This window comes from Legionella massiliensis (assembly GCF_000756815.1).
Lineage (GTDB): Bacteria > Pseudomonadota > Gammaproteobacteria > Legionellales > Legionellaceae > Tatlockia > Tatlockia massiliensis.
In genome coordinates this window covers 519044-576714 of sequence record NZ_CCVW01000004.1, presented here as the reverse complement: position 1 = coordinate 576714, position 57671 = coordinate 519044, and the positions used below count along the sequence as shown (strand labels likewise).

The following is a 57671-nucleotide window of genomic DNA, read 5'->3' as shown; positions in this document are numbered from 1 at the left end:
GCGGAAATGGCTATAGGTCCAATCAATCATTGGGGCTATAGCAAGCGGGGAAATTAAGTTGGACTGAAATAAACTCTTACTTGGTTTCACGGTAAATACAAAACTCAGAAAGGCGCGATTATAGCTGAAATTTATAATTGCACAAAAAAAATATCGAATTGTTGCTGTTTAACCCTGGGAACACTGCCATTAAGTTAAGCTCTACACCATTGCCTACGTCCCGCGGCTTGTCCGCGGGATCCAGCGGTTTAGCTAGATTCCTGGATCCCGCGGACAAGCCGCGGGGGACGTAGGGATTTTCTTAACTTAACGGCAGTGGCCCCTGGGAGATGGTCACAAAATAGGGGTACCATTTGGTTTATAAAATAGACCTATGTATCGTGCTTTAAGTGCAGTACATAGGCAGGCTCAAACCTATGTTAGAACAAAGTACAACCAGGGTTATCCTTAACTTTGCTCTTTAATTCCTCTTTTGGCTCTTGTACTGACTTTTGTAGTTCCGAACTCCCCTTAACAAGCGGTAGTGAGCTAGCAAAAAAAGCATATTGATTAAACAATTTCTCTGCAATGACCGTCGAGATTTCTTTGGGGAATATGGCTAAGGGGGAGTTTTTGTCCAAGACTCCTTCTTGAATTGTAATTGCCTGTTTTACGGCCAAGTCCATTGCCTCACGGTTATAGTTTATAAAAGACTCTTCTAGTTGAGCTAGAAACTCAATCGGCCCTAGACCAGATGAGTTAAACTCAAAGGTATTTATTTTATATTTTTCTACTCTCTCTGCATGGTTAGAATAACTATTAGCATTATCAAAGAGAATGAAAACGTCAGCAATTCTATAATAAGTCTCAGACAGTGCCTTAAAACGCTCTAGACCAGAAGTATCCCAAATTTGAAAATTTACTTTTCCCGATTTTCCTGGAACAGTAGTGAAGTCTATACCAACTGTCGACTGGAGATCATAGGGGGTCTGCTTCATGCATTCACGTCTGAATTCTTGTTTTTGTTTTGCATCACCAATTAATACAACCTTAATCGTAGGAATTTTTTCATCTTTTAATTGCATCGTTTCTCCTGAGCGTTGCTTTAAAATCGTACAATTATTGCATTTACTGAACAATTTATCAACAGCTCTTTTATACCTCTGAAAGTTTTCTTTATAGATTCAAATAGATAGCCCATCATTTCTTTACAGATAAGGCTTTTAGGCAAGAGCAGTGTGAACCAACCTCTAAAGTTTAATTGATGATTATCTTTATCTAAGGAAAACTTTGATTTCGCTTCCATGCATCCAGGCTAAGGGCTATATGGATCCGGTGGTCAAACCACCTGCATCGCCTCAACAATAAGCTGCAACCGTGTTCGACCCTGGTACACATTGATATCCAACTTATAAGCAATATGAGCTTGTCGAGCACGATGATTAGGCCATTGATTCAGATCAACATTAAAGGCAATTGCGTCAATAACCTTACCACCATCAGGATGAGCAAGACTCAATTTTAAGTGGTGCTGACCTACAAGCCGCTGCTCCATTATTTCAAAGATGTTATCAAAACAGGGCTCAGGAAATTGTTGCCCCCAGGGACCTGCCTGATGTAACAAGTTTGCGGTTTCCAAGGTGATTTCTTCCGGATCCAAAGCCCCATCGGTATATAAAATCCCTTCACATTGAGAAACATCAATATGTTTTGCAACCTCATTAATAAAGGCTTCATGAAAGTCCTTAAAAGCTTGGGTCGGCAAACTTAAGCCAGCTGCCATTGCGTGGCCGCCAAATTTGGTGATCAGTCCTGGAAAGTCCTTATCAACAGCAGCAAGCGCATCACGTATATTCAACCCAGGTACAGAGCGCGCCGAGCCCTTTAATTCATCATTAATAACTGCAAAAGCAATAACTGGTCGATGGTAGCGCTCTTTTAAGCGACCAGCGAGAATTCCGATTACTCCTTGATGCCAGGCTTGGTCGTACAAACACAGGGCTACAGGTAGGCGATTATCATTTTCAATTTTTTTCGTGAGCTTTTCGACAGCAAGCATCGCTTGCTCTTTCATCTCCGCTTCGATAACCCGGCGCTCTTGGTTAAGTTCATCGAGTTGTAGCGCTAACATCTTGGCCTTTTCATAATTATCACTAAGCAGGCATTCAATACCGAGAGACATATCATCAAGACGTCCAGCGGCATTAAGCCTTGGAGCAACAGCAAAGCCCAAATCAGATTCACGTAAACGAGAATGATCCCTGCCGGCAATTTCAATTAGCGCCTTGATTCCTGGTCTGCAGTGGCCTTGGCGAATTCTGGCTAAGCCTTGGCTGACTAAAATCCGATTGTTTTGATCAAGGGCAACCACATCAGCAACCGTACCTAAGGCAACCAAATCCAGCAGTTGCGCCATATTAGGTTCGGCTAAACCCTGGGAACTAAACCAGCCCACATTAATCAGATGGCGTCTTAGTGCGAGCATGACATAGAAAATGACTCCGACACCGGCAATCGATTTACTTTGAAAGTGATCATCATGCTGATTCGGATTAACAATTGCACAAGCCTTAGGCAAGATTTCTGCAGGTAAATGATGATCCGTAATCAGTACATCAATTCCCGCTGCATTCGCTGCTTCGACGCCGTCAATACTAGCAATACCATTATCAACTGTGATAATCAGATCTGGCTGCCATTTTTTAGCAACCTCAATAATGGCTGGTGTTAAGCCATAACCAAACTCAAAACGATTGGGCACTAAAAACTCTACATGAGCTGCCCCCAGCAGGCGTAGAGCAGAAATAGCGAGCGCCGTTGATGTCGCGCCATCGGCATCAAAATCGCCCACAATCAGGATGCGTTGCTGTTCATTCAAGGCTTGTTCGAGACGTAAACAAGCTTTATCGATATCCGTTAGCGTATTAAAGGGTAATAAGGCTTGCAGTGATTTATCCAACTGCGTTTCATCCGTCAAACCACGCAGGGCGTAAATTCGCTGCAAGACCGAAGCATGATTGACAAAGGATGGTATTGACTGAGGAAGTTCCCGTTGTTTGATGCGCATAATTATCTCCAGAGTCTTGACCACCAATGGGTTGCCTTCCTGGAATAACTGCAATTATTCCAGTACCAATTGACTTTATGTTTATTAATTCTTTCTTCCAGCTGGTTTGCAACAAGCTGCTTTGGATCGCTAATAATTAGCAAATCATCCTTTGCAAAGGCAGTGGTTGGGCTTAAAGCACTAAGGGATTGTCCTAGGGAGTCAATCAGCACCTCATCATCCGTTGTAACCACCCTCTTTGTCTTAATTTGCAACTCGCCCTCACCCCAAAACCAAAGTCCATTAATTGCTAAGCCTTCACGTAGCGAACTCAGTGGATGAGCTCCCAGATACATTTGCAATTCAGTGATAAGGCGCTGCCAATACAACGATTTATCTAAGCCAGATAAAGCAGGCATTAAGGATTTATGCATGAGAGACTGGGCTGATTGGCTTTTGATTTCAGGCTTATCGTCAATGTTAAATAACCAGGTTTGTGTATCATGAAATACAGGATTAAAACCATCTGCTTTTAAGAAATCAGCAACTTGTGTAAACCATAACCTTGATTCATCTTCTGAGAGCTCTAGTTCTGTACCTGCTGCGACAAGCATTGCATCATTATGGGTTGCTTCCCAATGCACGGGCGATGCGACAAGCCATTTTCCGCTTAGCTGATGATAGTGTTTTAGCAAATCGGCGAGAGGCAAAGACTCTGGCTCATAAGAGAAACAAAGCAAAATATTTTGATAGTAATCCCCTAGTCCGGCTAAGGGTTTACTATCAGATGGCAGCTCATCCTTTATACCATTGACCACTACATCCATTGATTACACTGCCTTTAAATAACCATCTCTCTTAAATAAGGCCTTTAAATTACGTAAAGCCTGACGCATGCGTTGACTATTTTCGATTAAACCAAAACGAACATAACCATCGCTCTGTGGACCAAAACCTATTCCTGGCGAAACGGCAACGAAGGCCTCCTTCAGCAGGTATTTGGAAAACTCTAGCGAACCCATATGCTGATAGGGTTCGGGAATTGGTGCCCAAACGAACATAGTTGCCTTAGGTCTTTCAACCTGCCAGCCAATTTCTTGCAAGCCATCACATAAAACATTGCGGCGTCGCTCATACATAGCCCGGATTTCTTCTACGCAATCATCAGGCCCTTCAAGCGCGGTAATGGCCGCGACTTGGATTGGAGTGAAAGTACCGTAATCTAAATAGGACTTGATGCGAGTCAAGGCATAAACTAATTCCTCATTACCGCAGGCAAAACCTACACGCCAACCAGGCATATTGTAAGATTTCGACATGGAATAGGTCTCAATAGCTACATCGATAGCACCAGGTACTTGTAAAATTGAGGGAGCTTTATAACCATCAAAGACGATATCGGCATAAGCCAAATCATGAATTATCCAGAGCTCATTTCGTTTTGCTAATTCAACAACGCGCTCAAAAAATTCATATTCAACGCAATGGGTACTTGGATTCGCTGGGAAGCTGATAACTAAGGCTTTAGGACGTGGCCAGGTTTGCTCAATTGCAACTTCGACTGCTTCTAAAAACTGGTTCTCATCAATTAAGGGAATTTGTTTAACATTAGCGCCAGCAATAATAAAACCATAGGTATGAATAGGGTAAGCTGGATCAGGCACCAACACTGTATCGCCAGGCCCACTGATTGCTAAAGCAAGATGGGCTAGGCCTTCTTTTGAACCAATCGTCGTTAGAACCTGAGTTTCTGGATTGAGAGTGACCCCATAATGGCGCTGATACCAAGTTGCCATAGCACGACGTAAACGGGGAATACCTTTAGACATTGAGTAACGATGAGTATCAGGTCGTTGTGCGGTTTCAACTAGCTTGTCAACGATATGTTTGGGAGTAGGCTGATCAGGGTTTCCCATACCAAAATCAATAATGTCTTCTCCACGCGCTCGTGCCTCTGATTTTAACTGTGTTAGGGTGTTAAAGACGTAAGGGGGTAAGCGTTTGATACGTGGAAAGGGACTCATGTTTAATTACCTCTGTGATATACTGCCAGCTAGTATAAATTAACGTCCGATTAAACACCATGCATATCAACTTAGAAGCAGCTGATCAGAATAGCATCCAGGCCTATAGCGATGAGGGGATTAAGGTTGGTTCCTCCACTTATCAAAGCAGCCTTATCATCAGTACTCATGAAATTATCAGTGAATGGCCAATTTCATCTATTCAAGAACTCGATGAAGAGTCCTTGGAGCCCCTGCTTCGTTATCAGCCTAAAATTATCATCATCGGTCATAAGCAACAGGGAAAGTTTGCGCCACAGCCAACAATATTGGCTCTAGCAAAGCGACGTATTGGTTTAGAGACTATGTCCATTGGCGCTGCATGCCGGACTTTTAATGTGTTGCTCAATGAGCAGCGAGAGGTAGTGATTGGATTGATTATTTGAATTACCGTCATCTAGAGCGTAGCGAAGGATCTCCGGGATTAGCAATGTGCTACATTCAGGAGATCCTTCGCTACGCTCTAGATGACGAAGATGGATTACGACGAATAGCTTAAGCTTCTCTCTTCCTCAGGATTAGTGTTCAACCTTTCTTGCTCAGCAACCCTGTTTCCAGATCCAAACAGACCAGTATTGCTTTGTATTAAAGAGCGCACACTTGAAATAACCGCAGCTGGTTGAATATTAGCCGGGTTAAGTTTTTTAAGCTCTTGACGAATAAGAATAGATGCTTCAATAAGCTCTTGGGCATCATTCATATTTTTATAAACACGCATACGATAGCGCGCTGGCTTGTCATTATAGGGATTAGCTCCATCCAAGGGTTCCCTGGTTGTCGGATGAGTCTTATTCAGGCGTAGCCATTGTTCTTGAGTAGCTTTATCAACGATCTTAGTCAAACCAGGAATAGCTCGCCATCTTCCATTGTCATCTTGGTATTGTTTTACTAGCAGAGCCGGCTCTTTAATTGCTGTATAAACAACTAGTTCATCTTCGAGCGTTGCTAAATCAGCATCATGATTTGTCCCTCTATTTCGGATCTCTTCATCAAGTAGAGTAAGTCGTTGATGCAAATCATTATAGCTAGCTAAGAGAGCACTTACGCTATCCTGACTCCTAGCTAACTCAAGCTCTTCACTAGTGAGCGGCTTAAACACTTTCTTTACTACTTGCGAGGGTTGTTCAACAATGTCAGAAAAGTCATTTGGTTGGTTGACAACTGGAACATCTTCTAAAGCGTAGAAGTCAACATCATTCTCATCCCCTAATTGTGCTAAGGCTTGTTCATCGATTCCCTCTACTCTACTTGAACCCATAGCATTAAGGACTGCGACGGCTATTCGTAGGTTAGAGTTAAAAACAATGAAATCACTCAATGAACGCCACAATACATGGAAAAATAATCCATTTTGATAACCATCAGACAAGCCAAAGACTGCAGCTCTAAAGAAATCTTTTATACCACCAGCAGCTAAACTAAACAGCACTAGACCTGAAACTAATGGGGTTACAATCAGCGTAATCCCTAAAGCAACAAAACCAGCTATCAAGGCGGTGGAAAGCTTATTTTCCTCTGCAAGACTTCCAAAAATGATAGCGGCTAAAATAGGCATACCGACTAATGCCGCTGCTGTAAGTATAAGCGCCAATGCGATTAATAAGAGGCTAATAATTAATGACTTGAGAGGGTATAGAACAAAGCCTGCTAGACTACCAAAGAATTTATTTAATGCACGAAACATAAGCATCCCTTATTAAAATTAATATTTGAAAAACCGATGGGATGATATCAAATTGAGCAATTAATTCATAGATGAGACAGATATATTTTTTAGTTTCCATTATTTTTGACGAAAATCTAATAAGTAGGCATTATCTAGCCCCCTTAGCATGATGAGGCAGTTAGATATGGAAAACTACGCAGACAAGCTTCTCAAAGACGGTAGTCTGAGACAGGCACAGCTTAAAATGCTGGCTATGCTTAAATTTGTTGATGCAATCTGTGAAAAACATGGATTAGATTATTGGCTTGAAGGCGGTTCTTTGCTGGGTGCTATTCGCCATCAGGGCTTTATTCCCTGGGATGATGATCTAGATATCTCTATGCCCCGCGATAGCTTTAATAAATTTCTTCAGCTTGCTGCTGCAGAACTTCCTGAAAATATGTGGTTACAAACAGCGCAAACCGATAAAGGCTATTTTAATCTGGCGGTACAACTAAAAATCAGGGATCTGAACAGCCGTTATGTTGAGAAAAAAGAGCGTGGCGATGAACCCTACAAGCAAGGAATTTACATCGATATCTTTGTTTATGACAAAAGACCGGCAAAACCCTTGCAACAAAAAGTGTATAAAATCGCCAGCAAAAAACTTTGTCGAGTTCTCCACCATAAATACGCCGCAATGTACTTGCAAATGGGGCATTATCGTAGGTTCTATAAAACAATTTCTATGCTTCTACCAAAAACAATGCTGGAAAAGGCGCTGCAAGGGATTATTACTAAGGCGAATGCTAGTGAGAGTCCCTGGTTAGGTTATGGTTATGATTGTATCAATGGCACCTATTTTAACTATGATGATTTCTATCCCTTGAAGAAAACTCTCTTTGAGGGAGCATATTTTAATATTCCCAATCGCCCCGAGGTTATGCTAGCTCATCAATTTGGCGATTATTCTCTTTTGCCGCCTGAAGAAGAGCGGGTTTTAAAGCATTGCCGTGAATTAGTGGTTGATAGCCCGTCATCCTGAGCACAGCGAAGGATCTCCTGGATATGGCTCGGTGCTAATCCCGGAGATCCCTCACTACGTTCGGGATGACGTGGTTACGTTCGGGATGACGTGGTTACGTTCGGGATGACGTGGTTACGTTCGGGATGACGTGGTTACGTTCGGGATGACGTGGTTACGTTCGGGATGACGTGGTTACGTTCGGGATGACGTGGTTACGTTCGGGATGACGTGGTTAGGTTCGGGATGACGTGGTTACGTTCGGGATGACGTGGTTACGTTCGGGATGACGTGGTTACGTTCGGGATGGCTGGGTTATGGGTTGGAGCTCAGAAGAAAACGACACTAACCCTCAACCCGAACTCGAACATCCCGGGCATCAGAACGTCCGTGATCATCAACTACTCTCACTGTAAACTTACCTGCCCTAGCCTGCCATAAAAAAGGCTCATCCGGCGCTGTTTTAGCTAAATAAGTTTCATTGATAAACCAGTAAACCGCTGCCACATCAGCATCAGTAACCGCTGTTAGAGGAATTTCTGATTTTTGCTTTGAGTTTGCTCTTACAATATAGCTAAGCTCAGTTTGTGGCGAGGTTATTTGTGGACTCAGCCCTATCCGGTTAGTTGTTAGGTTACAATCTGATTCAAATACTGGTGGAGTACGTCGTTTAATACCAGCTCTTTTGAAAATCTTGAGCAAATCCGTCGGCCAAAACTCATAAATCTCAAAGCGTGTATTTTCATTAAAGTGGCAAGTTCGCAAACCGGTCAGCTGATCAATCGCCACCTCACGATAGATAGTATCTGTCTTGATTGGTGATTTGCCGGGAATAAACCAAGTCATTTCTCTATCAAGGCAATATCGGGTTGGCAACATGCCAGAGGCTTTACAGACTTCAACCCTAGCCAGATGCATTGTCTCTGGTCGCTTTACTAAGGTAGGTATCGGCCCAGCTTCATGGCGAATTGCATCTATTAGCTCAAAAAACAAAGGGGCAGCTAGATTTTTACCAACAAAGGCAGGGTTTGCCTTATTATTAAAATTACCTAGCCAGACAGTTAACACATAGGGTCCAAAGACCCCAACAGACCAAGCATCACGATAACCCGAAGAAGTACCAGTCTTCCAGGAAACAGGGAGTTGTCCTGCAAAATTTGCATCGGGGCGCGGGGTTTCCTTCAGCATATCCAAAACTAAAAAGCTCGCTTCTGTGGAGAGTAAGCGCTTCCCGGGATTAATTGGCTCATCCTGACGTGTTCGCAGGGGGTACCATAAACCATCATTGGCTAACATAGCATACAGACTAGTCAACTCTTTCATTGTCAATTCTGCCCCACCCAAGCTGAGAGCTAAGCCGTAGTAGGACTCTGGCTTTAAATGGCTGACTTGGGCATCCTCAAGCAATTTGTGTAAATTGGGTTTAGTGAGTTGGCTTGCCAGATAGATTGCGGGAATGTTACGGCTTAGCACTAAAGCATCTTTTGCCTTGATTGGCCCCATAAAATCATAATCAAAGTTTTCTGGGTTATAGCTACCGAAACTATGCGGCACATCTTTCAATACAGTATTAGGATGAATTAATCCCTGATCAAGCGCCAAACCATAAATAAAGGGTTTAAGAGTAGAACCTGGTGAGCGTTTTATTTCAGTGCCATCAATTTGCCCGGCAATCGACGTGTTAAAGAAATCTGCCGAGCCGATTAAACCTTTGACTGACATATCACGACTATCTACCAGCAAGACAGCAGCATTATAAGCACCAATAGATCGCTTACGTACTAGATAATTTGCGGTTATTCGCTTGAGAATAGCCTGTAATCGTGCATCAACCGTAGTTTTTATTTCTTGTTTTTGCCCCTTATTATAAGCCAGCACAGCATTAACAAAATGCGGCGCAACAAAGGGCAGCGAATGTAGGGTTTGCATTTCTAAGGGAAGATTAATACTCGCTTCCTTATTTTTATCCTCCGGATGCAAGGCTAACCAGCGGACGAACAGCTTGTTTCTTATATCCTTAAGATTCTTATTGGAGGGAGTGCGGCTCGTTGGATTTTGCGGGATAACACTTAGGGTCAAAGCCTGCGGCAGGCTAATTTTATTAACAGGCTTAGAGAAATACACCAAAGACGCAGCCCCTACCCCTTCAATGTTATTACCATAGGGTGCCAGGTTTAGATAAGCCTCTAAAATTTGTTTCTTAGAGTAGTGTCTTTCAAGTTGGAGAGCACGAATGACTTGCAATAATTTCCCAGATAATTTTTTGGAGTTAATAGCAAAACGTATTCTGGCAAGCTGCATGGTAATAGTCGATGCGCCAACTCGCCTTGATTTGACTACATAGGTTTGCCATCCGGCTTTGAGCATAGCTAAGGGGTTTAAACCATAGTGCCAATAGAAATATTGATCTTCTTGCAGCAGTGTTGCTTCTTGCAGCTGATGAGAAATTTCTGTTAACGGAGTGAATAAACGATATTTTTCATCCTTAGAGAGGGTTAGTCGCAATAAATGCTCATGTTGGTCATAGACAGCCGTTGAGAAGCTTATGCCTGTCAGCAGTGGGGGCTTTGGGCTGAATAGGATGTAGGCTGTTAAGGAAACTAACAGTAGTGATAGGACTAAGGTTGTTAATTTTAAAAATCGTTTCATTGTTTTATCGTTTCTAAGCCCTCTGGCGCATGATACAGATCCCGCGGTCAAGCCGCGGGAATTCGGAGCTATTTAAATCCTACTCAATTGATAATCTTCGAATCCCCGCGGCATCGACCGCACTGCCATTAATTTAAGGAAGGTTTTGCCATTCCCGCCTGTGCGGGAATGACAAATGCCCTTAACTTAATCTAGTGGGCATCGACCGCGTGGTTTGACCGTTGCACAAACCAAGTCAAACCACAGAAATTCATTGCGAAGATAAAAATTTTTACCCCCTAACGGTAAAATTCATCCAAATGCGTTAAGATATTCGTGCCCCAATTATCTCCACATCAAGTCGAGTAATATATGAACAAATCAATCTTTTCTCAAGCGATAGCTAAAATTGGCTCTATTTTCTCACTTGTATTTGGACGTATTCGCTGGAACAGCCCACCTTGGGCTGCTCACTTACATAGTAAAGCAAAAAGCAGTCCGCTGACGTTTTGGACAAGTACCGGCGTTCTCATTGCACTGCTGGCCGCCTTAGGCTATGGATATAATTGGTATAAAAACCTACCCAAACCCCAATTAATAGAAGCCTCCATTACCGCACCCAAAATTACCCCCTTAGCCGAAGAGATGGTTCCAGATACCTTATCGATTAGTTTTGGTAATAGTTCCGAGGAGGAATTTGTCAATCAATCCGTCGCTCCGCTCAATTTGATTGGGAAGGAAGTGACCAAGGGCATCGAGTTAACACCTGCAATACCTGGCAAATGGGTCTGGGACTCTGATAGCAGCCTGACCTTTACCCCCGACGAAGACTGGCCTGCAGGACAAACTTATAAAATACATTTTGCTAAAGATGCCTTTGCCGCAACTGCGCAGATGGCTAGTTATAACTATGAATTTTCCACGGTACCCTTTGAAGGCAAAATTTCTGAGTTCAAGTTTTATCAGGATCCGGTCAATCCCATGCTCAGGCAGGCAGTTGCTACTGTCAGCTTTAACTTTCCTGTAGATAGCGCAAGTTTAGAGGCTAATACTAACCTGATGCTGCAAGCCTTCAAATTTGGCAAGCTGGATTTAAAAGCCAAACATTATCAATTTACAATCGACTACGATGAATACAAGCGAACTGCCTATATCCATTCAGAAAATATTAGTCTCCCTGAGGTTTCACTTTATCTTATTTTAAATATTGGCAAAGGCGTCAAATCATCAACTGGTTCAGCGAAGCTTGCTGCTGATCTAAGCCAAAATCTGTTAATTCCTGATAGTTCTAACTATTTGAAAATCGGTTCAGCCGCTGCATCAATTATTCGCAATGACCAAGATCGACCAGAGCAGATTTTGACCGTTGAGTCCACGCTTGGCGTCACTGAACCAGAGATTAATAAATCACTCCATGTTTATCTCTTACCGCAAAATTATCCTGCAACAGCAACCGAAGCGGAGAAAACTAACTATGAATGGCAAAACCCTGGTGAAGTAACGTCAAACATTCTCGCCCTTGCAAAACCGCTTACCACTCAAGCACTTCCCAGTGATCGCAATTATGCGACCCTGCATAGTTATAAATTTAATGCCCAGTCACCGCAGTATATCTATCTAAAAATAGATAAGGGGATGCGTGGCTTCGGTGATTTTGTTTTAAGCAATGACTATACGGCGATCATTAAAGTCCCTGAATTTCCTAAAGAAATTGGCTTCCTACACAAAGGTGCCCTGCTTGCCTTAGGCGGTGAGAAAAAGCTCTCTGTTTTGGTTAGAGGTTTACCCGCAGTGAAATTCAACTTTGCCCGGGTCCTACCTGAAAATGTTAACCAATTAGTGACACAGACCCAGGGTGATTTTAACAACCCCTATTTTATTAATCAGAGTTTCAATCAGCAGAATATTGCTGAGATCTTTTCTGAAGTTCAGCAGTTTAATGCTTCTGATTTAACCCAACAGCAATATACTGCCCTCGATTTCGCTAAGTATCTTTCTGCCACAGCAAATTCTGGCGGCCCACAGGGGCTCTTTCTCTTGCAAGCAACAGGTTGGGATGCTGATAAAAATGAAGCGCTTGATGTCAATGCGAGTCGCCTGGTTTTAATTACCGATCTTGGCTTGGTAGTCAAAGATAATAATGACGGAAGCCACGATGTGTTTGTCCAGTCAATTACCCAAGGCACACCAGTTGCTAATGCAACCCTTACTATCTTAGGTAAAAATGGTTTAGGCGTATTAACCCGCACGACAGACGCACAGGGTCGGGCAAACTTTCCTAGCTTGAAGGATTTTGTCGATGAGCGTGAACCTACTGTTTATTTGGCGAGTTTAGGCTCTGATGTTTCCTTTATGCCTTATAACAAGGCAAACCGTCAGTTAAATTATTCTCGCTATGACACTGGCGGGCTTTATAGTTCTAATCAAGAACTCAATAGTTTAAGCGCCTATCTCTTTTCTGACCGAGGTATCTATCGTCCTGGTGATACAGCTCATATTGCTATGATTGTGAAACAAGCTTATGCAAAATCACAACCACCAGGTTTACCCCTCGAGCTTACAATTACTGATCCACGAGGTACTACTATCAAAGATCAGAAATTTACCCTGGATGAAAGTGGCTTCCTAAGCCTTGATTTTGCAACAACTGATCTGTCCCCGACCGGACAATATATAGTTAGTCTTTATATTGTTAAAGATTCACGACCATACAGTCTTCTAGGTTCAACAACGATTAAAGTTGCGGACTTTCAGCCTGATCGAATGCGAATTAGTTCAAGTTTTTCGCAAGAGCAAAAGCAAGGTTGGATATCACCGACTGATCTTAAAGCGAAGGTAGAACTATGGAATTTATACGGTGCCCCAGCAACCGATCGCACAGTCAGCGCGAAAATTCTGTTAGCCCCCAAGCGAGTGCAATTCTCTAAGTATCCAGATTATATTTTTGCTGATCCTCTGCAGGATCCAAATAAGCCCGCAAAAGTATTTACCGATACCCTGGCAGATAGCAAAACCGATGATAAAGGTCAGGCACAATTTGATTTGCATCTGGAACGTTTTGATAAGGCAACTTATCAGCTCACCTTTTTTGCAGAAGGCTTTGAAGCGGATGGCGGTCGCAGTGTTGCTGCACAGTCAACTGCCTTAGTTAGCCCGCTCCCCTACTTTATCGGTTATAAACCCGATGGTGATCTGGCTTATATAAAACAAAACGGTCAACGCTCAGTCAATTTTATTGCTGTTAATCCGCAACTGGCTCAGCTGAAAATTGATGGCTTGAAGATTCAGTTAGTTTCTCTGCATCCTGTCACTACCTTGGTAAAAGCTTCCGATGGAACTTATCAGTACCAGTCTATTATTCAATCCACTGTAGTTGATACCAAGCCGTTTACCATTAATGAGCAAGGTACTGTCTATAACCTTCCTGCACAGCAAATCGGTGACTTTGCGGTTAATATTTTGGACAGCAGCAACAATGAATTAAGCCAATTCAAATTCTCTGTCGTGGGAACAAGCCAGCAACCCCTGGCTAAAAATGCCGAGCTTGGTATCAAACTCGACAAAGAAGAATACAAGGCAGGTGAAGACATTGAACTACAGATTACAGCGCCATACACCGGAGCTGGCTTGATCACTATTGAAAGAGATAAGGTTTATGCTGTGCAGTGGTTTAAGGCTGACAGTACCAGTTCTGTACAGAAAATTCACATTCCTGACGATTTTCAAGGTAATGGCTATGTGAATGTGACCTTTGTACGTAATTGGGATTCCCCTGAAATTTTTATTAGCCCCTTGAGTTATAGCATAGCGCCCTTCGCTGTCGATCATGATAATCAGGCAGTACATATTGATTTGACAACGCCTAAGCTAGCCTTACCCGGCGAAACCTTCAAAATTGGCTATAAGAGCGATAAACCAGGAAAAATTGTCGTTTTTGCTGTCGATGAAGGCATTTTACAGGTGGCTAACTACCAGACCCCGGATCCACTGGCGTTCTTTTTCCAAAAACATGCTTTGGAAGTTATAACTGAACAAACAGTTGATCAGATCCTGCCTAAGTTTATTCAGGATAGAGAACTCTCAGCAGTTGGTGGCGATGGTGGTGAAGAATTATTAGCAAGCCATCTTAATCCCTTCAAACGTAAGACCGATCTCCCGGTTGTTTACTGGTCGGGGATTATCGATACTGATGCGACAGAGAGAGAGCTTAGCTATCAGATACCTGATTATTTTAATGGAACACTCCGAGTCATGGCTGTTGCCGTAGCTAGTGATGCAGTTGGTGCAACCGAGAAGAAATCTGAAATTCGCGGTAATTTTGTCATTAATCCCAATGCCCCTACTTTTGTTGCACCAGGCGACGAATTTGAGATTAGTGTCAGCATTGCCAATAACGTCAAGGGTTCCGGTGATAATGCTCCTGTGACAGTGCAGCTAACCAGCACAGCCGGTGTTGAAATTATTGGTGACTCCACTGAAAAGGTTGAAATCGCCGAAGGCAAGGAAAAAACGCTACACTTTAAACTAAGGGCAACAGAGGATTTAGGTTCCACTACCCTAAATTTTGTTGCCTCTACAGCTGACAAATCCGCAAAAATGGATGCAACACTTAGCGTACGTCCAGCAACTGCCTTTATTACTTCTATCATTAGTGGCAGCACGCAATCAGCTAAAGAAACACTGTCACCCGAACGTTCACTCTATCCTGAATATCGCAAGGTAGAAGCAGCGTTATCAAGCAGCCCGCTGATTTTAGTAGCCGGTCTACAGCGCTATCTAGAGGGCTTCCCCTATGGCTGTACTGAGCAGTTAACTAGTGAGGCACTCCCCTTACTAGCCATGTCAGGTCAAAGCTGGTTCGCCAGTGATACCAAGGCAATTAACGATAAAATCGCCGCCACAGTACAAATGCTTGGACAGCGCCAAATGTCTAATGGCGGTTTTAGTTATTGGCCAGGCCTGGGCGATAATTCTAGCAATACCTTCGCCTCTGTCTATGCAATGCAGTTTTTAACCGAAGCCAGGTTGCAGAATTACGATATTCCTGCTGATTTATTCAGTGCCGGACTCAGCTTTTTAAGAGACTTGGCAGGACAAACCCCAACTGATATGGACAAAGCAAGGATTCAAGCCTATGCCATTTATGTTTTAACTCGCAATGAGATTGTGACGACAAACTATCTGACTAACTTGCAGCTTTATCTGGATAAAGATCAACAGCAAAAATGGCAAGAAGAAATTACTGGTGCTTATATTGCAGCGACCTACCAACTTCTACAGAGTTCTGGAGAAGCGAATCGTTTAATCACTAAATACAAACCCCAGGTTAAACCCGTTAATGCAACAGACTTTTATGATGCCAATATAGCTGACGCGCAATACCTCTATTTGGTTGCACGTCATTTCCCTGGTCGCTTGCCAGCTATTGGTGACAAGCTGGTCATGAACCTGGTCAAGGCAATTAATAGTTCTGAATTAAACACTGTCTTGTCTGGTTATAGCAGTTTGGCCTTAAGCGCCTACGGACATGCTAACCCACCGTCCAGCGACTCCGTTTTCTCAATTGAAGAAATCTTTGCTGACAGCAAGGTAAAAACCTTAACGGCTCTTGATAATAGTTTTGAGAATGTGGCTATTGATGAACATGTTAAGCAAATTAACTTTATTAACCCAAATTCGCAGACTGTCTTCTATCAGTTATCACAAGCAGGTTTTGATAAAGAGCTACCCACTAAAGCACAAAGTGAAGGGGTTGAAATTTATCGTGAATACCGTGATAGCAAAGGCAATGTCATTAACAGTACAACCCTGGGTACTGAAATTGAGGTACATATTCAGGTTCGTTCACTAGCAAATCCCTATTTATCAAATATCGCCATCGTCGATCTCTTGCCCGGCGGCTTTGAGGTGGTTCGTGACTCAGTCCACTTAGACAATATCGATTATGCTGATGTTCGGGAAGATCGGGTTGTATTCTTCACTGGCTTAGATACCAGCGCTAGAGAAATTGTCTATCGTATAAAAGCAATTAACACAGGACACTATACTGTCCCTGCAATTATTGCCGAATCGATGTATGACCCGAATGTTCGCGCTAATTCTGCTGCGGGTGGTATTGAGGTTAGGGAAAGGAGTTAGTTACCAAAGAAAACCTTTATTACGCTACGCTGCATCAAGGCTACATTATTTTGATCTTTCCCTTCTCCCCTTTGGGGAGAAGGTGCCCGAAGGGTGGATGAGGGGTTTTCCTTCGTATGTCTTCATTTTTGAACTAAAATTAAGCTTGATAGCATACAGGGAGTTCAATGATGACTAACCATTACGATGCCATTGTTATTGGTGCTGGCCAAGCTGGCCCTTCTCTTGCAGTCCGGCTAGCTAATGAAGGTTTAAAAACTGCTCTTATTGAGCGTAATAAATTTGGTGGAACCTGTGTCAATACAGGATGCATCCCGACTAAAACTCTGGTGGCCTCCGCAGAGGTTGCGTATTTGGCCAAACGAGCCATTGATTTTGGTATAGAGATTTCTGGTTCTATTAAGGCTGATTGGCAAAAGGTTAAAGCACGTAAAGATGCGGTTGTGTATAAAGCTTCTCAGGGCGTAGAGCACTGGCTTAGAAACACAGCTAACATTGATGTCTATCACGGCCATGCACGTTTTATAGATAATCGGTCAATCTCGGTAAACAATGAAAGCCTAAGCGCCAACAAAATTTTTATTAATGTTGGCGCCCGTGCTTTTGTCCCAACAATGCCTGGATTGGAAAGCATTAATTATTTAACCAATTCATCCATTCTAGATTTGGAAGAATTACCTGAACATCTGATTGTAGTTGGCGGAAGTTATATTGGTCTTGAGTTTGCCCAGCTCTTTTGCTATTTGGGGTCAAAGGTCACGGTTATTGAAAAGGCAGCCCGTTTAATTCCCAGAGAGGATGAGGATGTATCAGAGACTGTGCTAACTATCATGCAAGAATCAGGTATTGATGTTCATCTGAATACAACCTGTCTTGAGTTTTCAAAATCTGGCACGACACTTCTTGCTCATGCTGGCTGTGATAATGAGAAAAAAACGATTTCAGGCAGCCACGTACTCATTGCCCTTGGACGCAAACCCAATACCGATGATCTTGGTTTAGAAAACACAGAGGTTAAACTTGATAACCGCGGTATGATTCAGGTTGATGACTACCTTGTTTCCTCAGTTCCCAACATCTGGGCGATTGGCGAATGTAATGGTCGAGGCGCCTTTACCCATACCTCTTATAATGACTATCAAATTGTTAGCGATAATCTTCTTAATAACACTAAACGAAAAGTCACAGATCGAATAATGACCTACGCCCTGTTTATCAATCCCCCTTTAGGACGTTGTGGCATGACAGAAGCAGAGGTTAAACAAGCAGGGTATGAGGTCTTAGTTGCTAAAAGACCAATGACTCAGGTCAAGCGCGCAGTCATGAAGGGCGAACCAACAGGATTTATTAAGGTGCTTGTTGATGCCAAAAACCAAAAAATTCTCGGCGCGACTGTCTTAGGCGTCGGCGGTGATGAAATCATTCATTCCATTCTTGATGTGATGTACGCCGATAAACCCTATACGCTAATTAGGGATGCGGTTCATATTCATCCTACAGTTTCAGAATTAATCCCGACTACTTTGGAGCAGTTAAAGCCTTTGTAGTCCACTACTCCGTCATACTGATGGGACAAACATCGATAAAGACCTCGTCATCTCGAACATAGTGAGGGATCTCCGGGATTAGCACAGCGCTACACTCAGGAGATGTCTCTCTACGTTCGACATGACGTAAGCATCTCCTGAAGGTGGCACTGTGCTAATCCCGGAGATCCTTCGCTGCGCTCTGGATGACGAGGCTGTGTTAGCCCATACAATAATATTAAAAAATACAAGTAGAGTTCTTAATAATTCGTTAAGAATCCTTAACTACAATGACCCAACTAAAAAAACTAATGGCGCTTTATGAAACAGAAACATAACTATTTTGTTCTTGATAAACCTTCTTTTGATTTTCGCAAAGCGGCATTAACCACACTAAAACTCCCTTATTTATTAATAAAATGGCTCATCTCTTTTATTCTGGCACGCAATATCACCCATCTAGCCCTGGATCCAACTAATACCAAGCAGCAAAGCGAGTTTAATCTCGTCCACTTTGCCAATGATTCAGATGAAGCAGATGATGCTGTTGTTATTAACCTATTTCCTCATGAATCTCATAAAACCCTGCAAGATTATCTACTAAAATTTAGTGGCTCCTGGTTTCCCCTCCCCTTTGTAACTACCAGTGAAAAGAAGCAGCTCCATTATGATAATGCTAAGGATAGGGAGCATATCGATAAGCTCATTAACGAACTTAGCCTTGTGCTCAGTGGTGACTCTCAGCTCGAAAAGTTCCAAGGTAAAACCTTCGATTGGGATAGAATTCATTTTAAAGGTATCAACTGTCTTGATGACAAGATGCGCGCCTATTTCCTAGAAAGATTGGAACAAAAATATGGCGATGCACCCTTTTCTACCGAAAAAAAGCATAAGCTGAATTTCTATAGCGTGGAAACACCTGACTATTCTGTTCTTGATTCTGTCGAAGTGGCTGGCCAAGGCGAAGAAAATAAGCCAATCAGTGAACGAAAATTTGTCATAGCCTGTTTAGCCCGCCAGCAAAATTATATTAATTGGATGAAAGACTTTAATCATTCTGCAAACAAAATTGGCTGCACAGTTGTTGGCTTTAATTATCGTGGGGTTGATTACAGTAAGGGAATGGTCTGGACCCAAGACAATATGATTAATGACGCAATGGCTCAAGTTGAACGTCTTATAAAACTCGGGGCGAGACCAGAAAACATTGGTCTGGAAGGGATGTGTATTGGCGGTGCTGTAGCAACTATTGCGGCAGCGAAACTCCATGATATGGGTCTAAAGGTCAAACTCTATAATGAACGTTCTTTTCGTTCTATTCCCCGCTTTATCACAGGGTTCATGTTTCCAGAAGACAGTGCAAGTCTTTGGAATCCGCTTAATATAGTTCGCTCGATAGGGGCAATTCTGGTTTTTATAATTACCTATCCCTTTATAGTAATTGCTGGTTGGCATATGGATGCCGCTAAAGCCTGGGACAGAATTCCCTTTGAAGATAAAGATTTCTCGCAAATTCACCGATCTGCTGATAGCAGCAATGAAGAGCAAGTTGACGGTGTTGTGCATGATAGCTGGGCTTCGATAGCCTCACATGTGGCAGAAAGGCAAACATTACTTCTTACTAGAAGAGAGCAGAGCCTAAGTCCTGACGATTTGGCCTTGCTTGTAGAACCCCTGGAAAATCATAATTTTCATGTGGCGCCGGGCGTTGAATATAGAACACCTCATACTGTTGCACGCCGACACCTTATACATACAGATGCTGAGGGGCAGACCCAATCCTATACCATGCATCAGCATATGATTGACAGTTTTAACAGAATCTTTAGCAAAAATCAGTCTGCCAAAAATCCACTTAAAACAGACACAGCTCTAGCTGAGAAAACTCGTGCACCAGCTAAAAGACGCCCCTTAGCTATCGCAAGTAGCGGTGGTGGCGGGCATGTCTTTGCTATGCTTGGAATTATAGATAACTTAAAAGCAGATCCTAACGTTGATATTGAATTCCCAATGCATAAGGCAAGGTTGTACGCCGAAAGCCCGGGCTCGGTTACTGGTGGCTTCCTCCGCTTAGGGATCTTCTTTTCTTCGCTATGGGGTATTGGCTACCTTATCAATAAAATGGCATTAGTCACAAACTCATACAGACTGCCTGACTACACCCCCTTTTGGAAGGAAGTAGAACGCATTGATAAATTAGAACAAGCTCCAAGCTCAGAGCCCCAATCACCTCCTCAAGGACGTATGCGACCCTATGTCGATATGCTTCTTGATGCTCATTCTATGGGATATTATGCTGCGGCGATGACCAATACCCTTCATCGCAATGGGCAAATTGAAGATATTAATCTACTGCTACAACAAAAAGAATTAAACGATGAGCTCAACTATGACACGATTTATTATTATTTCTTAAATAAACTTATTGCAGCGGCGGAACAAAACCAGCCTTATACGGAAATTATTTCAACCCAGCCATTATTTTTAGCAGCACTCTGTGATGCGGTGATTGAATATAACCAAAAATATCTACCTTCTAAGAATAAATCCCGCAGGGAAGATCCTTTAACACCCATCGAAATACATCAATATATGACTGATCTTCCCTCAATAGGTTGCGATCATTATTTAAACGGCTTAGCCAATTTAACCCCCTTACAAAAACAGCAGTTGCACATTTATGCCTTAAATTTACGTAAGCCCTTCTTGTTATCTTATTTAGAAAATGGGAAAGATTTTAAAGGCATACACAATATACCTTTTAAAGATAATCCCTTAGTACGAAGAGGTTTCAAAGACGAATCACTGGTGCAATATCTCGATCACGGCAAAGAGCAGACTATCAAGATTAAGACCTATTCCCGAAACCTTGCTGATTCTTCCTGGGCTTTAAATCCTGAGCTAGGTGAGGTTGTTGTACCCCCTGACGCTAAAGTAGCGGCGATAATGTTAAGCTCCTTGGGCTCAAACACCACCGTAGACTACATAGAAGAATTACTAAAGAGTAACTATGACCAAATCTTTGTCTTTGGCGGCTTAGGTGAGCACATTTACACCAAGGTGCAAGAAATTATCGAGAATACCCCACAAAGTGAACAGGACAGTGTGCGAAATCGCATTATCCTCTTAGGCAATCAAGACGATACCTCTGTTGCGCCAATCATGACTCGCAGTGATTGCGTCATTATTCGCGGGGGAATGAGTGGGATGGAGCAAGCTGCCTTACCTGCTCATCCTAATAAGGCGGTATTTTTCGATCAAGCCAATGAGGTTGACTATCAGGCACTTGGCCCTGATATCAATTGGGAAGATGGTAATGCAGAAGAGTTAATTGCTTATTTAAAAACCCAGGAAGTTCACGCCATGAGAACTGCACCTGATCAAATTGCTTCTGATCTTCAAACTAGAAACTCTGACTCTATTCAAAGGGATACTGTATTTGATCCTGCGGAACTGCCAACTAATCCCAGTTTTGAATCCCTCAAAGAGATTCATCTCGCTGCTGAAGAAATAAATGATGATGGGGGCAGAAGCCTTGTTGATTTTCAACGGAACAGGGAAACTGCGGCGAATAACACCTTTGGTGCTGGTCGCTTTTTACAAGAGCAAACTAAAGACAAAAATAAATCAACACATGAACCAAGCATTGGGGTGGAATATGACATATTAATTCAGTAATAGCTCACTCCCCTTCCATCATCCTGAGCGCAGCGAAGGATCTCCTGAATGCGGCATTGTTCTAGTCCCAGAGATCCTTCGCTATGCTCCCAAAGACGTACCTCATGTCGAACGCAGAGAGACATCTCCTGATAGGTAGCACAGTACTAATCCCGGAGATCCCTCACTATGTTCGGGATGACGGGGTCTTGCCCCAAAGGGGCTTGGTGCTCAGGATGACGGGCTATATTAGTGTGACAGGGTGACTTATTACCCTGGGTGGGGACTGATCTATTACTTAATTCAAATCACAACTTCCCTGGCCATTCGAACTCCAATGCGTGCTGATTGTTTTTACATTTAAACAATCATTATCAATACAGATATCAGATGCTGGGTTGATTTCACAGGCATTGGCAAAGTCATTGTTAACAAAGGATATCGCAATTGCCTTAGCTCCCTGAGGTATAGTTGCAAAGCCCTCACGCTGATCGCTTATCGCGCTGATAATCCAATTTGTTTGTGAACCATCCATGTTATATCTCACGATTAACCGCCTAATTGAGCCTAAATTACCTGCAGTAAAGTGCACGACAACTGTTTGAGGTAGCGCACCGCCGGGTAATTCAACATTAGAATCCAAGATATTAACCTTAGTCGGCACAGGATAATTTTCCCCAGCCAGTTTCCCCTGATATTGAAATGGATTGAAGCTAAAATTATTCATCAAAACCCAAGCATTGCCATTTATACTTGCCAAGGTATTCGCATTCCAATCGAGTGGAATTGGAAAGCGCTTTGAAGCATAAAGATAGGCTTGCCCCATATCAGGGGGTACAATCGTGAAAAACTCTCGTGGCGTTGCATCAGCAAAATTGGCATCTAAATAGAGGTCATTGCGTAAATTGTTTATATTCAGTTGCATAGAAGCTAAATCCGCTTGGAAATCAGCGCTATCACTACTATCAGCATAGAAATCAATTAGGGAGTTAAGTGCATTGATTGCTGCGGCAGTTCCTGCACTTGTCATGATCGCCTCAGGCTGGGAGCCTACATTATTATTCAAGCTATACCCCATCCCCCATAGCTGACCATTATTAAAGTAACCGCCATTGTCTCTCACCGATTGCCAAATTTTCAAAGCAGTGCCTTTACCAAACCAGCTATCAATAGTTTCGACACCCAAGGCTGAAAGAGCCCAAAGATTAGTTGTGACTGCACTAAAGCTGTTTCTACTTGCTGTGCTGGGAAGCCAATCATTAATTGATGAGGGAATAAGTGCAGTACCATTGGTAAAAAAAATCTGATTTTGCGTATCAAATGCACCGTTATAGAGAAAACTTAAGAGGCCAAGAGTTTTAAAACCATTCAGGGTTCTACCGCCTTGCAGCATCACCTTAATCCTTGCCAAAGCCTGTGTGACTTCGGCTGTTTGCTGAGTATTTTGCAAAATATGCTTTAATATTTGCAAGCCAGCGAGTACCGCGAAATTATCTTCTATTGAAATATCGCTAGGTGAAATGAGCGTTTGGACTCCCTCAGTTCCACTAGGTGTGAAATAAAAGGCCCCTATTCCTGATTGCATCAAAGAAAAGGCGGTTAGGCTATTCATCGCATTCACTAAGGCCGGGGAATCTGCCGAAATCTTGCCATTATTGAGCAGATATTCAGCTTGTAGAGGTCCAATCAATTGAGCCCAGGCATTTTTACCAATAAGTGGTTTTTGATCAGACCAGGTGGTAACAAAGGAATAAAAAGTTGAGGATAAATGGCGTGGATCAGCCTGTGAGGCAGTCGAAAGCACAAAGTCCCTGCTGATAAAATCTTGGAAACGTCCTTGGAAAAAGGGGTCTTTATTATAAAAACTGGTTGCTAGCCAACGGAAACTAAAGGCCAGTTTAGGATCAAGTATAGGGAGCAAACCGCTATATAAAAAACTATGACCAAAGGCACGATTTCGAGGCTCAGTGATATTTTCTAACTGATTTGCCACCAGCATTTTTGCCCTATCCTGCTCTAAGAAACCATTTTTTGCAGCCAAGGCAAGCGCAATTTGCCAGGTTGCCCCATGATAGATATCAGTACCATATTTTATATTTGTGCGTTCAATTTGATCCTGTGCCTCGAGCCATTCCAATTCAGTACCATCCATAGGTGGCAGGCCGCGACCTAAGATCGCAAAGGGAGTATAAATCGCGTCAACTACGGTGCAGCTATTATCAGCACTGCAAATAAAGTCACCAAAATAAGCCGCTACATCTTCTGTAGTCCCCACATAGAAGCTCAGAGGAATAAGTCTGTTTTGATCATTTAGGGTGAGCATTTTGTCTGAAACAAGGAAGCGTACCAACTGATTGATACTCTGATCATCCTTTGGTGGTTCAGCGAGGGAAAATGTTGTCGCACTTAGTAATAAAGCGCTGGCAGTGAATAAGACTCGTCTGTTGCTCATATGAATATATCCTATTGTGGATTTTCATCATAAGAATTTTCATTCAAGAATTAGGCCTAGTTTTTTAAATTATAACCCCCTCTCCCTGGCCCACTGCCATTGAGTTAAGAAAATCCCCACGTCCCGCGGCTTGTCCGCGGGACGTAGGCAATGGTGTAGGGCTTAACTTATTAGCAGTGTCCCTAGCCCTCGGCCCAAAGAGGCGAGGGGATTTTTATTTTAACTGTTTACTTCTTCAAACCGGCATTTCGAAACTCAGCTTCTTGTAAGCGAGTCGCAAATTCTTCGTCAGACTCATCAAAATCAGCTTTAGCAGACTTAATCTTATCCAGCTCTATTGGCTTTTCAACCTTTGCAAATAAACCTTTTGAAACAACTGCATGAACCAGTTCATGGAGATTATCTCTATATAACTCAGCCTTATCTCTGTCAGCCTGACTTGAAACAGTTGTTTCTATAACCTCAGCTGCTTTAATTGGATCGATTGTTTGAACAGGTTCAGGTTCAACCTCATCATCAAACAGAAACTCACCACTATCATGAGGAAGGAGTGGCGCTTCCTCATCAAACAGAAAGTCATCACTACCCTGAGAAAAGACTAGTGGCTCATCCTCATCAAAGTCGAAATTAAAATCATGGGAATCGCCACCAACAATATTGATCTCGTCTATGCCAGGAATCTGAATTTCAAGCACTTCTTCCATAACGCCACGATGACTTACAGCTTCATAGTTGTCGTCAACAAGCTCTCTATATGCATTAAGAACCTGAGTTCCGCAATCATAATTTGTAATCTGCGCCGCTGAAGTTTCAAAACCGAGGGCATTAAAATCCTGAATATCTAGAAGTTTTGCTAAAAACTTTTGGCTTTCTTCATATATCGATTCTTGTCGAGGAGTAAAAACATCCCCATCGATCAATGGCTGCGAGTCCTTTACAGACCATGCTCCATCTTTTCTCTGTAAATAGAACCAATGACCATCATGTGAAGCTGCTAGGAAGACATCTTTTTCAACATTTTCATCGCTGCTTAGTGATGCTTTGACTCTGAGAAATTGCTCAGGTGACATTTCTGTAAGCGAAAATGGTTCTGTAGTCACGATATCATCAGAGCGATAGTCTTCAGCATTGAAAAGATCAATCATATCCTGCTGTTGCAACAAGGTACTCAGTGGAATTGAGCCACCATTTCTAAGGTACATTTGCCCCAGCGTAGGTCGAGCCTCGTCATGCATATTAACCACATCTTTTTCAACCTGCTCAAGAGCCTCGGAAAAGTCTAATGGCCAAAACATCTTGTCGAAGTTTACCTCGTCACTATTGCTATTTGGTTTTAGAAAAAAGGAAAGTAATTGTTGTAACAGAGTAACAGCCTGCATTTGCTGTATTTGAACAATGTCATATAAGCGAATTTCATTCTCAACGCAATACTGAATAATATCGTCTCGTTTCGCTAGGAAAGCCTCCCGCCTGCTCTCAGGAAAATATTCTTTCAAATTTTCATATTGTTCATGAAGATGAATAATCTCTGCTTCTGACAATTTCATATTATCCACCACTTATAGTTATATCTTATATGCTTAATTATACTTCAGTTTGCTTAACTGAAACTTAACAATTACTGTATATTTTTTATTTTCACAATTCATCCAGGTACCGTCATCCTGAACAACGTGAAGGATCTCCTGAATTTGGCATGGTGCTAATCTCGGAGATCCCTCACTACGTTCGGGATGACGAAGACCTACGTTCGCAATGACGAAGGCTTTTCCCCTACTTGACCTTAAGAATTCAACTCAGTAGGCTAACAATTACTGCATATTACGAACGAGGAAGTCCTTATGCGTCTGTTTTTAGCTATTTTTATACCCTTTTTTGTTTTTTTCACCATTGGACGACCAATTGCCGGCATTATTTGTCTAATCTTGCAAATTACTCTAATTGGCTGGATACCAGCTGCCTTATGGGCTGTTTATTCGCTTTCGCAATACAAAACTGATCAAAAAATACGTGATAACAGGCTCTAAGGCTTATTTTTTTGCAGGTCTTTTTTAGCCCAATTGATTAAGCCTCCGAGCATAAGGATCTCTTTTTGTCGTTTTGATAAGCTATGCTTGACTTCAATAGGCTTACCATCAACTTTTATTTGCAAGTCTTCCTGATCTAAGACCGCAGGTAAATTATTAATCTCTACCTTGTCGCCCTTTTTAACCCTGTCGTAGTCTTCAGGGTTTTTAAACACCAGGGGTAAAATGCCAAAATTGATCAGGTTTTGCCAATGAATACGCGCAAAACTTTTGGCAATAACTGCTTGCAAACCAAGATAGCGTGGTGCTAAGGCAGCATGTTCGCGACTTGAGCCCTGGCCATAATTTTCACCGCCAATAATGACGTGACCTGCTTTACACGCTTTTGCCAGCTTGTGATAGTCCGGATCAACATTGATATAGGTAAATTCGCTAATTTTAGGAATATTTGAGCGATATGGCAGAACCTTAGCACCAGCAGGAGAAATCTCATCGGTTGAAATATTATCGCCAACCTTCAGTAAAACCTCTAAGTCTAGCTGAGAGGCTAAGGGTTCAAGCTTTGGTAATGAGACAATGTTTGGCCCCTTTTGTAGTTTCACTTTTTTCGCTTCTTTTAAGGCTATAGGTGGTTCAAAACAGGCCTTATCCAATATGCGATGTTTGGGGAGGCTTATTTGGGGATAAGGAATTTCTAAGGCACGCGGATCAGTAATGACGCCGGTTAAGGCTGATGCGGTTGCAGTTTCAGGACTACATAAGAAAACCTTATCTTCGATGGTTCCAGATCGTCCCGGAAAATTACGCGGCACAGTGCGTAAGCTATTTTTATCCGTTGCCGGAGCTTGCCCCATGCCAATACAACCATTACAGCCTGCCTGGTGGATGCGAGCGCCAGCATGAATTAGGCTCCCTAGATAACCATCACGTACCAGCTCTTCCAAGACTGTTCTTGAACTAGGATTGATATCAAAGGATACGTTATTTTTTATCGTTCGGTCTTTTACCATTGCCGCAGCAATAGCAAAATCACGATAGCCTGGATTGGCGGATGAACCAATATAAGCCTGGTAAATTTCTTCCCCGGCGATTTCTCTAACAGGCACCACATTTCCTGGACTTGTGGGTTTGGCTATCAAAGGCTCAAGTGTTGATAAATCAATTTCTTCATACTTATCGTATTTGGCCTCTTTATCAGCGATAAGCTCTATCCAATCATTTTCCCTACCCTGGCTTTTTAAAAATTCGAAGCTAATGTCATCGGAGGGAAAAACTGTAGTTGTTGCACCTAACTCAGCACCCATATTAGCTATCACATGGCGATCCATTGCGCTTAGGTTTTTCAAGCCTTCGCCATAATATTCAATGATATAGCCAACCCCGCCCTTGACATCATAGCGCCGTAGCATTTCCAGAATAACATCCTTAGCACTGACCCATTCTGGCAATTCTCCAGTCAGCTTAACACCCAAGACCTTAGGCATTTTTATATAAAGCGGATAGCCAGCAATGGCCATTGCCACTTCTAAGCCGCCAGAACCAATAGCGATCATTCCTAAGCCACCTGCGGCACAGGTATGGCTATCAGAACCAGCCATGGTCTTGCCTGGTTTGCCAAAGTTTTGCATGTGAACTGCGTGACTAATACCATTTCCTGGTCGGCTAAAATAGATGCCATAACGTTTAGCGGCGCTGGCTAAGAAGAGATGATCATCTGGATTTTTATTGTCTTCTTGAATCAGATTGTGATCGACATATTGCACTGAAATTTCAGCCTGCGTTTGCTCCAAACCCATAGCCTCTAGTTCTAACATTACTAAGGTACCGGTAGCGTCTTGGCAGAGAGTTTGGTCCACCTTTAAAGCGATTTCTTTACCGGGGATCATTTCGCCTGAAATAAGATGTGCTTTAATTATCTTTTCTGTGACGTTCATTTCCCTTACAGTCCCTTGTGCGAAGCCTTGTTTAAATATAGCACATTACTACCCTCATCCGCCCCACCGGGAAAAGGTGGCGCGTAGCGCCGGATGAGGGGCTCATTTGTTTGTTTTAAACCTGTCGCCTTGCCTCAAGCACATTAGGAATTTGTTCCAACTTGCTCAACAAGCGCGAAAGACTATTCAAACCATCAATCTCTACTGTCAACGTAATAAAGGCAGAATTTTCCTGTTTATTCGTTTGCGTTTGCAGCGCATAAACATGGGCTTTTTCATTAGCGAGTAAAGAGGTTACATCTCTAAGTAAACCGGAGCGGTCAAAGGCTTTAATTAGCACATCAACGACATAATGATCCCTCGTTGAGCTACCCCAGCTGACTTGTAAAAACCGTTGCTTCTGTCTTTCACTAGCATGGATTATATTCGGACAATCCGTACGATGAACTGAAACGCCTCTTCCTATAGTAATATAGCCAACAACTTCATCGCCAGGAACCGGTTGGCAGCAACGCGCCATGCTAGTAAGTAGGTTACCAACACCTTCAATGCGTAAATCACTACCACGGACTTCTGGCTTGGCGTGTGGTTTCACAAGGTTGTGTATCACCTGTTGTTCTTCCACTTCAGCCGGCGACAAGCGGTTTAAAATCTGTCCTAGCTTGATATCACCCCTGCCTAAGGCAGCCAGTAAATCATCGAGACGTTTAAAATTAAATGAGGTCACTACATCATGAAGGCGATCGGTTTTAATCCCTAAATTCTTTAGCTCTCTGTCAAGAATTTCGTGCCCCTGAGCTCGATGCTCATCATAATCCTGCATTTTAAACCAATGTAGAACCTTGGCTTTTGCCCTTGATGTCTTTAAATAATTAAGATGAGGATTAATCCAGTCTCTGGATGGGCGCAGCTCTTTGCCGGTTAAGACTTCAACCTTATCGCCGGTTTTCAACTGATAAGTCAGCGGAACAATCGAGCCATTGACCTTGGCTCCGCGGCAACGATGGCCAATTTGACTGTGAACGTGATAGGCAAAATCTAAGGGTGTTACTCCCTGGGGTAAGTCAAGTACATCACCGTCAGGAGTGAAGACATAGACCCTGTCTTCAAGGAACTCTGTTTCAACTGCCTCTGACACACCTCGCGATGTTGCCATTTCTTTATGCCAGGCCAATACATCACGAAGCCATTCAATTTTGCGCTCGTGACTTTCCTTGTGTTGCACTGCGCCCTCTTTGTATTTCCAATGCGCGGCCACACCCATTTCAGCCAAATCATGCATTTGAAAGGTGCGAATCTGTACTTCAAAAACCCGCCCTTCTGGTCCTTCCACCGCGGTGTGTAGCGATTGATAGCCATTCGGTTTGGGATTGGTAATATAATCATCATATTCAGCAGAAATCTGTTTCCATAGTGAATGGACTATACCCAAGACCTCGTAGCATTGATCCTTGGTATCCACTAAAACTCGCACTGCAGTGGCATCATAGATTTCATCCAAGGACACATTTTTTCGCTTCATCTTGCGGTAAATACTATGGATATGCTTGGAGCGACCATAAACAGCAAAATGATGTGCACCTACTTCAGTTATTTGCTTATTGAGCTCTTCAACAATCAGATCAACGTAGCGGTCCCGTTCAAGGCGTTTTGCTTTCAAGCCTTTGGCAATTGATTTGTAATCCTCTGGATGTAAATGACGGAAGGCTAAATCTTCCATTTCCCATTTAATCGCACCAATACCTAAACGGTTTGCTAAGGGCGCATAAATTTCCATTGCTTCAGTCGCTATTTGTTTACGCATCGCCTCTGGTAATTCTGAGCTTGCGCGTAAGACACAAAGGCGTTCAGCCAATTTAATAAGCACCACCCTAGCATCATCAACCATAGCAAGCAGCATCTTACGGACATTATCAATTTGGTGTTTATTTTGCGGATAACGATTCAGAGCCTGCAAATTATGCATGGCGCTCATTTTCTCAATGCCCTTGACTAGCTTAGCAATATGAGGGCCTAGCTGTTCTTCAACATCATCCAACGATAATTCGGCATAATGGACATTTTCAAAAATAATCGCAGCAGTCAGAGTTTCCTGATCGACTTCTAGATCAGCTAAGAGATCAGCCATAGCCAAGCCCTGCTGCAAACAGGAAATCCCTGTTTCGGTGGCATGATCATGGCCTGCTAATTGGCTTAGTGTGCAGGCATTGCGAATTAGATCCAGATCTTGAAAATACCCCTTTGCTCCTAGTTGGTGTAACCATTGCTCAACATCTATACCTACATCGGTTAACCAGGGAGTACTCTCTTTCACTTTGACCATTAGAATTATCCTTTTTCAAATAAAGCGATGGATTCAACATGTGCTGTATGCGGGAACATATCCATAACACCTGCCGCTCGCAATCGATATCCTTTATGATTGACTAAAATATCACTATCTCTTGCCAAGGTTGCAGGATTACAGGACACATAAACCAATCGTTCAGGATTAAGCTTCTCGATTTGCTTCACGATTTCCAGCGCCCCAGACCGTGGTGGATCTATTAAGAGTTTAGTAAATCGCTGGTTTAAAATCATCGCTAAAGCATCAATTTGTTCTAAATCAGCACAAAAAAATTCCGTATTGTTTAAACCATTGGCCTCAGCGTTCATTTGCGCTCTGCCAACCATCATTTGACTGCCTTCAATTCCAATCACTTTAGTACAGTGTTTCGCCAGTGGCAGTGAGAAATTTCCTAGACCACAAAAGAGATCGAGCACAACATCGTCTTGGTTTAAGGCCAGTAATTCAACGGCGCGAGCAACCATTAAACGATTTAGTCCAGCATTAACCTGAGTAAAATCATTGGGGTGAAATTGAAAGTGGATATTTTCCTGAGGCAAGGCATAACTTAAAAACTCGCTTTCCCCTTCAGGATAAAATAAATGAACACTAGCTGGCCCCGCTGGTTGCAGGAAAAGACGGAATTGGGTTTGAGCTCCGAAGTCACGAAGTTTTTGCTCATCCTGCGTACTTAAGGCCTCAAGGTTACGAAATATTAAGGCAATATCCTCATCACCAGCAGCCACCTCAATCTGAGCTATCGAAGCTGGATTATCGAGAGAATCTAAGAGAGCGCGCATCGCAGGTATTTGCTTATCAATTCGTTCATTTAATACAGGGCATTGGCTAATTTCAGCAATATAGCGAGGATTGTTTCTCTCTCTAAAACCAACTAAGGAAGAGCCTTTCTTAGCAACATAGCGTGCACTTAAACGCGCTTTGTTACGATAATGCCAGGAGTTTGCTTTGAGTGGTTCAAGAACGGTTTCAGGTTCACAGTGGCCAACACGCCGCAGCAAATCCAGCAGTAAAGCCTGCTTCTCATGGATTTGTGCTTGTTCGTCAAGATGTTGCAAGGAGCAGCCGCCACATAAACTGTAATGAGGGCAATGAGGCTCAACCCTTAAAGGAGAGGAGGAAATTATGTCTGTCATCCGCCCTTCATCGTAATCGCTCTTAACAGAGGTGTAGCGAAACGATACCTTTTCTCCTGGTAATGCGCCTTGGATAAAGGTTGTCTTACCACCAATTCTTGCGATACCTCGCCCATCATGGCTGAATTTTTCAATATCAGCGGTTTCTATGGTTGTCGGGGGGCGTTGGCGTCTTCTACTCATTAAATTAATCTCTTAAATCAGGGTCTGAAAAGGAAATAAACTATCACCGGATTCCCGCGAAGGCGGAAACCTATTTTCAACTAAACACAGTACCAATATGGGGATAGATTCCCGCCTTCGCGGGAATGACAAATGCTCTTAACCCGCCAATTGTGGCAGGAAGGATAGCACAGGCTATACCAGCAGGCTATCTTCTATCAGCCTAACAAAGATTCTGCACAGTGCTATCCTGTCTTTGCACCAAATTGCTATTTTCTTTATTCATATTGCTGCCAGGCTCACTAAAAAAAATCGAATGTTGCTGTCCCTTTTTATAAGAAGACGTGGCTTAGGGGGACAGGGCTCATCTATTACAGACACTTGTGTAGATACCTATGGGTCAAGCCGCGGGAATTCAATACTAAGGTGGGGGCTGACCTATTACCTGTTAGCTAACAAAAGATCCTAAGGCTTTATTCGCGAATTCAAAGTCTTCTTCGCTATCACTATCTTGAGAGTCTTTATAGGAAAATATAGAGTTCCTCTGCCCTTCTCCGTAATTAGAAACTGGCATAGTTAGTTCACCTAAGGAGGTTAGAAGCTCACCTAATTGAAACTTAAAGTTAAAGCCAATCTTCTGTACATAGTCAACTATTGTGTCCTGTAAAATCATTTTAAAGACCCTAAAGTTTGCCGCGGTTTTGTATTGCAAATAAGTCGAAGTAGTCGTATCAAGTTGTGTTACCAGGGCATCTATAAGCCCAGCTTCAGGGTTACAATTTTCATCTACAATTTCCTGACTAATATAGTCTGCACTAGTTGTTATAAGTTCATCTAACAATATTAGAAAATCTCTCTCTTCTTCTGAGACAACAATCTCGCTAGTTGTTTGCGAATCAGAAGCCTCTGGCTTAGCTATCCAGCTCATTTTTAAATTTACCGTTAACCGTTCCAAGATAGAAATATCATTAGACCAATCTGCTATTAACCCAGGTTTAGCCAATTGTATCTTTTCAGCAATTTCACCAGTAAATTCTTTAAAGAGACTAAAGGAGCGCTTGTTGGAAATATATTCATCTGAGCATTGCACAAGTTCGGAGACAAAGTCTTCTAGGACACCTAAATTAGAACTTAGATACACACCTTCTTGAATCTGAGCCAATTTTACCTCTGCAATCTTCCTCGATAGCGTCCATAAAAATTTTACAAATTCTTGTTCGGCTAGTGATTGGCATTTTCTAGTTAAAAGATGATATCTCATCTCTAGACCAAGCAATGAAAATTCCAACTGTTCCATAAGTTTTCTATCTGAAGGGTTATTAACAAGCTGACTTACTCGCCTAATGGCAGCAATTGCACTAGATCTGAAGACAAAATAGTTAACTGCTGTTTTATCACGAAGGAAATAAATAAAACTTTCTGATAAATAGACATAAAGATTATCTACATATTGCTGGTATTCTTCAGAGCTTTCATGAAAATGCTTGTTAAACTTATTCAGTTGCAAAATAAAATTACTCTCCACTTCAGTGAGAGGATTCTTATCTTTCTTTAGCATTGGCTGAAACTGCCCAATACTCAGCACCGAAAAAATTATTTTATTGATGGCGCTTCGTAATCTGGGGTCATTTCTAAAGTCTTCAGGCAGTTCGGAAACAGCTTCAATTGCTGTTGTTTTAAATCGCCAATAACTGTGGCAATTTGGCTGAATTAAATAAGCATAATTTGCGATTATTAGCGCCACTGCAAATCTATTCATCTGCAGAACAATTTGTTCATTAGGCTCATACTCAGTTATAAGCGTCTTAAAATCCATCATATTCACAAAGAAGTGACTTTCATGGAGCTCTAGATCAGCCCGCATATCTCGTTTCTCACCGCTACGCTGATAAACAATGCTTATAAACCCTGTAAATCTAGATTTAATCTCAATATAACGTGCTGCCTCAGCAAAAAAGGAACTCATTACAGGCCATGACTCTACCTGATCGAAGACTGTAACTAGTTTGTCGAAATCAATTCGGGTATCAAACTGCAAATCCCTAAGAACCATTAATTCAAGATCATTAAGTGCTAAAACCTGTGCTTGTATTGGGATTGGGGGTTTTTGGTTCTCAGCGCCTTTATGTGTTTTATATTCACACCTATTATTTGCGAGGTCTTCTGTATAACCTGTGATAGTTTCTTGCAAGCCCAAGGCGCTCAGCAACGTATTATTGTCGAGTAAAACCGAAAAATCCTTATTATAAATTTCTCCGTCACTATCAAATTTGACATAACACAGGGTCAACCCTAGTAAATATCTTGAAAACTCCTGCAGGCTAACCGAATTATCGTTCCGGCCAGCAAATTTGCTAAAAAGTTTTTCAAGGGTTCCTAAAGCTAATTCAGATTCAGACTCACCCTCTGTGTTAAACAGTAACTCTTTGATTTGCGCGAAAAATGTTTTATAAAAATCATGAGCTTGCTCACTTTCATTTTGATTAATTTTGCTGAGTAATAGCCGGACAACTTTTGCATACCACATTATTTAATCCCTCAAAAAATATTGAGGTGAATTTAATCATAATTAGTAATTTCATAGCAAACTCAAATCTTGTTTCCCTATAGTTGCAGATTTTGCGTAACCCATTTAAATTTTGTTAAGAAAGAATGAATACACTGTATCGCCTTAGACCTTAGTAGGAGAATAGAGTGGATATTGCACATAATGTAAACAGTCTTTTAAATAATGATAAAAAGATAATTCTAGAACAAATTGCTAACAATAAGGAGTGGCTGCTCTAATCAACTCCTCAGACCTCTTATGGCCTTCTTATTCGAAATAGGAATAGGCTCAAACTTTTATTCATACTGCATTAATCACTTGTTAACCTGTTGTGCTCAATAATAGCTCTAAGCCCTAATGCTGGTAATAAATATCTGAATGATAGGAGAATTATCATGGCGCAAAGTAAATTTGAAATGCCAGGAAAAAAACAGTTTGATCTGGTTAAACAAGCAACCCAAGATTTAGTCACTGTTTTAGGTGCCGCTGTTATGTTAACTGCTGCTTTGGAGACGCCCACTCTAAGTGCTGATGATAAAAAATTGATTAAAAGCGCTATAACTTGCTTTGAGCGTATCAGCTCGAGAGCTAAGACTTTCTTAGACACACTAAAACAAGCTTCTACTAATAATGAACAGGAAGAAATTAACCTTCTTACAAACCTAGTTGAATCGGATGAATTTAAGTCATTGGTTGCTGAAGTCTACAATTTTCGCCCTTTTTACGACAATGTGTTTAAAGTTATTCCTAAATTAGGATTAGACCAAACGGATTCGAAAAAAATCGGCTCCTCAACTACCGGACCAGCCTTCTACCTAATGCGTTTAACTAATGTTTTTAAGGAATGGGAAGATGTTTTTAAGGACTGGGGAAAGAAGGTAACGGAAAAAGAAGTTACAACAGATCAGCTTTCCGATAAACACTCTAAAATAAGAGAATTAGCAAGGTTACGTACAATATTTGTAGGATTAACTCACGGGGCTGACATAGGGATGGACAGTGAATTTGTTCTCACTATGCTAAAAGATGAACCCTCATTAACACCTGACAGTGTTGTAGGCTTCCTTAACCGATGTTTAGATCACTTACGCCAAGATAGAGCCTTTGTTCTTAGACAAGTTGCAATAGATGGTATGAACTTGCAATTTGCTCCTGAGCAATACAAGCAAGATAAAGAGATTTTTACCATAGCAACTAATCAGAATCGCGAGGCTTTTAAATACGGTGCAGACAAATTTCAGCAGGAGAAAAAGATTTTTTTAAAGATGGTTGCTGAAGATGGAATGCTTCTTGAATATGCCCCTCCTTATTTAAAAAATGACCAAGATGTTGTCGGTGCAGCAATTTTTCAAAATATAAAAGCATGGCAATATGCGTCAGATGATTTACAAGCCATAAGGACAAAACATCTTGATAAAATTCGTCAAGGAAGTAACGGTAATATAGATCTTGCAGCTTTCCCCGAATTTTTAAAGAAAGACAAAATCATAGCGCGCTTTTTAACAGCGCACCTTGCAGTTTATGAAGACAAGCAAGCTGAGCGCTGTATTGCAGATGAGCGAAAGAACGATAAAAATTTTAAATTGGATGCGAAATTTATTTCTCAATTCAGCAAGCAACTTGATTCCTTAAATGATGAGGCAAAGCATTTACAACAATTAGCAGAAAAATTTCCTCATTATAAGCAATCGGCTGAGGCAACAACAAAATTACACGAAACATTGAAAACTAGTTTTGAAAGTTTTTTAGAAAAAGGAGCAGAAGGAGAAAAAGTTTTCAAAACATCTTGTGCAACCGCTATAGCCGAAGCACGCCCACAATTCAAACAGAACCCTAGAATAACAGACCTGCTAAATGGATTGGAGCAGATTGTTCGTGCGTTAATAGGTGAGGGAGAGCTTACAGATAGACTGCATCGAGCAGCTAATAGCCATCATACCTTCTTTAGGTCTGCCGCTATGGTTACAGCCGATAAATTAGCAGCCACTGCTAAAATTTCTCCCAAACAACTCGATGATTTGACTCCAGCTGACAAGAATGAGCTGACCAGCCCTCAATAAGAGCTTTGCTAATAGGTCACTGCCCATTCGTTCTGAGCAACTCGGGCTAATATCAGAAAAGAACTTCGAATCAGAAGCCCCTTCCGCCGTTCGGACACCTTTTCTCCACGCTTAAGTGAAGGAAATAATGAAAACCGTTCTTTGAGAGGTATGTGCGCAAACACAGGTCTCGAAGCGTCACAGAGTGCAAGGTTTCGTGACGGCCTAAAGGCCTCCTCAGCCCTTAGACCATGCTATAGGTGTATAGTTTTGCGTAGTTCTGTTTAAATTTTGTTAATAATCAATAAATAATCTGTGTGACTTTAGAACCTACTCGGAGGATACAGTGGATATTGCTCATAATGTAAATAACCTTTTAAATGATGATAAAAAGAGAATTCTAGAGGAAATCGCTCTTAATATAGTCGGCGATATTGTGATGCTTGATGGCGATGTGGATACACAAGAGGTCATAAATGCCACAGATGTTGCTATGGCAATTAATGCCCTTGTAAAGGGTCAAGGCTTCAATGCAAGAAGCGGTAAGTACTATCCAAAAGAAAGGATACAAGAATTTTTTGATCTCCATAAACTGTCTTTACAGAGTTTAGCTAGTCAGCTGTTTACCATCAATGAAGCTGACTTGTTTAAAGATATAGATACCCTTGGCACGATACTTTTTGGTCAGCAATGGAGCCGTGAATATCTCACTAAAAATGACAAGGTAATCTTAGCTTCTGAGAACTCCAGGATAATCCTTTATCGCGCCAAAAATGGTGAATTAGCCATCCGATTTCCATCAGAAGAAGCTCGTAATGCCTTCATGGGTCAGATGAAACAGGAAACTATTCCTGAAGCATTCAGAAAAGGAGAGCAATATAAAAACAATCCTAAGGGACTAACACCAGTCTGCTATCAGTCATATCCTCGTCATATCTATATGCCTTCCTATATGGCAGCAAATGGTGAATTTGCCATTAACTGTGGTAGCCAAGAAAACAGAGATACTCTGTTAAAGTTACTAGGATTACAAGCGAATGAAACTATGCTTTTGTTAAATGGAGAGTCTATAACAAGCTATGGTGACCAACTATTTTCCACCTTTGCTACGGCAACTCAGCAAAATGCCATTTATTTTGACAGTTCTAATAAAATATTTACCCAAAAAGGTTCTTTCTTAAAAATCGACACGGTTTCTGGTGTCATTATTCAAGGGCAAATTCAAGACTATAGTGATATTCCAGTATCAAGACAGGAATCAAGATTCGAATATAACCGCGCCGATGAAGTCATCGAACTTGTAGCTCCTCTTGCTCCTATCTTAGTAGCTCCAGAACCTATCGTTGTTCCTTCTGAGCCTATCGTTGTCAATGAAGCACCCTTAGCTAAGCAATGCCTGATTATTACAACCTCCAACCTAACTGGTATGCCTGAAATCGATATTATTTTCCCTAATCAGGCTAGCCGGGATCACTGGCATACTACCTTTATAAGTTTTGCTCAATTTCTTGGCCTAGCTATTACCAACGATAGTCTGGCTGAAAAAAGCAATGAAGACCAAACAACCCTCCGTTTGAAAGCCTCTAATGGAATTGGCAGTACTGGAGTCTATATCGCTAAGCAAAATTCAAGTGCTCAGTTTCAGCCCTTACCTCAGATAGCGATTGAATTCGGCGACGAACAGTTGCGTGATATGTTTCTTGCTAGTTTTTCAATTAGTGGAGAGCAAGCTGATATTTATAGAGGTAATAGCAATAGAGTTAAGGCTGTTTATTTTAAAGTTGAAACTTTACATCCGCAAACCAATCAAGCCTTTGAAGTAACTTATAATGAAGATGCACTGCTAAACTACTCGGCCATTATTTATGATACTGAGGAGTTAACTGGGCTTTCGATTAATTAGAAGAAAGTAGCCTATTACAAATACGTACGTCATGTCGAGCGTAGAGAGACATCTCCTGAGTGTGGCACTGTGTTAATCCCGGAGATCCCTCACTATGTTCGGGATGACGAGGCCATTGCCCCTAAGGGGCTGGGGTGCTCCCAAATACGTACGTCATGTCGAGCGTAGAGAGACATCTCCTGAGTGTGGCACTGTGCTAATCCCGGAGATCCCTCACTATGTTCGGGATGACGAGGCCATTGCCCCTAAGGGGCTGGGGTGCTCCCAAATACATACGTCATGTCGAGCGTAGAGAGACATCTCCTGAGTGTGGCACTGTGCTAATCCCGGAGAACCCTCACTATGTTCGGGATGACGAGGCCATTGCCCCTAAGGGGCTGGGGTGCTCCCAAATACATACGTCATGTCGAACGTAGAGAGACATCTCCTGAGTGTGGCACTGTGCTAATCCCGGAGATCCCTCACTATATTCGGGATGACGGGCGATATTTGGATAACGAGGGTGACCTATTACCGCTTTGCTCTGAGTCACCCCGACATTTTTTTAAACAGAAAATATGTTCCTCTAAGTTCTTTCTGTTCTTTTGTGTCATTCCCGCGAAGGCAGGAACCTATTCCTAGCTAAGCTCAGTGCCAATGTAATAGCTCACTCCGTACTCAGGAAAGTCCAATTTTGGCCCATCTCGAGAGAAAAACTCATTTAAGACTCGACAAAAAACCTTCAACCTCTTTCGGGACTAATTCCTTATAATTTCCCCGAGCAAGCGAGCGAGGCATAGTTAGCTTGCCGTAGCGGATACGAATAAGCCGACTGACTTCAACACCTTGAGACTGCCATAAGCGCCGTACTTCGCGATTGCGCCCCTCAGTCAAGACAACATGATACCAAGCATTGGTTCCCTCCCCTCCACGGAATTCAATACGTTTAAACTGGGCTTTGCCATCATCTAATTCAACCCCTTTCAGCATCGCATTGAGAGCTTCCTGACTGACTTGACCACGAACTCGTACGGCATATTCCCTTTCAAGGGCGAATTTGGGATGCATCAGGCGATTAGCTAGCTCACCATCGTTAGTGAAAATCAAAAGCCCGGAAGTATTAATATCTAGACGGCCAACTTGTACCCAGCGCCCCTGTTTTAAGGGGGGGAGCTTGTCAAAGACTGTGCGGGAATGTTTGGGATCATTGCGGCTGGAAATTTCACCTACTGGCTTATGATAAACCAGTATACGAGTCTTAGCCTGCGTCTTAAGCGGATTGGCAATGAGACGGCCATTAACTGATATTTTATCCTCAGCGCTTGCTCCATCCCCTAACTTAGCTACCTTGCCATTTACAGCGACTAAGCCTTGCTCAATCCAACGCTCTATCTCGCGCCTTGAGCCTAAGCCAGCCTGGCTTAATATTTTTTGTAATCGTTCGCTACTCATTATTCAACACACTCTTCTTCTGGTTGCTCTGCTGCTACAGCTATAAATTCTTTTATCGGCTGTAGAGCAGGCAAATCATTAATACTTGTCAGATTAAAATAATCAAGAAAGGTTTTAGTTGTTACATAAACCGCCGGTTTCCCTGGGATATCACGATGGCCAGCAATCCTAACCCACTCACGTTCAACCAAGGTTTTTAAAATAGAACTAGATACCGCAACACCACGAATATCTTCAATATCAGCACGGGTTACTGGTTGCTGGTAGGCAATAATCGCCAGAGTTTCTAACAAAGCTCGGGAATACTTCATAGGCCTTTCTGCATATAAGCGGCTAATCCAGGGACTATATTTAACCCTAGTTTGTATACAATAACCGCTAGCCAAGAGCTTCAGCTCAATAGCCCTATCCTCATAATCTTCGGCCAATTCTTTTAAAGCAGCCCGTAGTTGCTCACGCTGCGGTTTTTGCCATTCTTCAAAAATTGCTTCCAACTGATCTAAGGATAAGGGATCCGTTGAATTCATTAACAAAGCCTCTAACACTAACTTAAGCTCTGAATTATTCATGGTGCACCGCCTGTAAATGAATGGCGGCGTAAGCGCTGGTTTGGGTGATAACCAGCAAGGACTGTCTTGCCAACTCTAAAATAGCCAATAAGGTAACGGCCAAGCCCATACGCCCCTCTGAACGATTGAATAACTGGGTGAAACTGATTGTTCTATCTCGCGATAAACGTTCCAGAACTGTAGCCATTCGCTCACGTACGGAAAGTGGCTCTCTGGCAATTTGATGGTTAACTAGATGACTTTGTCTCTTTAGTACGTCACGCATTACCTCGGTTAAATTAGCTAATTCAACATCTGGATGAATAATTGCACGCTCTAGTTTTTCACAGGTAATAGAGAAACGGAAAAAATCTCTATCGCAGCGCGGTAATTCTTCAATCATCTGCGCTGCATTTTTCATTTGCTCATAGGCTTGTAATTTTCTTACTAATTCCATGCGCGGATCGTCTTCAATATCGTCTTGCTGGCTAGGGCTTGGTGGTAGAAGCAGGCGTGACTTTATTTCCGCAAGCATTGCTGCCATTACTAAATAGTCGGCAGCCAGTTCCAAGCGATTCTCCTCCATAAGCTGAATATACTGCATGTATTGCGCAGTAATATGAGCAATTGGAATATCTAAAATATCGATATTTTGACGGCGAATCAGGTAAAGCAGTAAGTCAAGCGGTCCTGAAAAGGAATCCAAAAGTACTTCAAGAGCATCAGGCGGAATAAACAGATCAGCGGGCATCTCGGTTAGCGGTTGTCCTGAGACAACGGCTAACACGGATAACTGTGGTGCTGATAGTTCGGTATTCATTAATAATCCAAACCCATAACTTCACGGACAGTACTCAGATTTTTAATCGCCTCTTCCCGAGCCGCTTCAGAGCCTTCAGCAACGATACGTTTGACCGAACCTAGATCAGCTTCATAATCATTAATTGCAGTCTGTATTGGCGCAAGCTCTTGCTTAATGGCATCAACGACCGGTCGTTTACAATCAATACAACCAATACCCGCTGTAGTACAGCCTGTTTGTACCCAATCTTTTACCTCGGAGGAAGAATAGACTTTATGTAATTGCCAAACCGGGCATTTATCCGGATCTCCTGGATCGGTACGTTTTACACGCGCAGGATCCGTTGGCATCGTTAGGATTTTCTTTTCAACCTGGGCTGGTTCTTCACGTAGACTGATGAAATTATTGTAAGACTTAGACATTTTTTGCCCATCTATACCAGGCATTTTAGAGGTTTCAGTCAACATAGGCTGTGGCTCTGTTAGGATTATCTTTCCTGAGCCATCCAAATAGCCGAGCAGACGTTCTTTATCACCAATGGATAGGTTATTTTGGTTCTCAATCAAAGCCCGCGCAGTGTTCAATGATTCATGTGAGCCATCTTGCTGGAACTCCTTACGCAGTTCAGAGTAAAGCTGACCATTCTTTTTACCCATTTTCTTGATAGCTTCAGCTGCTAAGGCTTCAAAATTAGGTTCACGACCATAAAGATAGTTAAAGCGTCGTGCTATTTCTCGGGTTAATTCAATATGGGCAACCTGATCCTCGCCTACAGGCACATAGTCCGCCTGATAGAGAAGAACATCCGCACTTTGCAATACGGGATAACCTAAGAAACCATAGGTTGTCAGATCTTTATGATGCAGCTTAGCCAATTGATCTTTATAGGTTGGCACCCTCTCAAGCCAGCCTATTGGCGTAATCATTGATAAAAGCAGATGCAATTCAGCATGCTCTGGCACCCAGGATTGAATGAAAACTTTGGACAAACTTGGATTAAGACCACAGGCAAGCCAATCAACGACCATATCCCAGAGAATTGTTTCAATGAAACCAGGTTCATCATAACGTGTGGTTAAGCCATGCCAATCAGCAACAAAGAAGTAACAATCATACTGATGTTGTAATTTCAGCCAATTCTTGAGTACGCCATGGTAATGCCCAAGATGTAAACGGCCACTGGCTCGCATTCCCGACACAACTCGCTTGTTAGCGCTAAATAAAGCTGACATCTAAATCCTTAATCTTAATTTATAACTATTTTATGGCTCACTTAGACCGAGCAATACCTACTGTTATTAAGTTACGGGGTTTTATAACCGTTCGCGCTGAGCAACTCAGCCCCTTTGGGGCAAATATCAGGAAAGAACTTCGAATCAGAAGCCCCCCATCCGCTCTAGCACGATCCCTCAGACACCGTTCTTTGAGAGGTTTGGCGCATACACAGCCCTCGAAGCGTCACACTCTGCAAGGCTTCGAGACAGCCTAAAGGCCTCCTCAGCCCGAACGGTTTTGATGTAGCACCCTTAACTCAATGGCAGTACGAGCAATACCGTACCCTAGATGTAACGAAGCGAAATCCGGGAACAGTGGTCCGACCTTTCGGATTTCGCTTTGCTACATCCAGGCTACATTTTCTATATTAGCGAAAAGGCTCAGGATCGCCCTTGCCTTCTCTCACAATAACGGGGTAATCACCAGTCAGATCGATCACTGTAGTGGGTTCATGGCCACAATTTCCGCCGTCGATAATTAAATCAATTTGATTGCCCAGCAAATCTTTAATCGCTTCTGGCTCACTTAGGGGAGCTGAGGCGCCCGGTAAAATCAGGGTTGTACTCATCAATGGTGTTTCAAGGCAATCAAGCAATGATAAGGTAATGTTATTTTCAGGCACACGCAAACCCAAGGTTTTACGCTTGGGATGTAACATCAAGCGAGGCACCTCATGAGTTGCATTCAAAATGAAGGTGTATGAACCTGGAGTAAAGGCTTTCAGTAACCTGAAAATTGCGTTAGATACTTTTGCATAGGTACCTAATTGGGATAAATCGCGGCAAACTAGGGTCATATTGTGGTTTTTATCTAAATGCCTTAACCGTCGAATGCGCTCCAAAGCAGCCTTATTACCTAATTGACAGCCTAATGCATAGCCTGAGTCTGTTGGGTAAACAATAACGCCGCCATCTTCAATGATAGCTGCTGCTTGTCGAAGCAAGCGTGACTGCGGATTATCAGGATGAATTGCAAAAAACTGACCCATTAAAGTCCCCTGTTATCTGATCCATTGTTGCCATACTGGCATACAGTTTAACGGTAGTTGCTGCTGTCTTCCAAGAGGGATACGCGATAAAGTATCGCCATGATAGTCAGAACCTGTTGATGCGAGTAATTGATAACGCATACAAAGCCCTACCATCTCTTGGATTTGCGTGGTCGTCATCTCCCCTGAAATCACTTCCATGCCAGTACCACCAGCCTCTTTAAATTCGCTAATCAACGTCTGTAATTTGGTTCGAGTTAACTTATATTTAAGAGGATGAGCAATAACTGCCTGCCCCTCCGCTGCAATAATTCCCTGCACAGCCTCTGGAACAGATATCCATGGTGTAGGAATATAAGCAGGTCTACCCCTAGCTAAGTAACGTTTAAAAGCAGACTGCATATCACTAGCCAAACCTTCATTGATTAAAACCTGGGCAAAATGAGGACGACCAACACGCCGGTGTCCGGCAAGTTCACAAGCCTTTTCATAGGCGTTTTCAAGACCGCAGAGCCTCATTTTCTCAGCAATTTCTAAGGCGCGATTAATGCGGCTCTCAGATTGCTGTTTAATAAGCCTGACAAGTTCTTCATTCTCTGGCTCAATATTCAAACCGATAATATGAATATCGTATTTTTTCCAACGTGTACTTAATTCGATACCATTAATAATTTGGATAGGATGGTTGGACGCGGCCTCATGCAGACTTTTAAGCCCTGCAACGGTATCATGGTCTGTTAGGGCCAAAATCTGGACATTAGACTCTAAAGCTTTATCAATCAGGGCTTCTGGACTAAGTTTCCCATCAGAAAAATGTGAATGACAGTGTAAATCAATCATGAGCATCAAAAATTAACGTATGTTTTCTATAGGCGAAGTAGCGAGTATATCAAACTTGTTTTCTTAGAATAACCCTTCATTGCTTTAAATAACTACTTTTTGTTTTTTATGAAGCAGAAATGAGAAATTAGCCTTGAAGGCCGAGTATTTTTACAACAGCTTGCTATACTATAGTTCAGAATCCTCTGTTTGCGAGCAATCTATGGCCGAAGACATTACTCGACAAGGTGAGATTTTAATTGTTTTAGTTGAAGACGACCCTCATCACCGCAAAAAAATGAAAGACATATTAACCGATAGTTTCCCCAATTGTGTGATCAAAACGATAGCTAACGGCGTTGAAGCCTGTAACTATCTATTGAACCCAGTAAATCATTACAACTTAGTCATTTTAGACGGCCGTTTGGACACCTATCCAACAACACTTCTAGCTAAAGTGAATGGACCAGATGTTGCAGAAGCAATGCGCGAGAGAAATATAGATGTACCAATTGTTCTTTGGACCAATGATCCAAAGATGCTACAAAGCTTTGATGAGGTTTGCGGGATGAGGCTTCCTGAAATAGAAAAGCCATGTAGATCATATAATGTTGAAGCAGTATTAACACCGATAATCACAAAAATAACTCAGGGCATTCATGCCAAACAAGAAGAAGAAAATGACAAGGATGAACAGTTCAGTTTAAAACTCTAAAGCCATCTCTTGTCCAATCAGGGAATTAAAATCACTAAGGGCCGACTTCATTTTATACATAAAGTAATACGGAAACCCATTGTCAATCTGAGATAATCTAAACTGAATATCTTTTAACCATGGTTCTGAGGAAACAAGAAAATCCTTCTTACTATCGTCAAATTCATCCAGCATTTGCGCTGCATTATCGATAATCACCTTCGCTTGATTTTTAATTACGTAACTCTCGGTATTAAAAAAATATTCAAAAATATTAGGCTCGGCTTGTCTTGCTAAGATTTTAATTAGTTGGAAAGCACCTATAAGAGTTCTTGCGTTAGTATCTTCTAATTGATGAAAATCTTCGTCGTCTATGCCGCCAGGAATAAACCGAGTAGTAACTAGTGAATCAACTGTTTTTTCCATGACTTTAGAATTGAACGCTTCAACCTTAGGTTTCAGGCTATCTACATAACCACCCAGCTTTCTTTCCTGTAAGATTTTCACGGTGTAACTAGCACCGAAAGGTGGATTTTTAACGAGTAATCGTCCTGGCACCTGAGTCAATTTCATAGACCCATATTTTTCCTCTTTTACACCAGCTAGAACAGTTTCAGAGAGCCTTAACTGCATGTCTGTGCGGCTGCCAACATTCTTTGGGTCATGAGCTAATAAAGGCCGAGGATCCACATGTAAAGCATAGGGGCAAATTTTTGCTGACTCATAAATATCAACAGAATTAGCTGTAACAAGATGATCCGCCTGCTCAGGGATAAATTGCGTTGTTTCCACTTCAGCATTAAACACTGATTGCAATAAACGCCTGGAATGATGATTAGCATGGTCATAGCAGACATCAATAGCCTGGGTATACTTAGCACCACCCTTTGTCTTTATTTCCAAAATACTATTTGATGGAATGACATCCGCAGTTGCCTTAGGGCTCGCTACAAAACTACTAACTTTAGAACTAATTTCAGCTTCAGTCTGTTGTGAAAATTTTGCTGTATGCTGATAGTCAACATCTATTGCTGAAGCAGTCCCTTTACTTACAGTATCCACCTTAGCATTTTCACCACCTTGTAAATAAATGCTGACATTCAATAACTTCCCATGCTTATCTAGAACTGAAAATGAACTAAGCAGAAGATGAACATTATCATGACAATTCCGAGCTATTCCCGATAAATTTTCAACTATCTGGGAAAATTCATCCAAACTAAGAGGCTTTTTAGCATAAAGTGAGAATTCACATAATGACATTCGGGTAATAGTATTCGCGTATTCAGCCTTTAGTTGATAATTACTACCGTCAGTTGCTTCGCAATAAGCTTGCTGATGATAGAGATTGGCAATGGTTGCCAGCGATTTTATATGGTCAGTCAGTCGGTTAACAGAATCGGCGGAGGACTCGTGTTCACTAGTATAATTGGATTCGCCAAAGGAGTACTGCGCATCATCTGGATAGACAATCAAATCACGAATAGTAATCGGTGCATTTTCAACAGCCCTTTGCTTGTTTAACCTGCCTCGCAAAGTGCTTTTTAGCGCTTTATTTTGTAAATAGTCTTGGTAGTACATGGAGTACTTGTAGGTATTTTTATGTTCACTTAGATTAATGTATTTTCATTAAGGGGGTATTAAGTACATTCAGTAAAGGTGGTATTAGCCTTTGTGTGGGACAAAACATCGAAATCCGTTAACCAATTCCGAATCCCCGCGGCTTGACCCATAGGTATCTACACAAATGTCTGTAATTGAACGCCCTGTCCCCCCCAACGCCACGTCATCCTGAGTGCAGCGAAGGATCTCCGGGATTAGCACGGTGCCACATTCAGGAGATCCTTCGCTGCACTCAGGATGACATAGTGTTGAGACTAGGAGGGACATGACCTATTACAGATGCACTTGTGTAGATATGGGGCTTGACCACGGGGTCCATGTAGCTTTAACCACGACCAGATCCCGCGGTCAAGCCGCGGGAATTCGAGTTTTTTTGAGATTGCTTAGTCCCTGCCCAATCGTTAATTACTTGCTATCTAACCCATTTATGCACTATTCTTTTAAATATATAACCTAGCCTATTACCATTTTGAGCAGTACTTCGCATAACGAAATCATAGCATTCCCTCACTTGAGCTCACGCCAACTAGCTAATCTCTGTGGCGCACTTCATGAAAATATCAAATTATTAGAGCATTTTTTTAATATAAAAATTAAAGTTGGTCATGATGAGGCGATCTTGTATGGTAATTCAGACAAACACTTTTCCAGAGTGAGACAAGTGATTAATCAACTTCATAAAATGACAGACAAACCAATACATGCAGAGCTTGTGAATTCTTTACTTAACGATCAAGACCAAGCGTCTCGACTTACAACCTCTTCACCAATTCGCTTAAGCCGCAAAACCTTATTACCTCGAAATAACAAGCAGGCTGAATACCTAAACTCGATTAATACTCACGATATTATTTTTGCCGTCGGCCCTGCAGGTACAGGAAAAACCTATCTTGCTGTTGCAAAGGCGATCGAATGTTTTGAGAAAGGCGAAGTTCAACGGCTTGTTTTTGTACGACCCGCTGTCGAAGCCGGCGAAAAGCTTGGGTTTTTACCCGGTGATCTTGTTGAGAAAGTACTGCCCTATTTGCGGCCTATTTATGATGCCCTTTATGAAATGATAGGCTTTAAAGAAACGCAGAAACTTATTCAAACTGATGTGATTGAAGTCTTGCCACTGGCATTTATGCGTGGAAGAACTTTAAATGAAGCCTTTATCATTCTGGATGAGGCGCAAAATACCACAATCCTGCAAATGAAAATGTTTTTAACTCGAATGGGCTTTGGTTCAAAGGCTGTCGTTACCGGCGATATGACTCAGGTTGACCTGCCTAAAGGCACTGCCTCAGGTTTAGTCCATGCGACTAGATTACTGCAGAACATTGATGAGATTAGTATACATACCTTTACGAGCCGCGAAGTGGTCAGACATCCCTTGGTTTCTCGAATTGTTGATTGCTATGATGAACATCAAAAGGATAATAAATAATGACTTATCATATTGATTTACAACACGCAACTGACGAGGTCATCCCAATTAGTGACGAATTACTGATTCAATGGGCTGAACTTCCACTGATTGAACATATGGAGTCAGCTGAATTGACTCTGCGTATCGTTAATACTGAAGAAATCACCGAATTAAACCATAGTTACAGGGAACAAAATAAAGCAACTAATGTGCTTGCCTTTCCAATTATTGTTCCTGATAACATCGAACTTGAATTTCCTTTGCTCGGCGATGTGATTATTTGCCCCGCAGTCTTAGCTAAGGAAAGCATAGAACAGGATAGGCCCTTGGAAGAACATTGGGCCCATATCGTCATTCATGGGGTCTTGCATTTGTTAGGCTATGATCATATTAAAGACAATGAAGCCGAGGAGATGCAAGCACAGGAAATTAAGTTACTTGCTAAACTTGGTTTTTCCAATCCCTACAAGCTAGAGGACGAAGACGTTGAGTAAAGAGGATGATGGCGGATCGTTATTCGCGCGTTTACGGCAATTTTTACAAATTGAGCCGCAAAACAAAGAGGAACTGATTGGCTTATTACGTGATGCCCATAGCCGTTCCTTAATTGATTCGGAAACCTTGGGCATGATTGAAGGCGTAATCCAGTTCGCTCAAATGCGTGTACGCGATATCATGTTGCCGAAAAAACAAATGATTTCTATCTCGCAAGATGCAGATCTTAAAGAGATCATTGAAATCGTAACATCTACAGGCCACTCTCGCTTTCCAGTTACCGGCGATCATCGTGATGAAATTATCGGTATTTTACATGCGAAGGATTTGCTACGTTTTCAGACAGAACAAAAGACTGAATTTGATTTGCAAGACATTATCCGCCTAACCACCTTTGTCCCTGAAAGCAAACGCCTGGATTTATTACTTAGCGAGTTTCGCAACAATCGTAATCACATGGCTATCGTAGTTGATGAATACGGTGCCGTGAACGGCTTCGTGACTATTGAGGACATTATTGAGCAAATTATTGGTGATATTGAAGACGAATTTGATATTGATGAAGAAGCCTATATCAAAGCACACAGTGATAACTACTACATTGTGAAAGCCCATACCCCTATTGACGAATTCAATGAACAGCTCAATGCGCATTTCAGTGATGAAAGTTATGACACCATTGGGGGAATCGTCATGACTAACTTTGGGTACTTACCGAAACGCGGAGAGTCGATTACAATCGATGAGTTTGAATTTAAAATCATAAATGCCGATGCACGACGAATTAAGCTTTTAGCTTGTTATGATAAGCGGCTAAACCATGAATTGAGGACAGAGACGTAATGACTAGCAACATCTTAATTGTAGATGACGATACCGAACTCACTGATCTTTTAACTCAATATTTAGAACCCGAAGGTTTCAACGTTGTCACAGCTCATGATGGCGATAATGCTGTTAAAAAGGCACTCAACCAATCATTTGACGCAATTATTCTTGATGTCATGTTACCTAAACTCAATGGCTTTGAAGTCCTAAAAGCTATTCGTGAACATCTGGAAACCCCTGTGTTAATGCTGACCGCTCGCGGTGATGATATTGACCGTATTGTCGGTCTTGAAATCGGTGCTGATGATTACTTACCTAAACCCTGCAATCCGCGTGAACTGGTTGCAAGGTTACGTGCAATTCTTCGCCGAACTCAAAAAATCCCTGCTCAACGGCCTATCATTGAGCATCAAAATATTGTCGTTGACTGTTCTAAGCGAGTAGCGACCCATGAGGGCCAAATCATGGAGCTAACAAATGCCGAATTTAATATTCTTGAAATGCTAATTAAATCACCAGGACAGGCTTTTTCGAAGGAAGAACTGACCGAGTATGCCTTAGGCAGAAAATACACTGCCTATGATCGAAGTATTGATGTTCATATTTCGAATCTGCGCAATAAACTTGGTGACAACCAAGAAGGTGAACCAATCGTTAAAACAGTCCGAGGGTTTGGGTATATGTTTAATGCGTAGTTTGTATTGGAAAATCTTCCTATCCTTTTGGATAGCGACGATATTAATTATCATCACCACAGCCTGGGTAACCAGTGAGATTGCCCAAAAGTCCTCAATTCCTGCACGTGAACGAGTCTTTATGGATAGCTACGCGCATGCCGCAGTAGTTACCTTTGAATCAAGCAGTAGCGAGGCCTTGCAGAAATGGCTTTCGCATACAGGTGCAGCCAAGCAAATGACCTTATATTTGCTCACCAATTCGGGTGAAATTATAGGAAACCAAAAACCACCTGAGGTGGTTAATCAGATTTCTGCAAATCTGGTCAAAGAAGAGCTGGATGACGGTTTATTAAAATTTGGCGACGTCATTGTCAGCCATGAAATATTGTCTTTGTCAGGAAAGGCATACCGCTTAGTTGCTGTTAGTGAAAAGCCCCTAGCTCATTTTGTCGAAATTCCCTGGGCTGGCCTGACTATCCGCCTAGCGATCGCCATTATTATCAGCGGTCTTATTTGCTACCTTTTATCAATCTATCTGACTCAACCCTTACGTTCCCTGCAACAGGCCGCGAAATCGCTGGCGACAGGTAAGTTAAACACCCGTGTCGGACGTTTTAAAGGGCACCATCGCGATGAAATTGCTGAACTAAGTGGTGAATTTGATCAAATGGCTGAACAATTGGAAACAATCGTCAACTCTAAGGAACGGCTCTTACAAGATATTTCCCATGAGCTGCGTTCACCCTTAGCCAGGATGCAGATTGCTATTGAACTAGGACGCAAAAAAGCAAGCCCTACAGCCGACGCAGAGTTTCGCCGCATGGAAATTGAATGTTTACGGCTAAATACCCTGATAGGTGAGATTCTTGAATTCGCGAGACTTGAAAAATCATCAACCCAACTTCATAAGACTCTGATTAATTTACCTGACCTAGTAAAACAAATTGTCGATGATGCCAATTTTGAAACAGGTGGCGAACATACTGCGGTTGAGTTTCATCCCGCGGCAAATTGCCAATTATTTTTGGATGAGCGCTTAATCCATCGGGCAATTGAAAATATTATGCGTAATGCTCTGAGATATTCTGCCCCCGATCCTCAGATTAACATCTACCTACACTGGGCTGATTCGAATACTGAAATCTATATTGATATTGAAGACAATGGCCCCGGTGTTCCCGAAGAACAATTGGATAAGATTTTTAATCCCTTTTACCGCGTTGATCCCTCGAGAGAAAAGAAAACCGGAGGCTATGGTTTAGGTCTTTCCATTGCTCATCAAGCGGTTAAATTACATCAAGGTTATATTCAAGCCTCTAACCGTAAAAACGGTGGCTTATTAGTTCGAATTATCTTACCCGTTTTGGTTAATCAAAAAGTCTAATAAAATACGAACAGCCCCTACTCTTTCTCCCTTAAAAATCTTAAAATTTTTTGCAGTTTGAGCATCAGGAGATTGTTTAATGTGTTGATCCAACTGCTTTTTTAGCCTTAATTTTTGTTGGTTTTACTTTTCTTAAAAAATGGGTATACTTTCTTCAGCCGGAAGCAAGCTCTAAGGATAGAAAAATGGGAATAAATATTGAGGATTTTAAGCTAGAAATTTCTAAAATTACCAACCCTCGAATTAAATCTTTTCTCCTCTCCAATTTAGCCGACGCTGCATCAACAATCCCTGAATTATTTGCCAAAGTTTTCCCGCAAGATAGGACACAGGTCGCCTTAGAAACAGAATCCTTAATTGCCCCTCCTCTTGCGCTAGCATTTAGCTATGCTCCCACAACTTTATGTGATGAATTAGCAGATGAGTTGATTGCCTGTGAAGACTCTGAATTTACAGCCTTGCTTAGTGATGGTGCTGATACGGCACTTTTTTTTACTCTAATGAAGTATGCACCACAAACTACTCGAGCAAAGATAGTTGCAAGATTAAATTCTTTAAATGAAGACCAGATAACTCAATTGATATTTACTAATAAATTAGGCCAGACTAATTTCGCAAATTTTAATAATTTTCTAGAAGGTAATGACGACAATATTGCTATTTCCCTGGTCGATGCACTAGGCAAAATTAGCCCTGCAAAATTTACCCGCCTCGTTCGTACCACCTCTTTTTCTGCTCATGCAGGAGTCGTTGAATTTTTTGAAAAAACTCACTCAGACCGCATAGCTCTGGCACTGTTAAATGTTCTTGATTGCTTAGAGTGGAAAGACCTAGACACTGTGATTAATGGTAGTAGTTCTCTTCTTTTGGGTTTTCTTCCAAAGCATAATTTGCTGCATACTATCTTTTGTTTTCAATCACCAACTGTTATTCAATCCTTACTCAGATTATTAAGAAAGACTGATATTAAAACGATTAAAGCGCTGTTTTCTAAGGAAGATAGCAAGAATAATTTCACCCCAATTGAATACGCCTTTGCTCGTAATGATAATCCAGAGATCCCAATTATAGTCGGGCAAACCCTCGTTGAAAATGAAGGGCTACGTCCCCTGTTTACCGAAGTCTCTACGTATAAATCACAGTCTCCTATGCACACAGCTGCAGCCCGTGGCTATGAGACAATTGTTACCTACTATCTCGAGCAAGAAGATGCTCAAGTTGATCATCAAACCTCTTCATCAGAATCTATGCTGCAACTTGCAAAGGCCGCCAATCAAAGCGCTATCCAAACCCTTTTTGCTGCCTTGCCCATGCTAAGGCTAATACAAAAACCTGACACTAGCTATTCAGAAGCAAACGTCGCCAAATATTTACAACAAAATCCTACCGTTTTAGCTTGCCGTTGGACAGGAGGTAAAACGCTTTTGCATCTTGCTGCTGCACGCGGCCTTGACAAGTTAGTTAAACTGTTTTTACAACATGGTGCCTCAATAAAAAGTCGAGATAACAAGAGCTCCACAGCAATTGATGAAGCCCTAAGATATCATCAGCAAAGCTGCTTGAAAGAATTGCTTGCTACAAAGAACGATGCCACGATCGAGACCTTAGCAAACATCCTTACTAATACGACAAGCCCAGTCACCAATTATGAGGTTTTACAGCGAGTCTTAAAGCAACAAGCGGGCATTTCTCTTGCCAGTTATTGTCGGCAACAGAAAGATTCTTATATCTATTTACTGAAAGAAGCAGCACGACATTTAGCAAGCACTGATGATCAGCGCTTAGAAAATGCGGTTAAAACCTATATTCTCTTAGGCCTACAGAGGCTGAGTGCTAGTACTAATCAAATCGAACATAAAGCGATTCAACTCCAACTCGTTGTTTTGCTCTTCTCAATGCCAACAAGAAAGCGCTTAGACCTCCTAACTTCACTGAAACTTTCTGCCGCTGAGCGTTTGCAACTAGGGTTCGTGCTATCTTATGGCTTGGTACAACCACTGATTTATAAGTCCTTTACTGCACTTGCGCACAATAGTCATTTTCAATTTTTATTAAATTTATCGCCTGAAGATCCAAGCCTGCTGGAAAATATTGCTGGTATCCATTTTTACAATTCAAACTTGTCGCAACTACCAATAGAGACACTTCAGCAAATGGCAGAATTCTCAAGTACTGAGTCACTTTTGCTTTATTGTAAGCAACGTATCAGCCCAATTTTGCTGGTATTAACCCTTGAAAAATTAGAGGCAAACTTGCCGCGTGATAATGAAAACATTGAGAGCTTGCTAGTACAGCTTGAAAATGAGTTGAAACTATTTAACCAGGACAACTCCGTCGACCTATCTCAGCTATTTAATCTTGTTTCACAGCCAGAACTCAAAGCAAGAATACGCAATATGCTGCAACAATTTGCCCTGGATTCCCCGATCCAGCAGCATATTCAGCATATATGTAGAACCTTTTCCCAGTCCTTAAGAACAAACAGTTTGCTTGCTGAGTTATTTATAGACTTTGCTAGTTCTCCAGCAGCATTAGAGCAGCCTAATCAACAAAGCTTAGAAAGGATTTTGTCCATATCGTCACCCGCAGGTGTCAAAACTATTATTGATAAGCAGCGAGCTCGTATACGTGAGCAGCCTCTTCACCTGGAACCTGGGGAGCAGCCATTAGGCGCCTGGATTCAGAGCTTAAAAAATAGAACTGAACGCCTAACTCTTGGCCCCCTCATCACGCAGTTAGATCAACTTTACGATCAAGCCTTTGACCTGGCTGACTCCCTCAACAAAGAGGAAGAAAGAAAGCTTTACCGTGCCTTTGAAACCTATGGATTAAAGCTGAATGATCTTGCTTCAATCCTATTTAAAATCCATCTTAATGAGCTTGATCAAGCAAATCCTGAGAAACTACATAGCCTACTGAGCCAGCTGCAACCAGCACTCACAACGCTTAGAGAGCAAATGGCTAGCTCTACAATAAGCAAAAACCTGCCTAGCTTAATCAGCACCGAGAGATTTGCTTCACTAAGCGCAGAAATCAAAACGGTCTGTTTGAAAATTGATGAAAGCAGAGAACCACAAGCTAGTGTCCTGCCCTCAACAATGCAAGAGCCGGAGTTGTTAGCCAGTCTGCAACAACACCTCGCACAAGGGTTATTGCAAAATCCACAACGCAAGCAATTTATTCATCAACTTTTTGATTGTTGCTTGGATAGCCAAGCCTATCCCAACAATAAAGACCTCTCTGAACAATTTTATCAGTTGGTGCAATCTGCAAAACCGGAAGAATGTGAGGAACTGGATCAAAAAATAAAGAATATACTTCACTTAAAAAATCAAACCAGCCTTCTGCTTACTGGCTTACAGGTTACAGCATTGATCCCTCCGACCTCCTTAAGCTCTATTTTGACAGAACTCTATAATGCAGATATCGAAGTGCTAGCGGCTCTTATTGAATTCGCAGCTCTACTAGGGCTAGATGACTTCAAAGATCTAGTTAGCTATGTTCAAACTGCAAAAGCACAGAATGTACCCCTCAAACTTCTAATCACCCAGTCTGCTGCTAAAGGGAGCGATCTAACAACTTGGATTGAACATAATCTGGATATAATTGACTACAGCGCTATGCAGGCAATTTCTTGTAAATTGCTGCGAGAAGGCCTTTATCAACCAGAGAGTGATCTAAGTTCACGAGCCGCGGCCTTTAATGAACTAATTGATCATAGCTTTGCGACGGCTCACCCTCATGCCATCAATCAGCTTATTGCAAGCTATTCGCCTATTTTACAGGTGAAGCAAGAGAGTCCGGAAAGCCGAACCGCCATTCAATTGATATCTAATTTGTTTAGAAACTCCAGAATCAACGTCGTTAATGACTGCATCTGTCAAATGGCTCCAGAAATTCTTGATCAGCTCATCTCTCATTGCCTATCCGGCCTCAATAGCCAAGATGAGGCTTATGACAAAGCATCCCGCCATTTGCTTACCCATTTATGCCAATCTTATTCCGAAGCAAATAGCAAATCGCTTGAGTTGATTAAAACCCGGCTCAGTCAGCCTGATTTGTCATTGCTGGGCGATAGAACACTCGTCACTATAGCCGAAAGTATCCTAGCGAAAAAAGATAGCTCTTTGTCGTCAAGCACGATGAATGGCGTATGGATTCAACGTCTCCTTACTTCGGTTAACTTTGTTGCATCCTCGAACCCTCAGGTTATCTATGCACTCTGTGAGCGTTATCGCTTTATTTCATTGACTTTAAAGCAAGCTGAATTTGAACAACTTAACAGTTGGATTCAAAATAAAATGGCTTTTCCGAATCATCATCAGGAGAGTATGACTCGCCTTGAAAAGGCAAGGTCGATGTCAGCTCAACGAAAAAACCATTTGCTGGAAAAACGAGAAAAGCTACTCGCCTTCCGCGCTGAAGACAGCATTCGCGCCCTCCTTAATCAGTTAGAAGATGCTTGTATTGAACAAAAATCCAGTGAGCCAGAAATCGCTGATAAGGCCTTAGGCGTGCTTTATGGTTATTACAATGACAACCTAACCAGCCTTCGTTCTGACCTCTTATTTAAGGTTGCTGATTTTATCGTTAGCGCCGCCTCTTCAGGCCAGCAAAAAAACCAGCCTAAGGCAGGAAATACCTTGGTTGAATGGCTTAAAAATTACTTACCCCATCAAAATTTCGTTCAAACTGAATTGTCACGTAAGCAATCGTCATTGATATACAACGCAGAACGCGGAAAAATTGGCTTTATCAACGAAGCGAACTATGCAATGACCTTTGTTAATGATGTGCCTCGCCCTCTCCTCGGCTTACCAGGCATCGAGCCAGGAATGAGTTTTTACGATAATGAGCAGCGTTTAATAGGAACACTTACAGCCTCTGGCGAAGTGCGGTATGAGAGCTTGTTTCAAGCCAATACATCAGCCCTTTTACTGGCTAAGGTTCCGGCTGAGCAATTGGAACAGTCTACTGCAGCCATGGATTTATTAATCAATGATATTTTTACCGAAAATACCCTGGCAAAAGTCTATGCGAATAGCGAGAGCGATAAGCAAGAATGGTTAAGCAGAGAGATTAACCTGCGCCTGGCAGCCAGCACTAAGGTGCTACACCAAGATAATCTTGCAGCTATCGTACGGTATCAACCGGCAGATAAAGCATTTCCTCTATTAGCTGACATCAATTTAAGCACAAATGCCGAGCAATTATTTGAGGTCATCCTTGAGAATGACAGCAAGCGTAGAGAATTGTTTTCTGAAACACAGCAAAGTGCGGTCGCTGCCTTTTTAGATAAACAGGATGCATCTGCAATTTTTGCCAATTTTCTCAACAATCACAAAGACAAACCCTGGTTTACTGAAGGACTACAACTCTTTGCGAACTACGCGCAATCTAGTGGCAAACCTGAATTGCTTTCAAACGCGCTTTCCCTTTTAGATGAGCGTGTTTATACCCATAAAAATCTCACTAAAGAACAATTTGATACCCTTCTAACAACCTTGCTAGGTTCAGAGGCGAATGCCTCACTAATTTGGCGTTATTTTCTGAAATCAAGCAGCCTAGAGTCTATACAACAGGTCGCCCCAGAGCTTGCTGAACAATTTGCGTCTTTCTTCCATAAGCAACATTGTTTGCCGACAATAGAAGCCTTGAACAAGCAAAAAAATTGGTCGCAAAGCAGCTACCAATATCGCCTTCTTCTTCTCATCTTGGAAAAACAGCGTGAATTTTTGTTCCACAAAGAAGAGCTTCGTTACTCCGATAAAATGGCCTGGTCTGGTGCAGAATTGAAAGAGATTTCTGTCTTCATTAAAAGACATTTTTCTCAAAGGGCTAATCCTGATAAAGATTTAGCGATAGGCAAAGAACTACTAGGTGAATTGATTTTTAGGTGCGCCAATCATGGTCGGACGGAACTATTTTACAATAACGGCCAATTCGACCCCAGCATTGCCGTACAAAAACTAGAACGCTCTATTCTTAATGCCTTAGCGGCCAGAGATTATCTCCCCGCTGAATTCAGAAACAAAATGTCGGAGGTTTTTTCTTCAATCATCAGCTGGTTTAACAATGAGCATGCTGAAAATCTTAAGGTAAGGGAAATTCTCAGAGACAACCATGCCCTTATTGACTGGAAAGAGCTCTCTAATCAAACCTGGAACCTTAGCGATTCCTGGACCAAGATGCCCCTAATCAGTGCTTATCTAATCAACTATACAGGTCCCAATGCCCCTCTGCTTAAATTAATCACTGATTATCTGAGTAACAAACGAATTCACTCCAAGGCTGAGTATTTGCACAATATTTCCCTGGTTATGGCTAAGCTACCCCAACGCGATTTTAGCGTATGTATTTTTAATAAGTTAGAAGAGCTCGTCACTCAGAAGTCATCCTATCTCGACCGAAAACTACTAGCTGATATGGCAGCCTTTTATACTCAACG

At 42.0% G+C, this 57671-nt stretch carries 35 protein-coding genes (2 of these 35 running past the window's edge); 15 read left to right on the top strand and 20 right to left on the bottom strand.

Features of this window, described 5'->3' with window-relative positions:
- The 5 genes from dusA to alaC all read right to left on the bottom strand — a co-directional run.
- Positions 1-90 carry the 5' portion of a tRNA dihydrouridine(20/20a) synthase DusA gene (dusA, locus tag BN1094_RS17190; RefSeq protein ID WP_281175082.1) on the bottom strand. Its footprint begins 909 nt before the window's first position, so the window shows 90 of its 999 coding nt (coding positions 1-90); the start codon lies at positions 88-90; its stop codon lies beyond the left edge, outside the window.
- A 329-nt stretch (positions 91-419) separates the two neighbouring features.
- Entirely contained in the window at positions 420-1064 is a 645-nt protein-coding gene (locus tag BN1094_RS17185; RefSeq protein ID WP_044012406.1) for a hypothetical protein, read from the bottom strand.
- 254 nt (positions 1065-1318) lie between these two features.
- Positions 1319-3046 (bottom strand): single-stranded-DNA-specific exonuclease RecJ, encoded by a 1728-nt coding sequence (recJ, locus tag BN1094_RS17175; protein ID WP_044012403.1) that lies wholly within the window; start codon positions 3044-3046, stop codon positions 1319-1321.
- 2 nt (positions 3047-3048) lie between these two features.
- Positions 3049-3852: a hypothetical protein gene (locus BN1094_RS17170; RefSeq protein WP_044012401.1), complete on the bottom strand. Its 804-nt coding sequence runs from the start codon at positions 3850-3852 to the stop codon at positions 3049-3051.
- A gap of 3 nt (positions 3853-3855) precedes the next feature.
- A complete protein-coding gene (gene alaC, locus BN1094_RS17165) occupies positions 3856-5049 on the bottom strand; it encodes an alanine transaminase (RefSeq protein WP_044012400.1) in 1194 nt (397 codons plus the stop codon).
- Between the two features lie 59 nt (positions 5050-5108).
- Here alaC and BN1094_RS17160 point away from each other — a divergent pair, with 59 nt between their 5' ends.
- Entirely contained in the window at positions 5109-5474 is a 366-nt protein-coding gene (locus BN1094_RS17160; RefSeq protein ID WP_044012399.1) for an Mth938-like domain-containing protein, read from the top strand.
- A gap of 95 nt (positions 5475-5569) precedes the next feature.
- Here the strand turns inward: BN1094_RS17160 and BN1094_RS17155 are convergent, their stop codons facing one another.
- Entirely contained in the window at positions 5570-6772 is a 1203-nt protein-coding gene (locus BN1094_RS17155) for a hypothetical protein (RefSeq protein WP_044012397.1), read from the bottom strand.
- 166 nt (positions 6773-6938) lie between these two features.
- Between BN1094_RS17155 and BN1094_RS17150 the strand changes: the two genes are divergently transcribed.
- Positions 6939-7778 carry a LicD family protein gene (locus tag BN1094_RS17150; RefSeq protein WP_245614387.1) on the top strand — a complete coding sequence of 280 codons (840 nt, stop codon included), beginning with the start codon at positions 6939-6941 and terminating at the stop codon, positions 7776-7778.
- 324 nt (positions 7779-8102) lie between these two features.
- Here the strand turns inward: BN1094_RS17150 and pbpC are convergent, their stop codons facing one another.
- A complete protein-coding gene (pbpC, locus tag BN1094_RS17145) occupies positions 8103-10406 on the bottom strand; it encodes a penicillin-binding protein 1C (RefSeq protein WP_044012395.1) in 2304 nt (767 codons plus the stop codon).
- Between the two features lie 351 nt (positions 10407-10757).
- On the opposite strand from pbpC, the gene BN1094_RS17140 reads away from it, so the two are divergent.
- The 3 genes from BN1094_RS17140 to BN1094_RS17130 all read left to right on the top strand — a co-directional run bounded on the left by BN1094_RS17140 (position 10758) and on the right by BN1094_RS17130 (position 21727).
- Entirely contained in the window at positions 10758-16523 is a 5766-nt protein-coding gene (locus BN1094_RS17140) for an alpha-2-macroglobulin family protein (RefSeq protein WP_044012393.1), read from the top strand.
- 167 nt (positions 16524-16690) lie between these two features.
- The gene (locus BN1094_RS17135; RefSeq protein WP_218054625.1) at positions 16691-18070 is read left to right on the top strand and encodes an FAD-containing oxidoreductase; all 1380 of its coding nucleotides are present in this window, start codon (positions 16691-16693) and stop codon (positions 18068-18070) included.
- A gap of 300 nt (positions 18071-18370) precedes the next feature.
- Positions 18371-21727: an alpha/beta hydrolase family protein gene (locus BN1094_RS17130; RefSeq protein ID WP_052403357.1), complete on the top strand. Its 3357-nt coding sequence runs from the start codon at positions 18371-18373 to the stop codon at positions 21725-21727.
- 277 nt (positions 21728-22004) lie between these two features.
- Here the strand turns inward: BN1094_RS17130 and BN1094_RS17125 are convergent, their stop codons facing one another.
- Together BN1094_RS17125 and BN1094_RS17120 are read right to left on the bottom strand one after the other, a co-directional pair.
- Positions 22005-24158: a hypothetical protein gene (locus tag BN1094_RS17125; RefSeq protein ID WP_044012387.1), complete on the bottom strand. Its 2154-nt coding sequence runs from the start codon at positions 24156-24158 to the stop codon at positions 22005-22007.
- Positions 24159-24385: 227 nt separating this feature from the next.
- Entirely contained in the window at positions 24386-25705 is a 1320-nt protein-coding gene (locus BN1094_RS17120) for a hypothetical protein (RefSeq protein WP_044012385.1), read from the bottom strand.
- A gap of 294 nt (positions 25706-25999) precedes the next feature.
- Here BN1094_RS17120 and BN1094_RS17115 point away from each other — a divergent pair, with 294 nt between their 5' ends.
- Positions 26000-26185, top strand: coding sequence for a YqaE/Pmp3 family membrane protein (locus BN1094_RS17115; protein ID WP_044012384.1), 186 nt, complete (start codon positions 26000-26002; stop codon positions 26183-26185).
- On the opposite strand, the gene BN1094_RS17110 is transcribed toward BN1094_RS17115, so the two are convergent.
- The 4 genes from BN1094_RS17110 to BN1094_RS17095 all read right to left on the bottom strand — a co-directional run bounded on the left by BN1094_RS17110 (position 26182) and on the right by BN1094_RS17095 (position 34288).
- Positions 26182-28119: an aconitate hydratase gene (locus BN1094_RS17110; RefSeq protein WP_044012382.1), complete on the bottom strand. Its 1938-nt coding sequence runs from the start codon at positions 28117-28119 to the stop codon at positions 26182-26184. The genes BN1094_RS17115 and BN1094_RS17110 overlap by 4 nt on opposite strands.
- Positions 28120-28234: 115 nt before the next feature.
- A complete protein-coding gene (gene relA, locus BN1094_RS17105) occupies positions 28235-30442 on the bottom strand; it encodes a GTP diphosphokinase (protein WP_044012381.1) in 2208 nt (735 codons plus the stop codon).
- Positions 30443-30447: 5 nt separating this feature from the next.
- Positions 30448-31782 carry a 23S rRNA (uracil(1939)-C(5))-methyltransferase RlmD gene (gene rlmD / locus BN1094_RS17100; protein ID WP_044012380.1) on the bottom strand — a complete coding sequence of 445 codons (1335 nt, stop codon included), beginning with the start codon at positions 31780-31782 and terminating at the stop codon, positions 30448-30450.
- Between the two features lie 427 nt (positions 31783-32209).
- On the bottom strand, positions 32210-34288 hold the full coding sequence (locus BN1094_RS17095) for a hypothetical protein (protein ID WP_044012378.1): 2079 nt from the start codon (positions 34286-34288) through the stop codon (positions 32210-32212).
- A 437-nt stretch (positions 34289-34725) separates the two neighbouring features.
- On the opposite strand from BN1094_RS17095, the gene BN1094_RS17090 reads away from it, so the two are divergent.
- A complete protein-coding gene (locus BN1094_RS17090) occupies positions 34726-36369 on the top strand; it encodes a DUF4116 domain-containing protein (RefSeq protein WP_218054624.1) in 1644 nt (547 codons plus the stop codon).
- Positions 36370-36694: 325 nt separating this feature from the next.
- The gene (locus tag BN1094_RS17085; RefSeq protein WP_044012373.1) at positions 36695-38251 is read left to right on the top strand and encodes a hypothetical protein; all 1557 of its coding nucleotides are present in this window, start codon (positions 36695-36697) and stop codon (positions 38249-38251) included.
- Positions 38252-38947: 696 nt separating this feature from the next.
- Here the strand turns inward: BN1094_RS17085 and rluB are convergent.
- From rluB to BN1094_RS17055, 6 genes are all read right to left on the bottom strand, one after another.
- Positions 38948-39682, bottom strand: coding sequence for a 23S rRNA pseudouridine(2605) synthase RluB (gene rluB / locus BN1094_RS17080; protein WP_044012372.1), 735 nt, complete (start codon positions 39680-39682; stop codon positions 38948-38950).
- Entirely contained in the window at positions 39682-40251 is a 570-nt protein-coding gene (gene scpB / locus BN1094_RS17075) for an SMC-Scp complex subunit ScpB (RefSeq protein WP_044012371.1), read from the bottom strand. Before scpB ends, rluB begins: the two co-directional genes overlap by 1 nt.
- Positions 40244-41050 carry a segregation and condensation protein A gene (locus BN1094_RS17070; protein WP_044012368.1) on the bottom strand — a complete coding sequence of 269 codons (807 nt, stop codon included), beginning with the start codon at positions 41048-41050 and terminating at the stop codon, positions 40244-40246. Before BN1094_RS17070 ends, scpB begins: the two co-directional genes overlap by 8 nt.
- Complete coding sequence (locus tag BN1094_RS17065) at positions 41050-42264, bottom strand: tryptophan--tRNA ligase (RefSeq protein WP_044012367.1); 1215 nt, start codon at positions 42262-42264, stop codon at positions 41050-41052. The genes BN1094_RS17070 and BN1094_RS17065 overlap by 1 nt, the downstream gene beginning before the upstream one ends.
- A 410-nt stretch (positions 42265-42674) precedes the next feature.
- Complete coding sequence (locus BN1094_RS17060; RefSeq protein ID WP_044012366.1) at positions 42675-43295, bottom strand: L-threonylcarbamoyladenylate synthase; 621 nt, start codon at positions 43293-43295, stop codon at positions 42675-42677.
- Positions 43296-43307: 12 nt separating this feature from the next.
- The gene (locus tag BN1094_RS17055) at positions 43308-44135 is read right to left on the bottom strand and encodes a PHP domain-containing protein (RefSeq protein ID WP_044012364.1); all 828 of its coding nucleotides are present in this window, start codon (positions 44133-44135) and stop codon (positions 43308-43310) included.
- Between the two features lie 202 nt (positions 44136-44337).
- On the opposite strand from BN1094_RS17055, the gene BN1094_RS17050 reads away from it, so the two are divergent.
- The gene (locus BN1094_RS17050) at positions 44338-44829 is read left to right on the top strand and encodes a response regulator (RefSeq protein ID WP_141650507.1); all 492 of its coding nucleotides are present in this window, start codon (positions 44338-44340) and stop codon (positions 44827-44829) included.
- On the opposite strand, the gene BN1094_RS17045 is transcribed toward BN1094_RS17050, so the two are convergent.
- Positions 44818-46389 (bottom strand): hypothetical protein, encoded by a 1572-nt coding sequence (locus BN1094_RS17045; protein WP_044012360.1) that lies wholly within the window; start codon positions 46387-46389, stop codon positions 44818-44820. The genes BN1094_RS17050 and BN1094_RS17045 overlap by 12 nt on opposite strands.
- A gap of 553 nt (positions 46390-46942) precedes the next feature.
- Between BN1094_RS17045 and BN1094_RS17040 the strand changes: the two genes are divergently transcribed.
- The 6 genes from BN1094_RS17040 to BN1094_RS17015 form a co-directional block, all read left to right on the top strand.
- Positions 46943-47857: a PhoH family protein gene (locus BN1094_RS17040; RefSeq protein WP_245614386.1), complete on the top strand. Its 915-nt coding sequence runs from the start codon at positions 46943-46945 to the stop codon at positions 47855-47857.
- Positions 47857-48333, top strand: a complete 477-nt coding sequence (gene ybeY, locus BN1094_RS17035; protein WP_044012355.1) for an rRNA maturation RNase YbeY — start codon at positions 47857-47859, stop codon at positions 48331-48333. Before BN1094_RS17040 ends, ybeY begins: the two co-directional genes overlap by 1 nt.
- Entirely contained in the window at positions 48326-49177 is an 852-nt protein-coding gene (locus BN1094_RS17030) for a CorC family transporter (RefSeq protein WP_044012354.1), read from the top strand. Before ybeY ends, BN1094_RS17030 begins: the two co-directional genes overlap by 8 nt.
- A complete protein-coding gene (gene cpxR, locus BN1094_RS17025; protein ID WP_044012353.1) occupies positions 49177-49857 on the top strand; it encodes a two-component system response regulator CpxR in 681 nt (226 codons plus the stop codon). Before BN1094_RS17030 ends, cpxR begins: the two co-directional genes overlap by 1 nt.
- Entirely contained in the window at positions 49850-51223 is a 1374-nt protein-coding gene (gene cpxA, locus BN1094_RS17020; protein WP_044012352.1) for a two-component system sensor histidine kinase CpxA, read from the top strand. Before cpxR ends, cpxA begins: the two co-directional genes overlap by 8 nt.
- Positions 51224-51408: 185 nt before the next feature.
- Positions 51409-57671 carry the 5' portion of an ankyrin repeat domain-containing protein gene (locus tag BN1094_RS17015; protein WP_044012350.1) on the top strand. It continues 571 nt past the right edge of the window, so 6263 of the gene's 6834 nt are visible here — the first part of the coding sequence; its start codon is at positions 51409-51411; its stop codon lies beyond the right edge, outside the window.

Bases quoted from the DNA above. Each gene is read 5' to 3' on its own strand.
- BN1094_RS17185 (WP_044012406.1), bottom strand. From the start codon at position 1,064: ATGCAATTAAAAGATGAAAAAATTCCTACGATTAAGGTTGTATTAATT.
- recJ (WP_044012403.1), bottom strand. From the start codon at position 3,046: ATGCGCATCAAACAACGGGAACTTCCTCAGTCAATACCATCCTTTGTC.
- BN1094_RS17170 (WP_044012401.1), bottom strand. From the start codon at position 3,852: ATGGATGTAGTGGTCAATGGTATAAAGGATGAGCTGCCATCTGATAGT.
- alaC (WP_044012400.1), bottom strand. From the start codon at position 5,049: ATGAGTCCCTTTCCACGTATCAAACGCTTACCCCCTTACGTCTTTAAC.
- BN1094_RS17160 (WP_044012399.1), top strand. From the start codon at position 5,109: ATGCATATCAACTTAGAAGCAGCTGATCAGAATAGCATCCAGGCCTAT.
- BN1094_RS17155 (WP_044012397.1), bottom strand. From the start codon at position 6,772: ATGTTTCGTGCATTAAATAAATTCTTTGGTAGTCTAGCAGGCTTTGTT.
- BN1094_RS17150 (WP_245614387.1), top strand. From the start codon at position 6,939: ATGGAAAACTACGCAGACAAGCTTCTCAAAGACGGTAGTCTGAGACAG.
- pbpC (WP_044012395.1), bottom strand. From the start codon at position 10,406: ATGAAACGATTTTTAAAATTAACAACCTTAGTCCTATCACTACTGTTA.
- BN1094_RS17140 (WP_044012393.1), top strand. From the start codon at position 10,758: ATGAACAAATCAATCTTTTCTCAAGCGATAGCTAAAATTGGCTCTATT.
- BN1094_RS17135 (WP_218054625.1), top strand. From the start codon at position 16,691: ATGATGACTAACCATTACGATGCCATTGTTATTGGTGCTGGCCAAGCT.
- BN1094_RS17130 (WP_052403357.1), top strand. From the start codon at position 18,371: ATGAAACAGAAACATAACTATTTTGTTCTTGATAAACCTTCTTTTGAT.
- BN1094_RS17125 (WP_044012387.1), bottom strand. From the start codon at position 24,158: ATGAGCAACAGACGAGTCTTATTCACTGCCAGCGCTTTATTACTAAGT.
- BN1094_RS17120 (WP_044012385.1), bottom strand. From the start codon at position 25,705: ATGAAATTGTCAGAAGCAGAGATTATTCATCTTCATGAACAATATGAA.
- BN1094_RS17115 (WP_044012384.1), top strand. From the start codon at position 26,000: ATGCGTCTGTTTTTAGCTATTTTTATACCCTTTTTTGTTTTTTTCACC.
- BN1094_RS17110 (WP_044012382.1), bottom strand. From the start codon at position 28,119: ATGAACGTCACAGAAAAGATAATTAAAGCACATCTTATTTCAGGCGAA.
- relA (WP_044012381.1), bottom strand. From the start codon at position 30,442: ATGGTCAAAGTGAAAGAGAGTACTCCCTGGTTAACCGATGTAGGTATA.
- rlmD (WP_044012380.1), bottom strand. From the start codon at position 31,782: ATGAGTAGAAGACGCCAACGCCCCCCGACAACCATAGAAACCGCTGAT.
- BN1094_RS17095 (WP_044012378.1), bottom strand. From the start codon at position 34,288: ATGTGGTATGCAAAAGTTGTCCGGCTATTACTCAGCAAAATTAATCAA.
- BN1094_RS17090 (WP_218054624.1), top strand. From the start codon at position 34,726: ATGCCAGGAAAAAAACAGTTTGATCTGGTTAAACAAGCAACCCAAGAT.
- rluB (WP_044012372.1), bottom strand. From the start codon at position 39,682: ATGAGTAGCGAACGATTACAAAAAATATTAAGCCAGGCTGGCTTAGGC.
- scpB (WP_044012371.1), bottom strand. From the start codon at position 40,251: ATGAATAATTCAGAGCTTAAGTTAGTGTTAGAGGCTTTGTTAATGAAT.
- BN1094_RS17070 (WP_044012368.1), bottom strand. From the start codon at position 41,050: ATGAATACCGAACTATCAGCACCACAGTTATCCGTGTTAGCCGTTGTC.
- BN1094_RS17065 (WP_044012367.1), bottom strand. From the start codon at position 42,264: ATGTCAGCTTTATTTAGCGCTAACAAGCGAGTTGTGTCGGGAATGCGA.
- BN1094_RS17060 (WP_044012366.1), bottom strand. From the start codon at position 43,295: ATGGGTCAGTTTTTTGCAATTCATCCTGATAATCCGCAGTCACGCTTG.
- BN1094_RS17055 (WP_044012364.1), bottom strand. From the start codon at position 44,135: ATGATTGATTTACACTGTCATTCACATTTTTCTGATGGGAAACTTAGT.
- BN1094_RS17050 (WP_141650507.1), top strand. From the start codon at position 44,338: ATGGCCGAAGACATTACTCGACAAGGTGAGATTTTAATTGTTTTAGTT.
- BN1094_RS17045 (WP_044012360.1), bottom strand. From the start codon at position 46,389: ATGTACTACCAAGACTATTTACAAAATAAAGCGCTAAAAAGCACTTTG.
- ybeY (WP_044012355.1), top strand. From the start codon at position 47,857: ATGACTTATCATATTGATTTACAACACGCAACTGACGAGGTCATCCCA.
- cpxR (WP_044012353.1), top strand. From the start codon at position 49,177: ATGACTAGCAACATCTTAATTGTAGATGACGATACCGAACTCACTGAT.
- cpxA (WP_044012352.1), top strand. From the start codon at position 49,850: ATGCGTAGTTTGTATTGGAAAATCTTCCTATCCTTTTGGATAGCGACG.